This is a genomic window from Streptosporangium sp. NPDC050148, from assembly GCF_055586505.1.
In genome coordinates this window covers 14,877-72,547 of sequence record NZ_JBVJIA010000011.1, presented here as the reverse complement: position 1 = coordinate 72,547, position 57,671 = coordinate 14,877, and the positions used below count along the sequence as shown (strand labels likewise).

General features: G+C 73.8%; 40 protein-coding genes (1 of these 40 only partly in view). 19 read left to right on the top strand and 21 right to left on the bottom strand.

Annotated features, from left to right (window positions below):
• The 8 genes from ACZ6RT_RS14705 to egtD form a co-directional block, all read left to right on the top strand.
• A protein-coding gene (locus ACZ6RT_RS14705) for an ABC transporter substrate-binding protein (protein WP_399189254.1) crosses the window boundary here: on the top strand, positions 1–593 show its final stretch. Its footprint begins 625 nt before the window's first position; only the last 593 of its 1,218 coding nucleotides appear in the window; the start codon falls outside the window, past its left edge; its stop codon occupies positions 591–593.
• Between the two features lie 16 nt (positions 594–609).
• Positions 610–1,578: a carbohydrate ABC transporter permease gene (locus tag ACZ6RT_RS14700; RefSeq protein WP_399189256.1), complete on the top strand. Its 969-nt coding sequence runs from the start codon at positions 610–612 to the stop codon at positions 1,576–1,578.
• A complete protein-coding gene (locus ACZ6RT_RS14695) occupies positions 1,575–2,423 on the top strand; it encodes a carbohydrate ABC transporter permease (RefSeq protein WP_399189258.1) in 849 nt (282 codons plus the stop codon). Before ACZ6RT_RS14700 ends, ACZ6RT_RS14695 begins: the two co-directional genes overlap by 4 nt.
• 44 nt (positions 2,424–2,467) lie before the next feature.
• Positions 2,468–4,294 (top strand): DUF2264 domain-containing protein, encoded by a 1,827-nt coding sequence (locus ACZ6RT_RS14690; RefSeq protein ID WP_470153884.1) that lies wholly within the window; start codon positions 2,468–2,470, stop codon positions 4,292–4,294.
• 396 nt (positions 4,295–4,690) lie between these two features.
• A complete protein-coding gene (locus tag ACZ6RT_RS14685; protein ID WP_399189263.1) occupies positions 4,691–5,953 on the top strand; it encodes a glutamate-cysteine ligase family protein in 1,263 nt (420 codons plus the stop codon).
• A gap of 50 nt (positions 5,954–6,003) precedes the next feature.
• Complete coding sequence (egtB, locus tag ACZ6RT_RS14680) at positions 6,004–7,305, top strand: ergothioneine biosynthesis protein EgtB (RefSeq protein WP_470153881.1); 1,302 nt, start codon at positions 6,004–6,006, stop codon at positions 7,303–7,305.
• Positions 7,306–8,022 (top strand): ergothioneine biosynthesis protein EgtC, encoded by a 717-nt coding sequence (gene egtC, locus ACZ6RT_RS14675; protein ID WP_399189267.1) that lies wholly within the window; start codon positions 7,306–7,308, stop codon positions 8,020–8,022.
• 216 nt (positions 8,023–8,238) lie between these two features.
• On the top strand, positions 8,239–9,219 hold the full coding sequence (gene egtD, locus ACZ6RT_RS14670) for an L-histidine N(alpha)-methyltransferase (protein WP_470153879.1): 981 nt from the start codon (positions 8,239–8,241) through the stop codon (positions 9,217–9,219).
• A 102-nt stretch (positions 9,220–9,321) separates the two neighbouring features.
• On the opposite strand, the gene ACZ6RT_RS14665 is transcribed toward egtD, so the two are convergent.
• A complete protein-coding gene (locus ACZ6RT_RS14665) occupies positions 9,322–10,527 on the bottom strand; it encodes an ROK family transcriptional regulator (protein WP_399189271.1) in 1,206 nt (401 codons plus the stop codon).
• Positions 10,528–10,784: 257 nt separating this feature from the next.
• On the opposite strand from ACZ6RT_RS14665, the gene edd reads away from it, so the two are divergent.
• From edd to ACZ6RT_RS14635, 6 genes are all read left to right on the top strand, one after another.
• On the top strand, positions 10,785–12,692 hold the full coding sequence (edd, locus tag ACZ6RT_RS14660) for a phosphogluconate dehydratase (RefSeq protein WP_470153877.1): 1,908 nt from the start codon (positions 10,785–10,787) through the stop codon (positions 12,690–12,692).
• Complete coding sequence (locus ACZ6RT_RS14655) at positions 12,689–13,645, top strand: glucokinase (protein ID WP_470153875.1); 957 nt, start codon at positions 12,689–12,691, stop codon at positions 13,643–13,645. Before edd ends, ACZ6RT_RS14655 begins: the two co-directional genes overlap by 4 nt.
• The gene (gene eda / locus ACZ6RT_RS14650) at positions 13,642–14,253 is read left to right on the top strand and encodes a bifunctional 4-hydroxy-2-oxoglutarate aldolase/2-dehydro-3-deoxy-phosphogluconate aldolase (protein WP_399189276.1); all 612 of its coding nucleotides are present in this window, start codon (positions 13,642–13,644) and stop codon (positions 14,251–14,253) included. The genes ACZ6RT_RS14655 and eda overlap by 4 nt, the downstream gene beginning before the upstream one ends.
• 328 nt (positions 14,254–14,581) lie before the next feature.
• Positions 14,582–15,847, top strand: coding sequence for a TIGR03118 family protein (locus tag ACZ6RT_RS14645; RefSeq protein ID WP_470153873.1), 1,266 nt, complete (start codon positions 14,582–14,584; stop codon positions 15,845–15,847).
• A 724-nt stretch (positions 15,848–16,571) separates the two neighbouring features.
• Positions 16,572–17,231 carry an AAA family ATPase gene (locus ACZ6RT_RS14640; protein ID WP_399189280.1) on the top strand — a complete coding sequence of 220 codons (660 nt, stop codon included), beginning with the start codon at positions 16,572–16,574 and terminating at the stop codon, positions 17,229–17,231.
• Between the two features lie 67 nt (positions 17,232–17,298).
• Complete coding sequence (locus ACZ6RT_RS14635; RefSeq protein ID WP_399189282.1) at positions 17,299–17,649, top strand: cupin; 351 nt, start codon at positions 17,299–17,301, stop codon at positions 17,647–17,649.
• A gap of 37 nt (positions 17,650–17,686) precedes the next feature.
• On the opposite strand, the gene ACZ6RT_RS14630 is transcribed toward ACZ6RT_RS14635, so the two are convergent.
• The gene (locus ACZ6RT_RS14630; RefSeq protein ID WP_399189284.1) at positions 17,687–18,196 is read right to left on the bottom strand and encodes an Lrp/AsnC family transcriptional regulator; all 510 of its coding nucleotides are present in this window, start codon (positions 18,194–18,196) and stop codon (positions 17,687–17,689) included.
• A 115-nt stretch (positions 18,197–18,311) separates the two neighbouring features.
• On the opposite strand from ACZ6RT_RS14630, the gene ACZ6RT_RS14625 reads away from it, so the two are divergent.
• Positions 18,312–18,830, top strand: coding sequence for a DUF2000 domain-containing protein (locus tag ACZ6RT_RS14625; protein ID WP_470153870.1), 519 nt, complete (start codon positions 18,312–18,314; stop codon positions 18,828–18,830).
• Positions 18,831–18,910: 80 nt separating this feature from the next.
• On the opposite strand, the gene ACZ6RT_RS14620 is transcribed toward ACZ6RT_RS14625, so the two are convergent.
• The gene (locus ACZ6RT_RS14620; protein ID WP_399189288.1) at positions 18,911–20,323 is read right to left on the bottom strand and encodes a glycoside hydrolase family 43 protein; all 1,413 of its coding nucleotides are present in this window, start codon (positions 20,321–20,323) and stop codon (positions 18,911–18,913) included.
• Positions 20,324–20,960: 637 nt separating this feature from the next.
• Here ACZ6RT_RS14620 and ACZ6RT_RS14615 point away from each other — a divergent pair.
• Entirely contained in the window at positions 20,961–22,412 is a 1,452-nt protein-coding gene (locus ACZ6RT_RS14615; protein WP_470153868.1) for a glycoside hydrolase family 43 protein, read from the top strand.
• Between the two features lie 168 nt (positions 22,413–22,580).
• Entirely contained in the window at positions 22,581–24,674 is a 2,094-nt protein-coding gene (locus tag ACZ6RT_RS14610; protein ID WP_470153866.1) for a PQQ-dependent sugar dehydrogenase, read from the top strand.
• A 75-nt stretch (positions 24,675–24,749) separates the two neighbouring features.
• Here ACZ6RT_RS14610 and ACZ6RT_RS14605 read toward each other — a convergent pair whose 3' ends face one another.
• A complete protein-coding gene (locus ACZ6RT_RS14605) occupies positions 24,750–25,202 on the bottom strand; it encodes an Lrp/AsnC family transcriptional regulator (RefSeq protein WP_344908331.1) in 453 nt (150 codons plus the stop codon).
• 112 nt (positions 25,203–25,314) lie between these two features.
• Between ACZ6RT_RS14605 and ACZ6RT_RS14600 the strand changes: the two genes are divergently transcribed.
• Positions 25,315–28,830, top strand: a complete 3,516-nt coding sequence (locus ACZ6RT_RS14600) for an indolepyruvate ferredoxin oxidoreductase family protein (protein ID WP_470153864.1) — start codon at positions 25,315–25,317, stop codon at positions 28,828–28,830.
• On the opposite strand, the gene ACZ6RT_RS14595 is transcribed toward ACZ6RT_RS14600, so the two are convergent.
• Both ACZ6RT_RS14595 and ACZ6RT_RS14590 read right to left on the bottom strand, forming a co-directional pair.
• Positions 28,827–29,810 (bottom strand): carbohydrate kinase family protein, encoded by a 984-nt coding sequence (locus tag ACZ6RT_RS14595; protein ID WP_470153862.1) that lies wholly within the window; start codon positions 29,808–29,810, stop codon positions 28,827–28,829. The genes ACZ6RT_RS14600 and ACZ6RT_RS14595 overlap by 4 nt on opposite strands.
• A 97-nt stretch (positions 29,811–29,907) precedes the next feature.
• A complete protein-coding gene (locus ACZ6RT_RS14590) occupies positions 29,908–30,972 on the bottom strand; it encodes a LacI family DNA-binding transcriptional regulator (protein ID WP_344908321.1) in 1,065 nt (354 codons plus the stop codon).
• 360 nt (positions 30,973–31,332) lie between these two features.
• Between ACZ6RT_RS14590 and ACZ6RT_RS14585 the strand changes: the two genes are divergently transcribed.
• Positions 31,333–32,559, top strand: coding sequence for an ABC transporter ATP-binding protein (locus ACZ6RT_RS14585; protein WP_399189299.1), 1,227 nt, complete (start codon positions 31,333–31,335; stop codon positions 32,557–32,559).
• Positions 32,560–32,644: 85 nt separating this feature from the next.
• On the opposite strand, the gene ACZ6RT_RS14580 is transcribed toward ACZ6RT_RS14585, so the two are convergent.
• From ACZ6RT_RS14580 to ACZ6RT_RS14510, 15 genes are all read right to left on the bottom strand, one after another.
• Complete coding sequence (locus tag ACZ6RT_RS14580) at positions 32,645–33,283, bottom strand: ACT domain-containing protein (RefSeq protein ID WP_470153859.1); 639 nt, start codon at positions 33,281–33,283, stop codon at positions 32,645–32,647.
• 95 nt (positions 33,284–33,378) lie between these two features.
• Positions 33,379–34,740, bottom strand: coding sequence for a hypothetical protein (locus tag ACZ6RT_RS14575; RefSeq protein WP_399189302.1), 1,362 nt, complete (start codon positions 34,738–34,740; stop codon positions 33,379–33,381).
• A 241-nt stretch (positions 34,741–34,981) separates the two neighbouring features.
• Positions 34,982–36,013, bottom strand: coding sequence for a class I SAM-dependent methyltransferase (locus tag ACZ6RT_RS14570; protein ID WP_470153857.1), 1,032 nt, complete (start codon positions 36,011–36,013; stop codon positions 34,982–34,984).
• A gap of 90 nt (positions 36,014–36,103) precedes the next feature.
• Positions 36,104–37,465, bottom strand: coding sequence for an MFS transporter (locus tag ACZ6RT_RS14565; protein ID WP_470153855.1), 1,362 nt, complete (start codon positions 37,463–37,465; stop codon positions 36,104–36,106).
• The gene (locus tag ACZ6RT_RS14560; protein WP_470153854.1) at positions 37,462–42,042 is read right to left on the bottom strand and encodes an amino acid adenylation domain-containing protein; all 4,581 of its coding nucleotides are present in this window, start codon (positions 42,040–42,042) and stop codon (positions 37,462–37,464) included. The genes ACZ6RT_RS14565 and ACZ6RT_RS14560 overlap by 4 nt, the downstream gene beginning before the upstream one ends.
• Positions 42,039–42,818, bottom strand: coding sequence for a DUF6875 domain-containing protein (locus ACZ6RT_RS14555; RefSeq protein WP_470153853.1), 780 nt, complete (start codon positions 42,816–42,818; stop codon positions 42,039–42,041). The genes ACZ6RT_RS14560 and ACZ6RT_RS14555 overlap by 4 nt, the downstream gene beginning before the upstream one ends.
• Complete coding sequence (locus ACZ6RT_RS14550) at positions 42,815–44,170, bottom strand: FAD-dependent oxidoreductase (protein WP_399189313.1); 1,356 nt, start codon at positions 44,168–44,170, stop codon at positions 42,815–42,817. Before ACZ6RT_RS14550 ends, ACZ6RT_RS14555 begins: the two co-directional genes overlap by 4 nt.
• Positions 44,167–45,825 carry a condensation domain-containing protein gene (locus ACZ6RT_RS14545; RefSeq protein WP_470153851.1) on the bottom strand — a complete coding sequence of 553 codons (1,659 nt, stop codon included), beginning with the start codon at positions 45,823–45,825 and terminating at the stop codon, positions 44,167–44,169. The genes ACZ6RT_RS14550 and ACZ6RT_RS14545 overlap by 4 nt, the downstream gene beginning before the upstream one ends.
• Entirely contained in the window at positions 45,822–46,823 is a 1,002-nt protein-coding gene (locus ACZ6RT_RS14540; RefSeq protein WP_399189317.1) for a DUF6734 family protein, read from the bottom strand. The genes ACZ6RT_RS14545 and ACZ6RT_RS14540 overlap by 4 nt, the downstream gene beginning before the upstream one ends.
• A gap of 3 nt (positions 46,824–46,826) precedes the next feature.
• Positions 46,827–50,045 (bottom strand): non-ribosomal peptide synthetase, encoded by a 3,219-nt coding sequence (locus tag ACZ6RT_RS14535; protein ID WP_470153849.1) that lies wholly within the window; start codon positions 50,043–50,045, stop codon positions 46,827–46,829.
• Between the two features lie 97 nt (positions 50,046–50,142).
• The gene (locus tag ACZ6RT_RS14530) at positions 50,143–52,794 is read right to left on the bottom strand and encodes an AMP-binding protein (protein ID WP_470153847.1); all 2,652 of its coding nucleotides are present in this window, start codon (positions 52,792–52,794) and stop codon (positions 50,143–50,145) included.
• Between the two features lie 190 nt (positions 52,795–52,984).
• On the bottom strand, positions 52,985–54,070 hold the full coding sequence (locus ACZ6RT_RS14525) for a LacI family DNA-binding transcriptional regulator (RefSeq protein WP_470153846.1): 1,086 nt from the start codon (positions 54,068–54,070) through the stop codon (positions 52,985–52,987).
• The gene (locus tag ACZ6RT_RS14520) at positions 54,060–55,688 is read right to left on the bottom strand and encodes a glycoside hydrolase family 13 protein (protein ID WP_470153845.1); all 1,629 of its coding nucleotides are present in this window, start codon (positions 55,686–55,688) and stop codon (positions 54,060–54,062) included. Before ACZ6RT_RS14520 ends, ACZ6RT_RS14525 begins: the two co-directional genes overlap by 11 nt.
• Before the next feature lie 51 nt (positions 55,689–55,739).
• Positions 55,740–56,636: a sugar ABC transporter permease gene (locus ACZ6RT_RS14515; RefSeq protein WP_470153843.1), complete on the bottom strand. Its 897-nt coding sequence runs from the start codon at positions 56,634–56,636 to the stop codon at positions 55,740–55,742.
• Positions 56,633–57,535, bottom strand: a complete 903-nt coding sequence (locus tag ACZ6RT_RS14510; RefSeq protein WP_470153841.1) for a carbohydrate ABC transporter permease — start codon at positions 57,533–57,535, stop codon at positions 56,633–56,635. Before ACZ6RT_RS14510 ends, ACZ6RT_RS14515 begins: the two co-directional genes overlap by 4 nt.
• Between the last annotated feature and the right edge of the window lie 136 nt (positions 57,536–57,671).

The window sequence follows — 57,671 nt, the reverse complement described above, 5'->3', positions numbered from 1 at the left end:
AGAGCAAGAAGATCCTGTTCGACCAGCAGCCCGGGGTGGAGGCGCTCCAGCTCTGGGTGGACCTGCTGCCCTCCTCGCCCAGGGAGATCACCGACTCGGACAAGGCCTTCGAGAACGGCCTGGCCGCGATGACGATCTCCGGGCCGTGGGACGTGGCCAACATCAAGGACCAGTTCCCGGACCTGGAGTTCAGCACCGCACCGCTGCCGTACAAGACCGAGCCCGGTGGCAACATCGGCGGTGAGAACGCGGTGGTCTTCAGCAAGGGCAAGAACGCCGAGCTGGCCTGGAAGTGGCTCGCGCACCTGACCAGCGCCGAGAACAACACCGCGCTGGCGCAGGCGCTCGGCGGCTTCCCGACCAACGTGGCCGCGGCCGAGAGGGACGCCGCGACCTTCGGGCCCGACCAGGCGGCGTTCCTGGAGCAGCTCAAGGTCGCCCAGGCCCGGCCCGCCCTGCCGGAGTGGATCCAGATCAACGACGAGATCATCGCCCCCGCCATCGAGGCGGCGTTGAGCGGCAAGAAGACCTCCCAGGAGGCGCTCACCGAGGCAGCGGCCAAGACGCGCGCGCTCCTCGGCTGGAACGGCTAACCGAAAAGAGGCGAACGTGGCATCTCCGGTGCTGGCCGACCAGCCCACCGTGACGCCTGGTCCCGGGCGGCGTCGCCGCCGCCCGGGTCTCGGGCGGCGCGACCACGTCATCGGGTGGCTTCTGATCGCCCCCGCGATGATCTATTTCGTGATCTTCATGCTCTACCCGGCGCTGGCCGCGCTGTACTACAGCTTCACCGACTGGAACCTGCGGTCGGCGGCCGAGTGGGTGGGCCTGACCAACTACTCCGACCTGCTCTTCAACGACGCGAAGTACCCGCACTTCTGGAAGTCGATCCAGGTCACCCTGCTGTACACGGTGATCGCCGTCCCGCTGACGCTGGTCGCCGCCCTGGGCCAGGCCCTGCTGATCAACGTGATCCGCCGTGGCTCCAACGCCTTCAGGCTGCTGCTGTTCCTGCCGGTGGTGACGGCCGAGGCCGCGGTGGGCGTCATCTGGCGCTGGCTCTACGACCCCCGCTACGGGCTGGTCAACGGCTTCCTGGAACTGTTCGGCATCCCCGGGCAGAACTGGCTCAACAACCCCGATCTGGTCATCCCGGCGCTGGCGTTCATCGCGGCCTGGCAGTGCGGCATCTCGATGCTCATCTACCTGGCCGGACTGAAGGGCATCCCGGGCTCGATCCGCGAGGCCGCCATCATCGACGGCGCCGGGCCGGTCCAGCGGTTCTGGAAGGTCGTCGTGCCGATGCTCCGGCCCACCACCTTCTACCTGCTGGTCACCGGGGTGATCGCGGCGCTGCAGGTGTTCGGCCTGGTCTACGTGATCCTGTCGGGCGGTGGCGGCAGGAGCGTCACCGGCGGTCCCGAGCAGTCGGGCCTGACCTACGTGCTGCACCTGTACCTGTACGCGTTCCGCTACGACGCGATGGGCGCGGCCTGCGCGATGTCGTTCATCCTGCTCGTCTTCATCATGATCATCACTGCGCTGCAGTTCAAGTTCGTCAGGCAGGAGGCGTCGTGAAGACGGCGAGGAACGTACGGCTCGCACCCGTCTACATCGCGCTGGTGCTGCTGGCGGCGGTGTCGGTCGTCCCGTTCCTGTGGATGCTGGCGACCTCCTTCAAGCACGGCTCGGACGTCTACACCAAGGTCCCCAGCCTGCTGCCGCTGGACCGCAGGACCGGCGAGTGGTCCCCCACCCTGGAGAACTACTCCTACGTCCTGGAGTACGGCGGGATGGGCCAGGCGTTCGTCAACAGCGTCTGGGTCTGCCTGATCCTGGTCCCGGCCAAGCTGCTGGTGGACGCGCTGGCCGCCTACGCCTTCGCCCGCATCCCCTTCCCGGGACGGGACAAGATCTTCATCCTGCTGCTCGCCGGCATGATGGTCCCCACGATCACGCTCCTGGTCCCGCGCCTGCACGTCACCCAGTCGCTGGGCATGTTCGACTCCGGCTGGGGCCTGATCGTGCCCAACGTGGCCTCGGTGCTGGACATCTTCCTGCTGCGCCAGTTCTTCCTGTCGCTGCCCACCGAGCTGGAGGAGGCCGCGCGCATCGACGGCGCGAGCCGGATGCAGATCTTCTGGCGGATCGTCGTGCCGCTGTCGAAGCCGGTGCTGGCGGTCGTGACGATCACCAGCTTCATCTTCCACTGGAACGACCTGATCTGGCCGCTGGTGGTGCTCAACGACCCCGAGCTCTACACGCTTCCGCTGGCCCTGCAGCAGCTCGCCAGCGGTGAGTCGGGACGGGCCTACTACATGATGGCCGGTGCCGCGCTGGCGGTCGTCCCGGTGATCGTGGTTCTGATGATCTTCCAGCGCCGCATCATGGAGGGGATCGCGTTCACGGGGCTCAAGAGTTGATCCCCGCCGGGGCGGGGAGCGGGGCGCCGCGCGACCGCGAGGACGTGCGCGAGCTGGTGACCGGGCTGGTCGAGCCGCTGGTGCCCCGTCTCAGCCCCGGGCGGGCGCGCCTGCGGCTCGGGGTGAACACGGCCCACTACCCGGACGCGGCGGCCGAGCTGGAGGCGTTCGCCCGGCCGCTGTGGGGGCTGGCGCCGCTGGCCGCCGGCGGCGGGTCCTTCGGCCACTGGGAGCTGTGGCGCGCCGGGCTCGCCGCCGGCACCGACCCCGGGCACGAGGAGTTCTGGGGGCCGGTGACCGACGTCGACCAGCGGCTGGTGGAGACCGCCGCGATCGGCCTGGCGCTGGCGATCGCGCCCGAGCGGGTCTGGGACCCGCTGACCGGGCGCGAACGGGACCGTCTGGCGGCCTGGCTGACCGGCGCGCTGACGGTACGGCCCGCCGACAACAACTGGCACTTCTTCCCCGTGCTGGTGGGGCTCGGCCTGGACCGGGCCGGGGTGCGCTTCGACCCCGCGCCGGTCCGGGCCCGGCTGGAGCGGCTGGAGTCCTTCGCGCTGGGCGGCGGCTGGTACTCCGACGGCCCCACCGCCCAGCGCGACTACTACGTCCCGTTCGCGATGCACTACTACGGCCTGGTCCACGCCGCCCTGGCCGGGGACCGCGACCCCGGCCGCGCCGAGCGGCTGCGCGAGCGGGCGGCGTCCTTCGCGCTGGACTTCCAGCACTGGTTCACCCGCGACGGGGACGCCGTGCCGTTCGGCCGGAGCCTGACCTACCGGTTCGCCCAGGGGGCCTTCTGGGGCGCGCTCGCCTTCGCCGGGGTGGAGGCCCTGCCCTGGGGCGAGGTCAGGGGCCACCTGATGCGGCACCTGCGCCGCTGGCGGGAGCGGCCGATCCTGGACGCGGCGGGTCTGCTCACCGTGGGGTACGGCTACGCCCAGCCCACGCTCGCCGAGCAGTACAACGCCCCCGGTTCCCCGTACTGGGCACTGAAGGCGTTCCTGCCGCTGGCCCTGCCCGCGGAGCACCCCTTCTGGACCGCGGCCGAGGAGCCCGCGCGGCCGCTCGCCGGGGTCCGCGTCCAGCCGCACGCGGGGGCCGCGCTGATGCGGTGCGAACAGGGGCGCCAGGTCGTCATGCTGAGCGCGGGCCAGCACAACACCTGGGTACGGCACGGCGCGGCCAAGTACGCCAAGTTCGCCTACTCGACGCACTTCGGGTTCAGCGTGCCGGGCGGCTCGCACGGCCTGGAGCAGGGGGCCTTCGACAGCACGCTGGCGCTGAGCGACGACGGGACGCACTGGCGGCCCTGCGAGGTGCCCCGGGACTTCTCGGTACGCGACGGGCTGCTGCACGCGCGGTGGTCGCCGTGGCCGGACGTGGAGGTCGACACCTGGCTCCTGCCGCACCCTCCCTGGCACCTTCGGGTGCACCGCCTGCGGACGGGGCGGAGGCTGCTGTCGGCCGAGGGGGCGTTCGCGGTCGACCGCGACCCCGCCGCGCGCCACGCCGCCGCGGGCCCCGGCCACGCCCGCGTCGACTCGCCCGCAGGGCTGTGCGTGATCGAGGACCTGACCGGGGCCAGGACCGGGGAGCTGGTCCACCCCCTGCCGGGCACGAACGTCATGGTCCCGCGCACGGTCATCCCCACGCTCCGCGGCGAGCACGGGCCCGGCGAGCACTGGACGGCCTGCGCGGTCCTCGGGCTGTCCGGCCTCGCCCCCTCCGAACCCGGACCGCACGAGTCCGGGTGGCACGAGCCCGGACCGCACGAGTCCCCGGCCGGTGGTCTCCGCGGGCCCCGGCCGCCCGGCATCGAGGTCGTCTCGGCCCTCCTTCCGGACGGGCACCCCTTCCGGGTCCCCTGACGTCCCCGGGGCGCCGTCCGCGGCGCCCCGCTCCCCCGTCCGTCCCGGGCGAGCGGGCACGGGCGGCGATCCCCCGCACCCAAAAAGGTGTTGAACCAGGTCAGAGGGGGAATTTTTCTCCCAGAACCACCGTCGCTCCCGGGAGCGCCCCGGTGAGAAGGGCGTCATCACGCCCGGAGGCCGAGCCGGACGCCGCGCCGTCGTCGTGACGCTCGGCGATCGGACCATGACCTTTCGTCATGAGGGTTCCGGGCGCCCCGGCCGGACGGCGGGCGCCGGGGACCCGCGGGAGCGGGCCGGATCCGCGGAGGGCCGCCGGCGGCCCCGGGGACCGGGCGGGTGGATCTGATCACTCATGCCTGTGAAGCCGTAGGGGAATGGCGAGGGGGGACGGGGATGACCGGTCTCGCGACCGAGAACACGCTGGTCCGGGATGTCGCCGACGTGGAGGCCTTCGCGCGGCGCTGCTTCTCCGGCTCACCCGGCGACCTGCTGGGGGTGGAGCTGGAGTTCCTGGTCTTCGACCGTACGGCCCCCGCCCGCCAGGTCCCGATCGCCAGGATCGCCGACGCCCTGCCGCCGCTGCCCGGCGGCAGCGTGGTGACCTTCGAGCCGGGCGGCCAGCTGGAGCTCTCCGGCCCGCCGGGCCCGCTGCCCGGCGCGATCGCCCGTCTCACCTCCGACGTCGAGGCCGTACGCGAGGCGTTGCGGGAGGTGGGCCTGGTGCTGGCCGGGGTGGGGCTCGACCCGCTGCGACCGGCCTGGCGGCAGCTGCGCCTGCCCCGCTACGAGGCCATGGCCGAGTTCCTCGGGGCCCCGTACGGGGCGCTGATGATGTGCTCGACCGCGTCGATCCAGGTCAACCTGGACCTGGGCCCGGACCCGGCGGCGCGCTGGGAGCGCGCGCACCTGCTGGGCCCCGTCCTGGTGGCGGCCTTCGCCTGCTCGCCCCTGAGCGGGAGCCGTCCCTGCGGGTGGATGTCGGGCCGTCAGGCGGTGTGGGAACGGCTCGACCCCACGCGGACGGCCGCCGTCCCCGCGACCGGCGATCCGGCCGCCGCCTGGGCGGAGTACCTGCTCGACGCCCGCCTGATGGCGGTACGCGAGCCTTCGGAAGAGGCCGACGACCACGCGGACGGCGTGCGCTACCGCGCCGTACGGGACGGCTCGACCTTCCGTGACCTGCTGGCCACGTCCCGGCGCCCGCCGACCCTGGAGGACCTGGCCTACCACGCCACCACGCTCTTCCCTCCGGTACGGCCGCGCGGCTGGCTGGAGATCCGCTACCTCGACACCCAGGATCCCGCGGGCTGGCAGGTGTGCGCGGCGGTGACCCACGCCCTGGTGACCGACGACCGCGCGGCCGACGCGGCGCTGGCCGCCGCCGAACCGTGCGCGGGGGGCACGGGGATGTGGCCCCGGGCCGGGCGCCGCGGGCTGGCCGAGCCCCGGCTGAGGGACGCGGCCGACGGCTGTTTCCGTGCCGCGCTCGAGGCGCTGCCCCGGCTGGGGGCGTCACCGGAGCTGGTCCGGGACGTGGCCGCCTTCGCCGACCGCCACGTGTCCCCGGGCCGGTCCCCGGCCGTGGACCTGCTGCAACTGGTGAGAGGGGCGGAGGGACGCCTCCCGGCCTGGCTGGCCGGGGAGGGGCGGGCCTGACGTCCTCACACCCGGACCCGGACCGCGCGGCCCCACGCAGGAGGTATGCCATGAGCGACTTCAAGGAACGGATCGCCGCCGAGCTGACCGCCGCGCGTAGCCGGTCCATCGCCTACACCGACGCCGAGGACGACCTGCTGGTCAGGCAGCACTCACCGCTGATGTCACCGCTGGTGTGGGACCTGGCGCACGTCGGCAACTACGAGGAGCTGTGGGTGCTGCGGCAGGCCGGGGGGATCGCCCCGCTCCGCCCGGAGATCGATGAGATGTACGACGCGTTCCGGCACCCGCGCGCCGACCGCCCGTCCCTGCCCGTCCTGGGGCCCGGCGAGGCGCGCCACTACATCGGGGGCGTGCGCGGCCGGGTGCTGGACGTCCTGGACGAGATCGACCTGCACGGCCCCGACCCCCTGCACCGGGACGGCTTCGTCTTCGGCCTGGTGATCCAGCACGAGCACCAGCACGACGAGACCATGCTGGCGACCCTGCAGCTGTCCGGCCAGGCGGGCCTGGTCCGCGACGGCGACCTGCCGCCCGCCGGGCCGCCGGGCCCCGCCGAGGTGTTCGTCCCGCCGGGCTCCTTCGTGATGGGCACCGGGACCCGGCCGTGGGCCTACGACAACGAGCGCCCCGCCCACCTGGTCGAGCTGCCCGGCTACTGGATCGACAGGCTCCCCGTGGGCAACCGGGCCTACGCCGACTTCGTCGAGGACGGCGGCTACGACGATCCCCGGTGGTGGAGCGGGGAGGGCCTGCACTGGCTGCGGCACGGCCGCGCCTTCGCGCCGCTGTTCTGGAGACGGGACGGCGGCACGTGGTGGCGTACCCGCTTCGGGCGGACCGAGCCCGTGCCCATGGACGAACCCGTCCAGCACGTGTGCTGGTACGAGGCCGAGGCCTACGCCCGGTGGGCGGGCCGGAGGCTGCCGACCGAGGCCGAGTGGGAGAGGGCCTGCGGCTGGGACGCCGAGGCGGAGCGGGCCCTGCTCCATCCCTGGGGGGACGACGCCCCCGGGCCCGGCAGGGCGAACCTCGGCCACCGGGCGGCCCGGCCCGCGCCGCTCGGCGCCTTTCCCGCCGGGGCCTCCCCCTGCGGGGCCGAGCAGATGATCGGGGACGTGTGGGAGTGGACGGACTCCTGGTTCCTGCCGTACCCGGGCTTCCGGAGCTTTCCCTACCCCGAGTACAGCGAGGTCTTCTTCGACTCCCGCCACCGGGTGCTGCGGGGCGGGTCCTGGGCGTCGGACCCGGCGGTGGTCCGCACGACGTTCCGCAACTGGGACCGCCCGGCGCGCAGGCAGATCTTCTCCGGGTTCCGCTGTGCCCGCACGGCCCGGCCGGAGGAGGGCTAGATGTGCCGTCACGCGGCGTGGCTGGGCGCCCCGCGCACCCTCGCCTCGCTGGTCCACGAGCCCCGCCACGGCCTGCTCCGGCAGTCCTACGCGCCGCTCCTGCAGCGCCACGGCACGGTCAACGCCGACGGCTTCGGGGTCGGCTGGTACGACGGCGCCCGTGCCGAACCGGTCCGCTACCGGCGCGCGGTCCCCATCTGGACCGACGAGAACCTGCCCGGGATCGCGCGGGCCGCCAGGTCGGGCTGCCTGCTGGCCTCCGTGCGGTCGGCGACCGCGGGGATGCCGGTCGAGGAGAGCGCGACCCCGCCCTTCGCCGACGGGCCGTGGCTGGTCAGCCACAACGGGCGCGTCGCGCGGGAGGTGGTCAGGGAGCTGGCCGACGACGCGGAGAGCACGTGCGACTCGGCCTGGCTCGCGGCCGCGGTGTTCGCGCGACGGCGCGCGGGCGAACCGCTCGGCGAGGCCCTGGCCGAGGTCGTCACCCGCGCCGGGGTGAAGGACCCCGGCGCCCGCCTGAACCTGCTGGCCTGCGACGGCGCCTCGGTGGCCGCGACCGCCTGGGGGGACACGCTCTTCGTCCATCTGGGCGACCACCCGCGCGACGGCGTGCTCGTGGCCAGCGAGCCGCTGGACGGCCGTCCCGGCTGGCGGGCCGTGCCCGAGCGGACCCTCGTCCTCGCCTCGCCCGACGGCGTACGCGTCCGGCCCCTGTGACCGCACACCACGCCCGCACACCACACCCGTCCGCCACGACCGGGCACCCGTCCGGACACCGGGACCGGGCACCGGGACCGGACGCCACGACCGAACACCGTGACCCGAACCCCGCGTGACCGGAGGTCCCGCCCAGCACCGTGACCGAACGCTCTGACCGGACGACCCGGCCACCGGCCCGCGAGCGGGAGGTGGCCCACAGACCCGGGAGGCACCGTGTCCATCAGCCAGTCACCCGTACAACTGATCGATCATCTCGGCGGCGAGCACCTGCGCGAGTCCCTGACCCGCGACGTCCGCGCCGGGATGACGGCCACGCCCAAGTGGCTGCCGCCCAAGTGGTTCTACGACGAGGCGGGCAGCGACCTGTTCTCCAGGATCACCCGGCTGCCGGAGTACTACCCCGCCCGCCGGGAGCTGGCCATCCTGCGCAGGCACGCGCTCGACATCGCCGTCCGCAGCGGCGCGGACACCCTGGTCGAGCTCGGCTCGGGGACCGGTGAGAAGACCGTGCTGCTGCTGGACGCCCTCTCGGCCAGGGGCACCCTGCGCGCCTACACGCCGGTGGACGTCGACGCGGTGACCCTGGGCGACGCCGCGCGGCGGTTCGCGTCCCGCTACCGCGGCCTGGCCGTGCGGGCGATCTGCGCCGACTTCGAGGCGCACCTGCCCCTGCTGCCCCGGACGGGACGACGCCTGGTGGCCTTCCTCGGCGGCACCGTCGGCAACCTCGTCCCCCAGGCGCGCGAGGTGTTCCTCAAGGAGCTGCGCGCCACGCTCTGCCCGGGCGACACCTTCCTGCTCGGCGCCGACCTGGTCAAGGACCCCGGACGGCTGGTCGCGGCGTACGACGACGCCGCGGGGGTGACCGCGGCCTTCAACCGGAACGTCCTGCGGGTGATCAACAGGGAGCTGGGCGCCGGCTTCGAGCCGGAGGCCTTCGAACACGTCGCGCTCTACGACGAGCGCCGGGAGTGGATCGAGATGCGGCTGCGCGCGAGCCGCGCCATGCGTGTGCCGATCCCCGGCCTGGACCTGTGGGTCTCCTTCGCGGCCGGGGAGGAGATGCGCACCGAGGTCAGCGCGAAGTTCCGCCTGGGCGGGCTGCGGCGGGAGCTCATGAACGCCGGGTTCCGGGTGGAGCGCCACTACACCGACCCGACCGGCGACTTCACCCTCGTCCTGGCCCGCGTCTGACCGCGCCCGCACCGGCTGGTCCCGGCCCGCCCGCGACTCCGCCCGCACCGGCTCCGGCCCGTCGTGACCCGCGTCCGGCCGGGTCCGCGTCCGCGGCGGGGCTCAGGCCAGGGAGCGGACCGGCCGGGCCGCCGTCCGCCGCCAGGCCGCGTCGACGGCCTCGGGGGACAGGATGTGGTCCAGGACCATGTGGGCGCACCCGGCGATCCCGGCCTCCGGGCCGAGACGGCTGCGCTCGATGCGCAGGTTGCGGGTGGCCAGGGCGGTCGAGCGGCGGTGGACCACCTCGCGGACCCCCGACACCAGCGGCTGGAAGGTCTCGGCCACGTCGCCGCCCAGGACGACCACGGAGGGGTTGAGCAGGTTGACCGCGCTGGCGACGACCTCCCCGAGCATCCGGGCGGCGTTGCGCACCACGGTCATGGTCTGCGCGTCCCCCGCCCGGACCAGGCCGACCACGTCGTCGAGGGTCTTGACCTCGTACCCCAGGGCGCGCAGGTCGCGCAGGATCGCGGTGCCGCTGGCGACCGAGTCGACGCAGTCGACGTTGCCGCAGCGGCAGAGCACCCCCCCGCCGTCGCGGACCGGGATGTGCCCGATCTCCCCGGCGGCGCCCAGCGCCCCGCGCAGGATCTCGCCCCCGGCGATGACCCCGGAGCCGATCCGGGTGGAGACCTTGATGAACAGCAGGTCGTCGGCCTGGCCCGCGTAGACCTCGCGGTGCTCGCCGATCGCGATGACGTTCACGTCGTTGTCCAGGAAGACCGGGACGGGGAAGCGCTCGGCGATGATCGGCGGGATGGCCACACCGGTCCAGCTCGCCATGATCCGGGTGCTCTCGGTGCGGCCGGCCGCGAACTCCACGGTGGCCGGGACGCCCAGGCCGACGCCGCGGACCGGCGTGCCGGGAAGGCCGTCGAGCAGCTCGCTCCAGGTCGCCATGACCAGGGGGAGGACGACGTCCGGGCCCTCCTCCACGTCCACCGCCAGCCCGGCCCCGGCCAGCACCCGGCCGCCGAGGTCGCAGACCGCGATCTGGGCGCGGCTGGCCCCCAGGGAGCCGACCAGCACGACCCCGCCGGAGGCGTTGAAGACCAGGCGGGTCGGCGGGCGGCCCCCGGTGGAGGGGCCCTCGCTGTCCTCCACCACGAGGTTCCGCTCGATCAGCTCGGTCACCCGCAGGGACACGGCGGGCCGGGACAGGCCGGTGACGCGCCCGATGTCGGAGCGCGTGACGGCCTCGCCGGAGCGGATGAGGCGCAGCACCTCACCGCTGGTGGCCAGCGCGGCAGCGGGACTTCGAGGCATCGGCCAAGTGAATCACACCCACTTAGTAAATGAAACCTTCGCACTTTCTTATCTCAAATGACAAAACTCCGCTTGCGGAGAGCGCAAGGTCTGACTACTGTCCGATCTATCCAGATTCCGGTAGATCACCGTGGAGAGCCCGCCCCATGTCCGAGACCCCGCGACCCGCAGACCTGATCGTCTCCGGCCGGCCGGACGCGGCCTCAGGCCCGCACGACGACCGACACGATCATCACGACCGCGACGGAGGACATCGGATGCATCCCGTGATCCAGGAGGTCACCGGCCGCCTGACCGAGCGCAGCCGCCCCAGCCGCACCGCGTACCTGGCCAGGCTGCACGCCGAGGCCGAGGCGGCCCGCCGCCGCGGACCGGCCAGGGCGAGCCTGGGATGCGCAAACCTCGCCCACGGCTTCGCCGGGGTCGGCGAGGCCGACAAGCGGGACCTGCGGGCCAACGTGAAGCCGGGCGTGGCGATCGTGTCCAGCTACAACGACATGCTCTCGGCGCACCAGCCGTACGAGACCTACCCGGCGATCCTCAAGGACGCCGTGCGCAGGGCGGGCGGCGTCGCGCAGTTCGCCGGCGGCGTGCCCGCGATGTGCGACGGCATCACCCAGGGCCGGGCCGGCATGGAGCTGTCGCTCTACAGCCGCGAGGTGATCGCGATGTCCACCGCGATCGCGCTCTCCCACGACATGTTCGACGCCTCCCTCCTGCTCGGCGTCTGCGACAAGATCGTCCCCGGCCTGCTGATCGGCGCCCTGCACTTCGGCCACCTGCCCGCGGTGTTCGTGCCGGCCGGGCCGATGACCTCCGGCCTGCCCAACAAGGTCAAGGCCCGCACCCGGCAGCTGTTCGCCGAGGGCAAGGTCGGCAAGGACGAGCTGCTCGACGCCGAGGCGAAGTCCTACCACTCCCCCGGCACCTGCACCTTCTACGGCACCGCCAACTCCAACCAGGTCATGATCGAGGTCATGGGCCTGCACCTGCCGGGCGCCACGTTCGTCAACCCGCGCACCGAGCTGCGCGAGGCCCTGACCCGGGCGGCGGGCAGGCGCGCGGTCGAGCTGACCGCGCACGGCGACGAGTACACCCCGGTCGGCGAGGTCGTCGACGAGAAGGCGATCGTCAACGCCTGCGTGGCGCTGCTGGCCACCGGCGGCTCCACCAACCACACCATGCACATCGTCGCCATCGCCGCCGCGGCCGGCATCGAGCTGCTCTGGGACGACCTGGCCGCCCTGTCGAAGGTCGTGCCGCTGCTGACCCGGATGTACCCCAACGGCCAGGCCGACGTGAACCACTTCCAGGCCGCGGGCGGGATGCAGGTCCTCATCGGCGAGCTGCTGGACGCCGGGCTGCTGCACGGCGACGTGCTGACGATCGCCGGCCGCGGGCTGGACCACTACCGCTCGGCCGTGGAGCTGAAGAACGGCGAACCGGTCTGGCAGGAGCGCACCGAGGGCAGCACCGACCCGGACGTGCTGCGGCCGGTCGCCGACGCGTTCTCCGCCGACGGCGGCATCCACATGCTCGACGGCAACCTCGGCCGCGCGGTCACCAAGGTCTCCGCGGTCAAGGACGAGCACCTGGTCATCGAGGCCCCGGCCAAGGTCTTCGACGACCAGCTGGAGCTGCTGCGCGCCTTCGACGCGGGCGAGCTGGACGGGCAGGACTTCGTGGCGGTCATCCGCTACCAGGGACCCAGCGCCAACGGCATGCCCGAGCTGCACAAGCTCACCCCGCCGATGGCGGTGCTGCTGGACCGCGGGCAGCGGGTGGCGATCGTCACCGACGGCCGCATGTCCGGCGCGTCCGGCAAGGTCCCGGCCGCCATCCACCTCTCGCCCGAGGCCGCCGACGGCGGCCCGATCGCGCGGGTGCTGGACGGCGACCCGATCCGCCTCGACGCCGCCGCGGGCACCCTGGAGCTGCTGGTGCCCGCCGAGGAGCTGGCCGCCCGGCCCGTGCAGGGCGCGCCGCTCAGCGACGCCCGCTGGGTCGGTACCGGCCGCGAGCTGTTCGGCGCCTTCCGCCGCGCCGCCGGACCGGCCGAGCGCGGCGCGAGCGTCTTCGCCCTGAACGGCCGCGCCGAGGCATCGGCGGCCCTCGAGGCCCTGGCCGCCGCCCGTCCCTCGACCGTCCCGGACGCGACCTCATGACCCTCCCCTGGCTCGTCGCCGACATCGGCGGCACCAACGCCCGCTTCGGGCTGGTCACCGAACCCGGTGGCCGTCCCGAGGCGGTGGCCGTGCTCGCGGGCGCGGAACACGACGGCCTACCCGGAGCCGTAGCCGCCTATCTCGCAGATCATGCGGGCGGAGTTCGGCCGGGAGCCGCGTGCGTCGCGATCGCGGGGCCCGTGGAGGGGGACCGTTACCGGCTCACCAACGCCGGATGGACGGGGTCGGTACGCGACCTGGGCATCCCCGACGCCTGGCTGCTCAACGACTTCGAGGCCCTGGCCATGTCCCTGCCGTACCTGGACGGCGAGGACCTGGCCGCTCTGGGCGGCCCGGATCCCGGTGACGGTGTCAAGGCGGTGCTGGGCCCCGGGACGGGACTGGGCGTGGGCGGCCTGGTGCCCTCCGCCGGAGGCTGGGTGCCGATCCCCGGGGAGGGCGGGCACGTCACCGCCCCGGTCCTGGACGAGCGGGACCACGAGATCGTCCGCGCGCTGCGGGCCGACGGCCTGGACCACGTGGTCGCCGAGCACCTGCTGTCCGGTCCGGGCCTGTCGCGGCTGCATCGGGGGCTGGCGCTGGTCCACGGCACGGACGCGCCCAGGCTGCCGGCCGCCGAGATCGTCGCCCGGATGGACGACACGCTCTGCGCCGAGACCGTCGAGGTCTTCTGCGCGATGCTCGGCACCTTCGCCGGGAACGTCGCCCTGACCCTGGGCGCCAGGGGCGGTGTCTATCTGGGCGGCGGGGTGCTGCCGCGTATCGTGGAGCGGGTCCGCTCCAGCGACTTCCGCCGCCGGTTCGAGGCGACCCCCACCCTGAACGACTACCTCTCCGGCATCGCCACGACGCTGATCGTGGCCCCTCAGCCCGCCCTGGTCGGCGCGGCGGCGTGGCTGGACCAACGCCTGTCAGACATGGAGTACGCATGAGCCTGCTGGACATCGCCCCGGTCGTCCCGGTCGTCGTCATCGACGACGTGGAGACCGCGGTCCCCCTGGCGCGCGCCCTGGTGGCGGGCGGCCTGCCGGTCATCGAGGTCACCCTGCGCACCGACGCGGCCCTGGAGGCGATCGGGCGCATCGCCGCCGAGGTCCCCGACGCGGTGATCGGCGCGGGCACGATCCGCGGCGCGGCCGACGTGGCCGCCGCCGTCGCGGCCGGTTCCCGCTTCCTGGTCAGCCCGGGGACCACCCCCGGGCTGGTCGACGCCATGGAGTCGAGCGGGGTGCCGTTCCTGCCGGGCGTGGCGACCGCCTCGGAGGTCATGGCGCTGGCCGACCGGGGGGTCAGCGAGATGAAGTTCTTCCCCGCCGAGGCGGCCGGCGGCCTGCCGTACCTCAAGGCGCTCGGCGGCCCGCTGCCGCAGGTCAGGTTCTGCCCGACGGGCGGCATCAGGCCCGACACCGCCCCGGCCTACCTGGCGCTGCCGAACGTCGGCTGCGTCGGGGGCACCTGGCTCACCCCGGCCGACGCGCTCGCCTCGGGCGACTACGCCCGGATCGAGAAGCTGGCCGTCGAGGCGGCCGCCCTGCGGTAGCCGGCCCTCGCCCTCCCGCCTCCGGCACCGCGCCGGGCCCCGTCCGCGGCCTCGCGCGCAGGCTCCGGCCCGTGCCGGACCACGATCCCCGCGGGCGTGTCCGTCCTCCCTGGACCCGCCCGCGGCCATGAGGCACCGTGACCCGGTGTGACGTTCATGGATCCGGCCCGCGGCCGCCCCACCCGGCGGTCGCGGGCCGCCTCGTCACACCCCTCGTCACGCCCTCTCGGCCCCCGCCCGCCACCCGCCGTTCCCGGGCGGGCTGAACCCGGCGCGGGCCCCGCGCGTATCTCGCGGCGAAAGGCACTCCCTCACAGAGGAGCCATGCATGCGAGTACGCATCGTCACGATCTGCGCCACGGTCCTGGTCATGGGGGTCGCCGGTACGGCGTCCGCCGGGACACGACAGGCGCAGGGCGGAGCGAAACAGGTACCGGCCGGAACCGGCCAGGCGAAGGCCGGGACGGGCCAGGCGAAGGCCGGGACGGCGCTCACGCGGAGCCGTTTCTCGGTCACCAACCTCGTCTCGGACGTCGGGGGACGGGCCGCGATCACGGACGCGACACTGGTCAACCCGTGGGGCCTGGCGATGGGCAAGACCCTCTGGGTCTCGGCCGCGGGCACCGGCCTGGCCACGGTCTACTCCGGCGGCGCGGGCGGCGTGAAGCAGGAGAAGACCCAGGTCCGCGTCCCGGGCGGCAGACCCACCGGGCAGGTCGTCAACATGGGCGAGGAGTTCGTCGTCAAGGGCCCGGGCGGCTCGGGACCGGCGACCTTCATCTTCGCCAGCCCCAGCGGGGCCATCACCGGCTGGAACGCCGAGGCCGACCCGGACGACGCGATCATCAGCGCGTTCGTCAGGGGGGCCGACTTCAAGGGCCTGGCCCTGGCTTCGACCGACCGCGGGGCGATGCTGCTGGCCGCCGACTTCGCCGGCAACCGGGTCCACGTCTTCGACGGCGACTTCGACCGGATCCCGACGAGCCGGCGGGCGTTCCGCGACCCCGGCCTGCCCGAGGACTACGCCCCGTTCAACGTGGAGGTGGTGGGGCGCTCGATCCTCGTCGCGTACGCCAAGCGCGACCCGCAGACCGGCAAGTCGGTGGCCGGGCAGGGCAAGGGGTTCGTCAGCCAGTTCAACGGCTCGGGCCGGTTCGTCGGCCGCTTCGCCGCGCGCGGGGCCCTGAACGCCCCCTGGGCGATGACGCTGGCCCCGAAGGGCTTCGGCGCCCACTCCGGGGCGCTGCTCGTGGGCAACTTCGGCGACGGCCGGATCAACGCCTACAACCCGCGCAACGGCCGCCCGCTCGGCCCGCTGCGCTCCTCCGACGGCCGGCCCATCACGCTGAGCGGCCTGTGGGACCTGGAGCCGGGCACCGAGGCGGTCGGCGGTACCGACGCGCTCTGGTTCAGCGCGGGCAGCGACGGCGGCACGCACGGCCTGCTCGGTGTGATCAGGCCCGCGGGCGCCGGTGGGTCCTCGTCCTCGCCCAGCGCCTCGCCGTCCCCGAGGTCCTCGCACCCGAGTTCCCACAACTCCGGCAACTCCAACTCCAACTCCAACAACTCCGGCGGTTCCGGGTACGGCTACTGACCGATCGCGGACGGACCCGAGCGTCCGTGCCCGCCCGTGCCCGCCCGTGCCCGCAGGTCGGCCCGTGGTCCGCTGGCGCCCGGTCCACGGCCCGCCCCCGCTCCGCCCCCGTGTCCTGCCGCGGGCTCCGTTCCCCCTGTTCTCCTCTGTTTCCCCCTGTTTCCCGCGTTCCCGCCGTTCCCCCGTTTCTGCCGTCCCCCGTTTCCGCCCTGCCCGCGGCCCGTACAGCGGCGCCGGCACTCCCCGTCGAAGGTCCGTCAGGCCGGTCACCGTGCCGGTCGCGGACCGGCACGGGGGCTGCCGGCGCCGCGGCACGTCCACGGCACGTCCACGGCACCTCCCGCGGGCCCCTTCCGGGCCTCCCGGTGAGCCCTCCCCGGACGCCCCGGGAAGCCCTCCCGAGGCCGGGCGCGGTGGCGCGTTCCCGGGCCGGGAGCCCTCGATGACCACGTCCGCCCTCGGTTTCCTTTAACCTTGAAGCAGCGAGGGGAGTACTTCCCAAGAATCGGCCCGGTCAGTACGGACGTTCTGCAACGTCCCCGGACGGTCGCCCGCGACGATGCGGGTGAAGGAGACCTCGGATGACGAGCGCATTCGAGGTGCGAACATGCCCGCCGACCGTCCCTCCCCGCTTCCGGGTGCCACCCGCCCGGTGCTCCCCCCGGCACGGCGCCGCGCCTCCCGGCGGCGAACTCCTGTCCGCCACTGGAAGGGCGCCCGAAGCGTGACGAGCGACATTCCCCATCTCCGCGAGGTGCACGTGATGGCCACCACACCGGCAGGCCGTCCCCCGGACGGAGAGCTGCGCTACCCGGCGGGGTCGCTGGTCCTGCTCGCGGGCATCCCGGGGGCGGGCAAGAGCACCCTGCTCGACCGGCTGTACGGGCTCAGCGGCGACGAGCGCGATCCGGTGCGCGCGGGCGAGGTGCGGGTCATCGACTCGCGCCAGTCCCGCAACTGGTGGACCCGCTACCTCGGCCCGATCCCGCCGCGGGCCCGCGTCCCGATCGTGCACACCACCCACGTGGTGCGGATCGCCCGCGCCCTGCTCGGCGGGCACGGCGTCGTGGCGCACACCCGGGGCACCTGGCCGCACATCCTGTACGGCTTCGCCTGGCTGGCCCGCAGGGTCGGCAGCGAGGTCCACCTGATCCTGCTGGACGTGGACCCGGCCACGGCCCGGGAGGGGCAGCGCGCCCGCGGCCGGGTCGTCACGGACGCGACCTTCGCCCGGCACTGCCGCCGCTGGCGGATGCTGATGGACCAGGCCCGCGACGGCACGCTCCCCCCGGCCGCCGGTGTGACCGTCCTGGGCCGCCCGGATGCGGATATGCTCCGGGCGATCCGCTTCGACGAGCGGCCCGAAGCACCGCGGAGCCGCTGACTCAACCCATATACGGTTCTGCGCCCCGCCCACCAGGGGCATGTCAGAACGACCGGGAGGAAACAACATGATCGACATAACGGCTCTCGCCGAGGAGCACCTCTCCCTGGCCAGGCAGAGCGCGCACGGCCGCAGCGCGCACACCTACCTGGACGAGGGCACGCTCCGCCAGGCGATCATCGCGTTGACCGCGGGAACCGTCCTGGGCGAGCACGACGCCCCGCCGGCCGCGACGCTGCACGTCCTGTCGGGACGGGTGCGGGTCGTCGACGGTGAGCCCGCCGACGGTTCCGGCACCGGCCAGGGGGCCTCGCTCTCCGCGGGGCAGGCCGCCGCGATCCCGCAGCGGCGGCACTCGCTGGAGGCCGACGAGGACTCCGTGGTCATCCTCACCAGCGTCGTCAACATCACCACCTGAGGGTCGTCCTCCCCCGACGCGGCCTTCCCGCCCGCCGTCAGGCGGGCGGGGACGCGGGACGGGGGCGGGTCCTCGGCGGGCTCGGCCGCCCCGGCGGGAGCACCTCGACCGAGGTCTTGCGGATGTGGTCGTAGACCAGCGAGGTGCGCACGTCGGCGATGTTGCGGTGCCGGGAGACGTGGTCGAGGACGAAGTCGCGCAGGTGCCCGGTGTCGCGCACGGCCACCTGGACGATGAAGTCGTCGCCGCCGGAGACCACGAAGACCGCGAGGGTCTCCGGGAGCGCGGTGACATGGTCGCGGAAGGCCTCGACCGCCTCGCGCACCTTGGGGTGCAGCCGGACGTTGATCAGCGCCTGGACCGGCCGGCCGATGGCGGCCAGGTCGACCTCGGCGTGGAATCCCTGGATCACCCCCCTGGCCCGCAGCGACCGGACCCGCTCCAGGCAGGTCGAGGGCGCGATGCCGATCCGCTCGGCCAGCTCGCGGTTGGTCTGGCGGCCGTCGCGCTGCAGCTCGGCCAGAATGGCCGTGTCACATTCGTCCACGGACCCATCTTCGCAGAAATTCCTGAACTTAATTCGGAATCGCCTCGATCGAGTTGTGAGTCATACGGAGAAGATGCGACCGTCCACTCACAAGTTCGAAGAGAGGATCGTGGAGATGACCGTGCGGACGACCACCGGGACCGCCCCCGCCGCTCAGGACGCCCCGGCCGGTCAGGCCGGCTGGGCCGCCGGCCTGGAGCGCCGGACCGACCTGCCCACCCGGAGGCTCCCGGTGAAGTGGGTGATCGTGATCGACGGGGATCTGCCGCGCGGCCTGCAGGCCAACGCCGCCGCCTGCCTGGCCGCGTCCGTGGGCGGGGCCGTGCCGGCGATCCTGGGCCCGTCCGGCACCGACGCCTCCGACCGCGCCCACGCCGGCCTGCCGTGGATCGGGTGCACGGTGCTGGCCGCTCCCGGTGAGACGATCCGCCGGGTCCGGGACGACGCGGCCGGCGAGGCCGAGCTGGTCGTCACCGACATGGCGGCCATCGCGCAGCGGACCAACGTCTACGACGAGTACCTGGCCGGGCTGGCCCGTACCGCCGGAGCGGACCTCGCCTACTACGCGGTCAGCCTGCTGGGCCCGCGGGCGGTGGTGGAGCGCCTCACCGGCCGGCTCCCCCTGCTGCGCTAGGAGCCGCCCGGAGTCCGGGTCCCCACCGGCCACGGCCGGCCCGGCACCGGGTCCCGCCCCGATCAGGATCCCGAACGGCTCTAGTACGTGACCCGGAAGGTGGCGTCCTGCCGGGCGGCCAGGGCGGAGCCGGTGCCGAGCTGGTCGATGCGCAGCACGTGGCCGGAGTGCCGGACGTAGCGGTCCGGGAAGTTGTGCGACCGGAACGAGGCCCACGCGCCGTCGGCCAGGCCGGCGGTGCGGTGGAAGGTGGCGTCGGCCCGGAACGTCGGGGTGTTGTCGTTCGGATCGAGCCTGAGGGCGTAGTTCGAGTGCCGCAGGTAGCGGCCCGGGAGGTTCACCGACTCGAACGACACCCCGGCCGGGTCGGCCAGGCCCGGCACCAGGCGCCACTGCTGGTCGGCCGTCGGGTCCATCGGGAAGGGGTCGATCCGCGCGACGTTGCCCGCGTGCCGCACGTAGTGATCCGGGAGGTTGTACGACTTGAGGCGGTTCCACCGCGGTGCTCCCCAGCGGTTGACCAGCGCGGTCCGCTCGGCCGCGGTGATCGGGGTGACGGTGGCGTGCTTGGCGTTGATCGGCGCGGTGTAGGCGCGCAGGCCGATCGGCGACCAGGCGTTGCCGTTGACGTCGGCCGACTGCCAGGCGTAGAAGACGGCGTTGGCCGGTGAGAAGGAATCGCCCCACAGCCAGAACGTGTTGCTCGTGTTCGACCTGACCAGGATCGGCGCCTCGATCGCGCCGCCCTGCCGCAGGCCGGTGGTGAGCGTGGTGAAGCTGTTCGGCAGGCCCGTGGTGGAGCGCGCCACGTACAGGTTGCCGTCGGCCATGTTCTTGTACGCCAGGTAGAAATTCCCGCCGTCCACCAGGACGTCGCCGTCCAGGACGTTGAAGCCCGGGTCGAAGAACACCTGGGGCGTGCCCATGTTCACGAAGTCGGTGGTCCAGTTGACCATGAACACGTCGCGGGTGCCGTTGTTGGCCGAGTAGATGACCGCGTACTGGTTGCGGGAGGGGACCCAGAACGCCTCCGGGGCCCAGGAGTGCGTGTTCATGGTGTGCAGGCGCACCCGGCGGTAGCCGGTGAAGGAGGTCAGATCGGCCGAGTCCCACACGTGGACGTACTGGTTGTCGAGATTGAACACGCGACCCTTGAGGTCGGTGGCCAGGACCGTGAACGTGCCGTCCTGCCTGCGCAGGATGAAGGGGTCGCGCAGGCCCTGCATGCCGGCCGTCGGTGTGGCGACCGGGTCGTTCTGGTTCAGCGGCGTCCAGTCGAGGCCGTCGGAGCTCACCGCCAGGTGCAGGGCGTAGCTGTCGCCGGACTGGTTCGGGGACTCCTTGAAGTAGCCCATCACGTACGCCGAGTACGTGGCCGCGAGGGCCGCGCGTGCCGTTCCGGTCACGCCGGGCGCGGGCGCGGCGAGGGCCCCCACCGGCGCGGCCAGCCCGGCCTTGAGCAGCGTCCTGCGAGAGACATGACGGTGGACCATGGGCGTCTCCTCGTGGTGGGTTCCTCCCGGAGCCGGCCGGAAGGAGTCATGATCGGGTCGAGGCGTCGACGGAGCGAGAAATGTTATCGCTAACATTCCTTCGCGTGAGATCCCGAAGAGGACGGGATCCCGAATCGCCGGTGGGAGGGCGAGGCCGGGGTTCCGTCCGGGTCTCCGGTGTGTTTCGCAGAGTGTTAACGCTCGCAGGGAGGTTGTCAATAGCCGGATCACCGGACGGAGCGGGCCCTCGCGGCACCGGCAGGCCGATAGGACGCCCGTGAACTGCGCTTTCCGGAGGACCCTCCCGGCTCGCCCGCGTGACGTCGGCGACCGGTCGGCGACCGGGTGTCATGGGGTATTGACCGACCCGATACCGGCGATCACACTGATGTGACGCCGATGTGACCCCGGCCGGGCCGGGGTCCCGTGCCGTGATTTCAGCGCGCCGGCGGTCACGTATCCCTGCGATGGACGAATTTCCACGACGTGAGATGTTAACGCTAACAGTCGCGGGCCGACAGAAGGAACGACGTGTGACGCGCCCGTGTCCCCGCGACGCCGCCGGGCCGGCCGGGCGGAGGTCGCCGGGGACGGCGGCCCCCGGCCCCGTCGTGCTCACCCCCCGAAGGAGAAACGCATGTTGAAGGCCCTGTCCAGGGTGGGCGCGGTGCTCGCCGCCTGCCTGATGTTCACCTCGTGGTCGCTGGCCGCGCCGAGGGCGGCGGTCGCCCTCGAACCCTTCACCGGATACCTGATGGCGCACTTCACCGGGGAGTCGGCGAACGGCGAGCAGATCTACCTCGCCCACAGCGACGACGGGCTGCGCTGGACCGACCTCAACAACGGCGGCCTGGTCCTGCGCTCCACGGTCGGCACGCGAGGGGTCCGGGACCCCGCCCTCGTCCGGTCCCCCGCCGGTGACCGGTACTGGATCGTCGCGACGGACCTGCGCATCGCCGCCGGCACCTCGTGGAGCGACGCCGCGAACCGCGGGAGCACCTCGCTCGTCGTGTGGGAGTCGAGCGACCTGGTGAACTGGTCGGCCCCGCGACTGATCAACGTCGCGGGCGCCATCCCCGGCGCGGGCAACGCCTGGGCGCCCGAGGCCGTGTACAACCCCGAGACCGGTGACTACGTCCTGTACTGGGTCACGAACTCGCCCCGCAACGGCGTGACCAAGCACCGCATCTGGTACGCGCGCACCAGCGACTTCCGCAGCTTCACGGCACCGCAGCTGTACATCGAGCGCGGCGGCAGCCAGGGCATCATCGACACGCAGATCGTCGAGGTGCCCGGTGCCGTCGGCGGCTACCGGTACTACCGGGCCTCGGCGGACGGCCACATCACGATCGAGGCGAGCAACTCGATCCTGGGGTCCTGGACGACGCTGGGGAACCTGTCGCACATGGGGATCTCCAACGGCACGGGCGGCGGCAACGTGGTGGAAGGCCCGATGTGGGCGCAGTTCAACGGCCGCAACGAGTGGGCCCTGTGGCTGGACCAGTACGCCACCGGCCGCGGCTACATGCCCGTCACCTCCACCGACCTGGGCAGCACGCGGAACTTCCGGACGCGCTCCGACCACGGCATGGGCACCAACCGCAAGCGGCACGGCTCCATCCTCAACCTGACCGCCGCGGAGGAGAACCGCGTCCTGGGACGCTGGGGCGCCACCGTGCCGGTCAACCGCATCCAGTCGTACAACTTCCAGACCCGGTACGTGCGGCACGCGAACCTCGACGTGCGCATCGACGCGAACGTCAGCCCGGCCCAGGACGCGCAGTTCCGGCTGGTGCCCGGCCTGGCGAACGCAAACGGCCACGTGTCCTTCGCGTCGGTGAACTACCCCGGGTACTACCTGCGGCACTACGGGTTCGACTTCGTCCTCGCGCCCGACGACGGCACGGCGACCTTCGCGGCCGACTCCACGTTCCGCCGGGTCGCCGGGCTCGCCGACGCGTCGTGGTCGTCCTTCCAGTCGTACAACCACCCCGACCGGTACATCCGGCACTACGACTACCTGCTCCGGCTCGACCCGATCGGCGACGCGCAGAGCCGGGGCGACGCCACCTTCCGCGTGACGTCGTGACCCGCGGCGAGTAGCCGGGCGGCCATGGGGGACGCCGCGGCGGTTTCCGGCCGATCTTTTCGGACAGAAGGAGTCAACACAAAACTCCCGAAACGGTCAGCTTTGCCACGTAGGCTGACGATCACCTCACCCCGGAAACCCCGCGGACGATCCCCCCTTGGAGAACAGGTGCGAACACCCCCCTCGACCAACGGCCGGAGGCCGTGGCCTCGCGTGCTGGTGGCCGCGATGACCGCGGTGGCCACCGTGGCCGCCGCGCTCGCCATGACGGTGGCGGGCGCGGCGCCCGCCTCGGCGGCACCGGCGACCGTGGTCGGCGTGGCCTCCGGCCGCTGCCTCGACGTGATCGGCAACAGCACGGCCTCCGGCACCGGCGTCAACATCTACGACTGCAACGGCCAGGCCAACCAGTCCTGGACCTTCACCGCGGCCGGTGAGTTCCGGGTGTACGGCGACACGATGTGCCTGGACGTGGTCGGCCAGGACACCACCGCCCCGGCCGCGCTGCAGATCTACACCTGTACCGGCGGCGCCAACCAGCGCTGGAGGATCAACGCCGACGGCACCGTCACCGGCGTGCAGTCGGGCCTGTGCCTGGACGTGACCGGCGAGGGCACGGCGAACAGCACCCGGGTGGGGCTGTGGACCTGCACCGGGCGCGGCAACCAGCGGTGGACGACGTCCGCGGGCGGCACCGACACCCGGCCCCCGACGGTGCCGGGCGGCCCGCGGGTGAGCAACCTGACGTGCGACTCGGTGACGTTCGCCTGGAACGCCTCGACCGACGACGTCGGCGTGGCCTTCTACGACGTCTACCACGACGGCCAGCAGATGAAGACGGTGAGCGGCACCACGCTGTCCACGAGCCTCACCGTGGTCCCCGGGGCCACCTGGGGCCTGTACGTCAACGCGCGCGACGCCGCGGGCAACGTCTCGCAGGCCAGCACCACGGTGACGATCACCCCGCCGCAGTGCCAGGCCGACACCCAGGCGCCGAGCGCCCCGACGCAGCTGACCGCGTCGGTGTCCGGTACCACGGTGACGCTGAGGTGGACCGCCTCGGCCGACAACGTCGGGGTCCGCGCCTACGACGTGTACCGCGGCGGCGCCAAGGTCGGCGCGGTCAACGGCACCCCGCCGGCCACCACCTTCATCGACAGCGGGCTGGCGGGCGCCACGAGTTACCAGTACCACGTGGTGGCCCGCGACGGGCAGGCCAACGTCTCGGCGCGCAGCGACACCGTGACGGCGACCACCGGCGCGGCGTGCGCCAACCCGGTGTGCACGGTGAAGCAGGTCGCGACCGACACCGACATCCCGTGGGGTCTGGTCACGCTCCCGGACGGCACGATCCTCTACGGCCGCCGCGACGCCGACGACATCGTCCGCCTCGACCCCTCCACCGGGGCGAAGACGACCGTGGGCACCGTGCCGAACGTGGCCGGCACCGACGGCGAGGGCGGCCTCCTCGGCCTGGAGATCTCACCCACCTTCACCAGTGACCGCTGGGTGTACATCATGCACACCTCGCCGACCGACAACCGGATCGTGCGGATCAGGCTGGTGAACGACAGGCTCGACACCGCCGGCGGGCAGGTCCTGCTCAGCGGGATCCTGCGCAACAAGTACCACGACGGCGGCCGCCTGCGGTTCGGCCCGGACGGCAAGCTGTACGCCAGCACCGGCGACGCGCAGAACGGCGACCACGCGCAGAACACGTCCCACCTCAGCGGGAAGATCCTGCGGATCAACCCCGACGGCAGCGTGCCGTCGGACAACCCGTTCGGCAACCCCGTGTGGAGCTACGGCCACCGCAACCCGCAGGGGCTGGCGTTCGACTCCCAGGGCCGGCTGTGGGAGCAGGAGTTCGGCAACAGCGTCATGGACGAGACCAACCTCATCACCAGGGGCGGCAACTACGGCTGGCCGGCGTGCGAGGGCACCAGCGGCGCCTGCGGCACCGCCGGGTTCATCGCCCCCAAGCGCACCTATCCCACCGCGGACGGCTCCTGCTCCGGCATCGCCGTCGTGCGGGACGCGCTCTACGTGGCCTGCCAGCGGGGCACCCGGATGTACCGGGCGGTGATCAGCGGCAGCAGCCTGACCGGGGTGCAGAGCTACTTCAACGGCACCTACGGCCGGCTGCGCACCGTGGAGCCCGCCCCGGGCGGCCTGTGGCTGACCACCTCCAACACCGGCGACAAGGACAGCACGCCGAACAACAGCAACGAGAGGATCCTGCACGTCACGCTCGGCGGCTGACCGGGCGCCGTCGATCACGGCGAGGACGCCCGGCGGTCCCCGGGGACGGCTCCGGGACCGCCGGGCGTCCTGCTCTCACAGGGGCAGGGCGCCGCCGGTCTTGAGGGCCTTCATCGCGATCTGCGAGGTGAGCTTGTCCAGGCCGGGCAGGCGGCCGAGCCGCTCCAGGCAGAGCTGGCTGTAGGCGTCCATGTCGGGCACGGCCACCCGCAGCACGTAGTCGGGGCGGCCGAACATCCGCAGGCACTCGACCACGTCGTCGATCTCCAGGACGGCCGCCTCGAAGGCGGTGACCGTCTCGGCGTCCTGGCCCTCCAGCTCGACGTAGGCGACGACCTGGAAGCCCCGGCCCACCGCCGCGGGGTCGATCACGGCCCGGTAGCCGGTGATCACCCCGGCCTCCTCCAGGTTGCGGACCCGGCGCAGGCAGGGCGACGGCGTCAGCCGCACCCGCTCGGCCAGCTCCAGGTTGCTCAGCCTCCCGTCCACCTGCAGGTGGTTGAGAATTGCGCGATCCGTCCCGTCCATGACATCGGATGCTAACGAGACGGTCCGGCCTTGGAAAGATTGAAATCGAATTTTGTTCTGTCTGGCATAACCTTGCGGGCATCGCAGGAGCGCCACAGACGGGACCAGGACCATGACGATCTTCGCCGACGCCCGTGAGATCTCCCCTGACGACCGCTACCTCCGCCAGGAGGGCCGGGTCTTCATGACCGGCACCCAGGCCCTGGTGCGGGTGATCCTCGACCGGATGCGCGCCGACCGCGCCGCCGGCCTGGACACCGGCGCGATGGTGTCGGGCTACCCCGGCTCCCCGTTGGGCGGCTTCGACCAGGAGCTGGCCCGCTCGCGGCGCCACGCCGAGCCGCTCGGCGTGGTGCACCGCCCCGGGCAGAACGAGGAACTCGGCGCCACCGCCGTCTGGGGCAGCCAGCTGGTGCCCACCCTCCCCCGCCCGCGCAGGTCCGGCGTGCTGGGCGTCTGGTACGGCAAGGCGCCGGGCGTGGACCGCGCGGCCGACGCGTTCCGGCACGGCAACTTCGTCGGCGCCCACCCTTCCGGGGGCCTGATCGCGTTCTGCGGGGACGACCCCTCCTGCAAGTCCTCCACGCTCCCCTCGGCGACCGAGACCGCGCTCGCCGCGCTCGGCATGCCGGTCGTCCACCCCGGAAGCGTCCAGGAGCTGCTCGACCTGGGACGCCACGCGATCATGGCGTCCCGGGTCAGCGGCCTCTGGGTGGCGGTGAAGGCCGTCTCCAACGTCGTGGACGCCACCGGCACCGTGGACCTCGGGTACGACCGGGCCGCCCCGGTCGTACCCGAGGTCGAGTACGAGGGCAGGCCCTACCGGCACGTGCCCGACGCCACCCTGCTGACCCCGTGGTCGCTGGAGATGGAGCGCACCCTGGTCGGCCCGCGGCTGGAGCTGGCCCGCGCCTACGCCCGCCAGAACGGCCTCAACCGCGTCACCTGCGACCCGCCGGACGCCTGGCTGGGCATCGTCGCCTCCGGCACCGCCTACCACGACGTGCGCGAGGGCTTCCGCAAGCTGGGCGTCACCCCCGAGGAGGCCGGCGTCCGGCTGCTGAAGATCGGCATGATCTGGCCGCTGGAGAAGGAGATCGTCCGCGCGTTCGCCCGGGGCCTGACGGAGATCCTGGTCGTGGAGGAGAAGGCCCCGCTGCTGGAGACCTCCGTCAAGGACGTGCTGTACGGGATGACCGGCGCCCCCCGCGTGCTGGGCAGGCACGACGAGAACGGCGAGCGGCTGATCCCCGGGTACGGATCCGTCGACGCCGACCTGGCCGCCAAGGCCATCGCCTTCCGGCTGCGCCGCCGCGGCCTGACCGGCTTCGGCGACCGGATGGACGCCGGACTCGCGCTGCTGAACCGCCCGGCGCCGCTGACGCTGCTCGCCCCGAAGCGCACGCCCTTCTTCTGCTCGGGCTGCCCGCACAACCGCTCCACCGCCGTGCCCGACAACGCGCCCGTCGGCGCCGGCATCGGCTGCCACACGATGGTGGTGCTCAACCGCGAGGGCAAGGGCGAGCTGTTGGGCCTGACCCAGATGGGCGGTGAGGGGACGCAGTGGATCGGCCAGGCGCCCTTCACCGACACCCCGCACATCTTCCAGAACCTCGGCGACGGCACCTTCCACCACAGCGGCTCGCTCGCGATCAGGGCCGCGGTCGGCGCGGGCGTCAACATCACCTACAAACTGCTCTACAACAGCGCGGTGGCGATGACCGGCGGGCAGACCATCACCCCGGCCCTGTCGGTGGCCGAGCTGACCCGCTGGCTGGAGATCGAGGGGGTGCGCCGGGTCGTCGTCACCACCGACGAGCCCGGGCGCTACCGCGGGATCAGGCTGGCGGGCATCGCCGAGGTCCGCGACCGCACGGCCCTGGACGACGCCCAGCGCGAGCTGGCCGCGATCCCCGGCGTGACCGTGCTCGTCCACGACCAGCAGTGCGCGGCCGAGAAGCGCCGGCTGCGCAAGCGGGGCGAGCTGCCCGACCCGCCCAAGAGGGTCGCGATCAACCAGCGGGTCTGCGAGGGCTGCGGCGACTGCGGGCAGAAGTCCGAGTGCCTGTCGGTGCTGCCGGTGGAGACCGAGTTCGGCCGCAAGACCGAGATCCACCAGTCCTCCTGCAACAAGGACTACTCCTGCGTGGAGGGCGACTGCCCGTCCTTCGTGACCGTCCTGCCCGCCAGGGGCAAGGCCGCCGGGAGGCGCACCGTCGTGCCCGTACCGCCCGTGATGCCGCTGCCCGAGGCGCGCGCCGGTGAGGCGTCGATCAGGATGGTCGGCGTCGGCGGCACCGGGGTGGTGTCGGTCGCGCAGATCCTCGGCACCGCCGCGATGCTCGACGGCAGGCGCTCGCGCGGGCTCGACCAGACCGGCCTGGCCCAGAAGGGCGGCACCGTCGTCTCCGACATCCTCATCTACGACGACGCCGACGGGGAAGGCGACGACGGGGAGCGTACGGCGCGGGGCGGCACGGCCAGCGTGGACGCCTACCTCGCGCTGGACCTGATCGGCGCCACCGACCCCGCCCACCTGGCCGCGGCCGACCGCGGCCGGACCGTTGCGGTGGTCTCCACCAGCCTGGCCCCGACCGGCTCGATGGTGCTCGACCCGTCCACCCACCTGACCGACCCGGCCTCGCCGATCGCGGTGCTGGAGACGCGGACCCGGCGCGGGCTGAACGTCTACCTCGACGCCGAGCGGCTGGCCCAGGCGCTGTTCGGCGACCACATGCCGGCCAACACCATCGTCATCGGGGCGGCCTGGCAGCGCGGCCTCATCCCGGTCGGGCTGGAGGCGATCGAGGGGGCGATCCGCGCGACCGGCGGCCGGTCCGCCGAGCGGACGCTGACCGCCTTCGCCTGGGGACGCGCCGTCGTCGCCGCCCCCGAGGCGGTGGCCGAAGCGGTGGCCGAGGCGACCCGTCCCGCGTCCCCGGTCGCGCCGGCCCCGTCCCCGCAGGCCGCGCGGCTCGTCGACGCGGTCGCCGAGCCCGGCACCGAGCTGCACCGCATCCTCACCGTCCGGGTGCCCGACCTGGTCGCCTACCAGGACCTGCGCCACGCCGCCCGCTACGCCGACGCGGTCCGCGCGGTCCTGGAGCGCGAGCGGGCGGTCTCGGCGGACTCCTGCCCGGTCACCGAGGCCTACGCCCGCGAGCTGCACCGGCTGATGGCGTACAAGGACGAGTACGAGGTGGCGCGGCTGCACCTCGACCCGGCCGAGCGGGCCAGGATCGCCGCCGAGTTCGGGCCGGGCGCGCGGATCTCCTACAACCTGCACCCGCCGGTGCTGCGCGCCATGGGCGTGAAGCGCAAGATCCGGCTCGGCACCTGGTTCGACCCGGCCTTCCGCGCGCTGTACGGCATGCGCCGGTTGCGCGGGACCCGGCTGGACCCGTTCGGGCTGGGGTCGGTGCGCGGGACCGAGCGGGAGCTCGCCGGCGAGTACACCCGCGACGTGCACCGCGCGCTGGACCACCTGCGCCCGGAGACCGCCGGGCGGGTGCTGGAGCTGGCCGGGCTGCCCGACCTGATCCGGGGGTACGAGCACGTGAAACTCCGCAACGTGGCGGCCTACCGCGAGCGGGCGGCGCGGCTGCTGAGCGACCTGTCCACGCGCTAGCGCGACCTGTCCGGGCTCTGGTCCCGCGCCCTGCCGGGGCCGGGCGGCGCGGGGAGCTCCCGCTCCCTGCGCAGCAGCGTCGGCTCGTCGACGGGGTCCTCGTGGGTGCCGGCCGACGTGCAGGCGTGGGCTCCGGCGACGGCGCCCAGCGGGAGGGCGTCGCGCAGCGGCCTCCCGGCGAGCAGCCCGTACAGGACCCCGGAGACGAACGCGTCGCCGGCGCCGTTGGTGTCGGCCACCGGGGCCGGCAGGGGCGCGGCCGGGACGTCGCCGAAGCCGTCCTCGTCGAGGACACGGCAGCCCGCGGCGCCGTCGGTGCAGACGACGGCGCGTGCGCGGCCCCGGGCCAGGATGCCGCGCATCACCTCGTCGCGGCGCGTGCCCAGTGCGGTGGCCGACAGGAAGACCAGGTCGGAGGAGAGGGCGAAGTCCCTGTGGTGGTCGTCGTCGCCGTCCCAGTCGTGCAGGTCGGTGGAGACGAGCCCCGTGGTCCTGTCCTCCAGGTCGGGGTAGACGTGGCGGGAGAAGTCGTTGATCGACACGTGGACGTGCCGGGCCGCGCGCACCGCGTCCAGGTACAGCCGTCTGGGCAGCCGCTCGCCCGGCGCCGCCCGCGGGTCGAACAGCGAGGTGCGCCGCCCGTCCGGGCCGACGAGCAGGACGCTGCGCCGGGTCCCCTGCGGGGCGTGCGCCCAGGCGGTGTCGATGCCGGTGCCCTCGAAGCGGTCCCTGATGAACCGGCCCTGCGGGTCGTCGCCGATCAGGTCGACCAGTTTGACGCTCAGGCCCAGGGCGTGGCAGCCCAGGGCGACGCCGCTGCCGGTGTTGCCGATCCGGTCGATCACCGGGGGCACCGCGTAGGTGTCGGCGTACGGCAGGGGCAGCGAGGGGACGTAGGCGGTGGTGTCGACGCCGGTCCCGCCGATGACGACGACGTCGACGGTGCAGCTGGGGTCGCTGGCGTCGCGGGCTGTGCTCATGCGCCCATGCTCGCACCGGTCCGGCGGGGCCGGTGCCACCCGTCCCCGGAAGGCCATCGGGTCCGGTCGCGCCGGTCGCGGCCGTCCGTGCGGGAGGTCAGCGGTTGACCAGCGGGCCGGAGCCGGTGGAGCTGCGCACCACGAGCTCGGGCTGGAAGATCAGCTCGACGTGCTTGGCGTGCACCCCGTTGATCTCCTCCAGCAGGGTGGCCACCGCCGCCGAGGCCATCGCCCCGATGGGCTTGCGCACGGTGGTCAGCGGAGGGTCGGTGAACGCGATCAGCGGCGAGTCGTCGAACCCCACCACCGAGACGTCACCCGGCACCGTCAGGCCCCGGTCCCGGCAGGCGCGGATCGCGCCCAGCGCCATCAGGTCGGACGCGCACACGATGCCGGTGCACCCCCGGGCCAGCAGCTGGGTCGCCGCGGCCTGGCCGCCCTCCACCGAGAACAGCGAGTGCGAGATCAGCTCGTCCACCTCGACCGCCCCGAGCAGCTGGGACATCGCCCGCCGGTAGCCCTCGATCTTCCTGATCACCGGGACGAACCGGCGCGGCCCCACGGCCAGGCCGATCCGCTCGTGGCCCAGGTCGGCGAGGTGCTGCACGGCCAGCCGGGCCGCGGCCCGGTCGTCCGGGGAGATGAAGGGCGCCTCGATCCGCTCGCTGTAGCCGTCGACCAGGACGATCGGCAGGCCGCGGTCGGTCAGGCGGGTGTAACGGTCCATCCGGGCGGTGGTGTCGGCGTGCAGGCCGGAGACGAACACGATGCCGCTGACCCCGCGGTCCATGAGCAGCTCGGTGAACTCGTCCTCCGGGGCGCCGCCGGGGAGCTGGGTGCACAGCACCGGGGTGTAGCCGTGCTGGGTCAGCGCCTTCTCCACGGCCTGGGCGAACGCCGGGAAGATGGGGTTGTCCAGCTCCGGGGTGACCAGGCCGATCAGCCCGTTGCTGCGCTGGCGCAGCCGCTGCGGGCGCTCGTACCCCATGACGTCCAGGGCCGCCAGCACCGCCTGCCGCGTCGACGACGACACGCTGGGCTTGCCGTTGAGCACCCGGCTGACCGTGGCCTCGCTCACCCCGGCGTGCGCGGCGATGTCGGCCAGCCGGATCGACGCACCGTCGGGGCGTGAGCGCGAGGTCTGCGCGATTTCACCGTCCATCACGAGCCACCCCACCCTGCGGCACAGGCGGGCGCGAGCCGATCGGCGCCCGGCGTCCCCCGTGCGGTTCGTTTCTGCAAATTTTCACAAACTGTAACATCTCAACCCTCGCCGTGAGGTCGCCGTAAAGCCATCCGGTCATGACCCTCCGTCACATCAGGGAACGAAGAAGTAACCATAAGATGAGCGATTTCTAACGACATCTATGGACACACGGGCAAGCGACGCGATGTACTACCTCATCAATCACACGGCTGGGATCCGGGCGGGGTCGTCCGGGAGGAACGAGCGCGCATGAGTACCGTCGTCCTCGATAACGTGAGCAAGGTGTACCCGGGTGGATACCTTGCGGTTGATCGCATGAGCCTGCGTGCGGAGCAGGGGGAGTTCCTCGTCCTGCTCGGACCCTCCGGCTGCGGCAAGTCCACGTTGCTCCGGATGATCGCGGGACTCGAGGACGTCACCGACGGTGACCTCTGGCTGGGCGGCACGCTCGCCAACGAGCTCGCTCCGCGTGACCGCGACGTGGCCATGGTGTTCCAGAACGGCGCCCTCTACCCGCACCGGACCGTACGCGGCAACATCGCCTTCCCGCTGGAGATCGCCAAGGCCGACCCGGCGATGGTCAGGGAGCGCGTGACCGAGCTGTCGAAGATACTGCAGATCGACGAGACGCTGGAGAGACGCCCTGGAACGCTCTCCGGCGGCCAGCGCCAGCGCGTCGCGATGGGCCGCGCGATCGTCCGCCAGCCCTCGCTCTTCCTGATGGACGAGCCGCTGTCCAACCTGGACGCGGGGATGCGCACCGAGCTCCGGATGGAGATCTCCTCGCTGGTCCGCTCGCTCGGGGTGACCACGATCTACGTCACGCACGACCAGGTCGAGGCCCTGACCCTGGCCGACCGGATCGCCATCATGAACCGCGGCGTGCTGCAGGACGTCGGCACCCCCGGACAGGTCTACAACGACCCCGCGACCGCCTTCACCGCCGCCTTCCTCAGCTCCCAGCAGCTCAACCTGCTCGCGGCGACCGTCCGCACCCCGCAGAACCAGTACATCCTGCTGGACTTCGGCCCGCATCAGATCATGATCCCTTGGACCGATCCCAGGGCGTACGTCATCTCCCAGCACGTGGGCCGCCAGATCATCGTCGGGCTGCGCCCGGACTGCCTGGCACCGGTCCCCGACAGCTTCGAGGGGCCGGTCTTCCTGGGCCGGGTCCGCGCGCTGGAGTACCACGGTCACGAGTGGCTCGCCTACGTCGAGAGCGGCCTGACCTCCGTGGCCGTCCCCGAGCCGCCCGACCCCCGCCAGAAGGCCCACGCGCTGGGCGACCCCTCCCTGACCGGCGGCCGGATCCGCTCGGTGCTGCGCCGGCTGATGCCCGGTACCGTGGCGGACGAGGACGCCGAGCCCCTGCGGCAGCAGGAGCACGCCAGCGGTCACCACCGCAGGGCGGACCTCATCGTCCGCCTCGGCTCCCGACCGGTCTGGCGGGCCGGGGAGTCCGCCCGGGTCGGCGTGGACTCCACCCGGCTGATGCTCTTCACCATGGACGGCGCCCGCGTCGACCCCCCGCAGCGCTGACGGTCCCCGCCCCGGCCCGCCCCGGGGACGCCGCGTCCCGGCACCGTCGTCCGGTCTCGGAGGTACGTCACCTCGGCGCACCGGCTCAGGGGGTGCGGCTCATGATGGAGACGATCTCCAGCACCCGGACGGCGCGCTCCAGCTCCACGCGGTGGAAGGGCGGCCCGTCGGTGCGCGCCATGACCAGGTGCAGGCCCGTCCCCGGCACCGGGACGCTCATCATCCGGTACCGGCCCGACCCCAGGACGGCCGGCCGCAGCGGGGCCAGGTCGGCCGCCTTGACGCCCGCCAGGCCGCCCGTCTCGTCCAGCGTCCGTGGCGCCTGCCAGCTGCGGTGGAGCAGTTCCCCGCTCTCCGAGGACAGGATCGCCGCCCACTCGGCGCTCACCAGGTCGGGCACCGCGTCCACCAGCGTGGCGAAGGCCCGGCCGGGGTCGGCGGCCACGTGCTTCAGCAGGTCGTAGTCGGGGGCGGCTCCGGGGATCTCCCTGGTGGACCAGACGCCCTCCACCCGCATCCCCGGCACGCCGGAGAGCCGGTCCCTGACCGTGTCCGCGTCCACGGTGCCCGGCCAGGAGACGGTGAAGTCGTCCACCGCCCGGCCCGACTCCCGTTCCAGGACCGTCACCTGGAGAATGTCGGCGCCCAGCGTGCCGAGCACCCGGGCCGCCTGGCCGAGGGCGCCCGGACGGTCGGGGAAGGAGACCCGTAGCCGCAACATCATCGTCGATCACCTCGCTCTGGTCCCCAGCCTGTCCCAACCAGGTTTCACGAGGGTTCCAGGAAGATGTCCAAAACAATGCTCAAAATCAGTAAATATCAGGATTGGTAGGCACCGGCGGCGGGGGTGGCGGAGAGCACGGCACCGGACACGTCGCGGGCCATGACCGCCCCTCCGTACCAGGCGGGCCCGAGCCGGACACCGCGCCCCCGGGCCGGGGAGCCCGGCCGCAGGCGCAGGTCGGTGGGGCTCCGGAAGCCGGGGTCGGCCATGATCGACCGCGGGCCGAGCGTGAACCGCCTGGAGCGGCCCCGGTAGACGCCCGCGTCCTCGTCGGCCCCCTTGCCGTCCTCGAACCCGACCTGCCCGCCCACCACGATGACGTTGTTGCGCAGCTTCAGGATGCCCGGGGAGCAGCCGTGGTGGCAGGCCCAGCCGATGGTGTCGCGGGCCGGCAGGTGGACCGAGTTGTGCACCGCGACGGTGCCCTTCACCGGGCCCACCACGTGGCGGGGACCGCGGGTGACGAGGAAGGAGCCGCGGCGCGAGGAGGTCACCACGTTGTGCGCGAAGACGTTGCCCGTGGCGGTCCTGCCCTTCCTCGCGCCCAGCTCGACGAAGGTCTCGTTGTTCCTGGCGACGTTGTGGGTGACCCGGTTGCGGTCGCCGTTGAACACCTCGACGGCTGCGCCGTCGGTGCCGTAGTCCCTGCTCTTCGCGTAGCTGCCGGTGATCACGTTTCCGGTGACGAGGTTGTCGTCACCGTTGAGCAGCACGCCGAAGGCGCCGGAGTCGTCGTCGCCGCCCTCGTCGTTGACGCTCATCCGGTCGTTGTCGGTCAGCACGCTGTTCTTGAGGACGTTGTGCGCGCCGATGATGTGGACCCCGGTGATGTTGCGGTCGGCGATGACGCGGTCCAGCTCGTTGCGGTTCCCGCTCACCTCGAAACCGGACCACTGGCAGTTGCTCGCCCGTATCCCGGCCACCCGCACGTAGGAGCCCGACACCACCACGCAGGCCGCGTCCCTGCCGCCGATCCTGGGGGCGGCGCCCAGGCCGTACGGCTCGACGGTGACCGGGGCGGCGGCGGTGCCGCGGGCCGACAGGGTCAGCGGGCCCGCCCAGCTCCCGCCGCGCTTGAGGCGCACGATGGCGCCCGGCTGCAGCGTCGCGGCGTTGACGTTGTCGAGGCTGCGCCAGGGGGCCTTGACCGAGGTGCCCGCGGCCGCGTCGTCGCCCGCCCTGGAGTCGACGTAGTAGACGGTGCCGGCCGTGCCCGCGGTGACCGCCGTACCCGACACGCTCGCCGTACCGGACGCGCCCGCGGTGGCCGAGGCGCCCGCGGTGCTCGTCGCGCCCGTCGTGGCCGTCGTGGCCTCGGCGGCGCCGGTGACCGCGACGAGCGCGCTCGCCGCCAGGAGGCCCGTCACGGGAACGATCCAGCGCCTCGTCGAACTCATCGTGGCCACGCTCCATCACCTTCACCGCGCATGTACAGGCGCCGATCCTCGCACAGCAGGCACCCGCGCGGTGATCCGCGGAGCGGACCCACAGCCGACCGTTACCTGGGCTTCACCGGCCCGTGTTCGACCGCGCGGGCCGGGGTCGGCGGCACGCGCCCGGCGACTCCTCGGGACCGCGTGGACCCGTGTGCCCGCGGGCCCGTCAGGCGATCCGCGGGCCCGCCGATCCGCCCGGTCCTCACGCCCGGGTCGCGACGGTCAGGACGTGCGCCGGGGAACGCGTCAGGACGTGCCGTCGCGTCCCGGGACACCCGGCCGCGGCGAGCCAGCCGTCGACCGTACCCGGGGAGTGCAGGCGCCCGCCCTGGGTGTGGTGCAGGTTGAGCTCGAAGAACGAGGTGAAGGCGCGCGCGACCGCGTCCCCCCGGTGGCCGGGGTCCCGTTCCAGGACCAGCGCGATCCCGCCGGGGCGCAGCGTGCCCACCGCGGCCCGCACCAGCGCCGCGGCCTCCTCCTCGCCGAAGCCGTGCAGCAGGTTGAACAGCAGCACGGCGTCCTGCCCCCGGTACGGCAGCTCGCCCGTGACGTCCCCGGCGAGCAGCTCGACCCGGCCGGCCAGCCCGGCCGCGGCCGTCGCCGCGCGGCCCGCCTCCAGCGCCGCGGGAAGGTCGACGACGCACGCGCGCAGGCCCGGCCGGTCGCGGCAGTAGGCGATGCTGTAGCGGGCGTGACCGCCGCCCAGGTCGAGCAGCCGCCCGGCGCCGTCCGGCAGGGGGGCGGCGTCCGCGATCTCCTCTCCCAGCCACTCCGCCTGCTCCCGCAGCAGCCGCTGGAAGCGGGCCAGCACGTCGGGCCGCCCGCCCAGCCAGGTGTAGAAGTCGGCCGTGCGGCCACCGGAGCGCACCGACTCCTCCAGCCCGCCCCAGAGCCCGGCCATGACCTCCTGCCAGAACAGCAGCGTGTTGCCGTACCCGCCGAGCAGGGAGCGTGCCACCGCGGTCGGCGCGTACCCGCCGGGCCCGTCCGTCACGTACCCGGTCGCGGCCAGCGCGCCGAGCAGGACCCGCAGCCCGGCCGGGTCCGCGCCGAGCGCCGCGGCCAGACCGGGAAGGGGTACGGGACCGTCCGCCAGGGCCTCGAACAGGCCGAGCCGGAGCCCGGCCGCCGCGGCCTGCGCGGCCATGGCGCCGATCAGGTCCAGGTGGGGACCGGGCGCCTCGCCGCTCTCCAGGTAGCGGCGCGCGTCCTCGGGGGTCAGGTGCAGCGGCATGGGACCTCGTTCGCGGGTTTCACGGTGGGCTCCGGGTGGGGATCGGGGACGGGGACGGGGACGGGTGGGGGATCGGGAACGGACGCGGGGTCAGGAGGCAGGGTCGGGAGCGGTCCGCGCTCGGACCGCCCCGGACGCCTCGGACGCCTCGGACGCCTCGGGGACCTCAGGGACCTCGGGGACCTCGTGGTCCAGGCGGCGGAGCCGGGGGCGGGCGTAGGTGGTGATCGCCAGGACGACCAGGAGCAGGCCGTCGATCAGGAAGATCAGGGCGGTGCCCCTCCCGGGGCCGGTGCCGATCAGCTCCCCGGCGCTTCCGGCCAGCGCGCCTCCCGGCATGAGCCACGGGCCGGTGAGGTGTTCGGCCGCGGGTGCGGCGCTGAGGTAGGCGACGGGCATCGCGCACTGCCCCAGGGTGCGGGCGGTGGCCAGCACCCGGCCCAGCGCCTCGCTCTCCGTCCTGGTCTGCAGGACGGTCGTCACGCACCCGTTGACCACCGGCAGGACGAACAGGAACGCCGGGGCGGCCACCGCGATGAGCGCCACCGAGGGGGACAGGCCGTGCGCGGCCAGCGCGATCCCCCCGATCCCCATGAACAGGCTCATCCCCGCGATCCTGCGGCGCGGCCCTCCCCAGGCGCCCATGAACAGGCTCCCGGCGAACAGCCCCGCCCCCCCGGCGAAGACGAGCACGCCGAGCGTGGCGGGCCCGGCGAACGACAGGATGAGGGGGCGGACCAGCACCCCCGCCACGGCGAACGCGAGGTTGAACGCGGCCGAGACCACCACCAGCGGGAGCAGCCCGCCCCGGCGCAGGTGACGCAGGCCGAAGAGCAGGTCGGCGCCGAGCGACGGAGCGACGGCCGTCCCGCCGGGGCGGGTGACCGCGCGGGGCAGCCGGGTCGCCAGCACCACGGCCGTCGCGACCGCGAACGACAGCAGGTCCAGCAGGAGCACTCCGCGTACCCCCACCACCTCCAGCAGGGTTCCGGCGGCCACCGGCGCCGCGATCTGCAGCCCCCAGGTGGCCTGCATGAGCCCGTTGGCCCGTCCCAGGTGGCGCTCGGGCACCAGCAGCGGCGTCATGGCCTGGTAGACGGTGAGGTGGAAGGTCCCGCAGACCGCGCCGACCGCGGTGGCGAGGTAGACGTGCCACACGGCCAGGCCCTGCGTCTGTACGACGAGCAGCAGCGCGGCCGTCGACAGCGCCGCCCCGCAGTCGCTGAGCACGAGCACCCGCTTCCTGTCGAAGCGGTCGACGATCACCCCCGAGAAGGGCGTGATGAGAAGGCCCGGGAGGGTGGCGCAGAGCATGGTGAGCGCGAACTGCGTCTCCGAGCCCGACTCCTGGTAGACCCAGACGCTGAGCACGAAGCCGGTGAGGCTGGAGCCGATCACCGACACCAGTTCGGCGGACCAGATACCGGCGAACCTGAGCGCGTCGGCCCTCATCGGATCCCTCCCGGTACGGACGTCCCGGCGGGGCCCGGGGCGGGAACGGGCGGGGGCGTCGCCTCCGCGGGCCCCGAGGACGCCCGGGCGCCCTCCGGTGGGGGGATCGTCCCGGACTCGGCGAGGAACGCGAGGTAGCGGCCGATGAGGGCCGGGCCGGGCGGCGGGCACGCGAACGAGCAGTCGAACCGCAGGCGGCGCGGGCCGGGCGGTTCCGAGCCAGGATCGGTGAGGAACGGCCCCGTCTCGACCGGCTCGCCCGCGGCCGAGCGGCGCTGGACCTCCGCGCGCCAGCGCTCCCAGGGGACCGTCTCCACGTCGTACCCGTGCTCGGCCAGGGCGTCCGCCATCCGCCGGTAGGTGATCCCCGCGGCGTCGGCGTAGTGGAAGTCGCGCCCGGCCGTACCGGGGTCCAGCAGCCTCTCCGCGATCGCGGCGGCGAGGTGGTCGACCGGGACGACGTCCTCGGCCACCGGGACGTCCGGCACCATGCGGAGCCTGACGAAGGTGGCGAGCAGCCGGTTGAGGTAGTCCCCCGGGTCGCCGCGACCGGTACGGCCGTGGCCGCCGACCCTCGCGGGGCGGTGGATCGTCACGGGCAGGCCGTGCTCGCGGGCCCGCCGCACCAGCGCGTCCGCGACCCACCTGGTCCGGTAGTACGGCGAGTCCAGACCCGCCGGGTCGTCGGGGGCCTCGTCCTCGGTGACGGGACGCTCCCGTCCCGTCCAGCCCAGGTACACGCCGAGGGTGGAGACGACGTGCAGCGGGGTCGGCCGCCGGTGCGCGGCCAGCCGGACGACCTCGATCGTCCCTCCGACGTTCACCGGGGCGAGCGTCCGGTACGGCAGGACGAGGTTGACGACCCGCGCGGCGTGGCAGATCAGGTCGTTCCCGACGGCCACGGAGTCGTGGACCTCCGGGGTCAGTCCCAGCCGGGAGGCCGCCAGGTCTCCCGGCAGGCCGGTGATCCTGTCCCGGTAGGCGGGCCGCCAGAGACCGTGCCCGGCCAGGACGTCGTGGACCCGGCGAACGGCCTCGTCCTCGCCGCCCGCCCTGACCAGGCATGTCACCCGGGCGACACCGCGGTCGAGCAGCGCGGCGAGCAGGTTCGCCCCGAGCAGGCCGGTCGCCCCGGTCAGCAGCACCCGTTCCGGTCTCCGCGCCCCGCCGGACGCGGAGCCGGTGACCGGGAGCGTGGCCTCTCCCGGGGCCGCGCCGGAGTGCGGCCGACCCGGTTGCGGGAGACCGGACGCGTCGCGCACCGCGCCGAGGAGGCCGAGCACGTCGGCGGGGAACACCGCCCGCGCCCTCAGGTCGTCGTCGCCCGGGGCGGGTTCCGGGACGGTCACGCGGGCGGCGAACCCGGCCAGGTCGGCCGCCTCGAAGAGATCGGCGAGGGACGGCTCGGTACCGGTCTCACGGCGGATCTCCCCGAGCACCCGGGCGGCCGACATCGAGGAACCGCCGAGGGCGAAGAAGCCGTCGTGGCGTCCCACCCGGGGAACGCCGAGCGTCCGCGCCCACACGGCGGCGATCGCCGTCTCCAGCGGGCCGCGCGGCGGGACGTGACCGGACACGCGCCGGGAGACGTCCGGGAGCCTCGCGGTGTCCACCTTCCCGTGCGGCGTGCGCGGGATCGCGTCGAGCGGGACGAGCAGCGCGGGCACCAGGTGCCGGGGCAGCCGCTCGCGCAGGAAGTCCCGCAGCTCCTCCGGGTCGACGGTGTCCGGCGCCACGTAGCCGACGAGCCGGTCCCCCTCCGGGGCCGCCGTCACGGCGGCGTCGCGCACCGCCGGGTGCGCCACGACCGCGGACTCGATCCCGGCCGGTTCGATCCGGTGGCCGTTGACCTTCAGCTGCCGGTCGGCCCGCCCGAGGAACTCCAGCGTCCCGCCGGGCAGGCGCCTGGCCAGGTCACCGGTCCGGTACACGCGGGCCCGCGCGCCCGGGGCGTGGGGGTCGGGGAGGAAACGGGCCGCGGTCTCCCCGGGCCGGGCGACGTAGCCCCGGGCCAGGCAGTCCCCGCCCAGGTGCAGCTCGCCGGGCGTGCCGGTCGGCGCCAGGCCGCCCCGGCGGTCGACGACGTACGCGCGCACGTGCGGCAGCGGCCGTCCGATGGGCAGGTGTTCCCGCCCGGCCGCCTCGGCGCCGTCGCGGGTGCGGTGCACGGTGGCGCACACGGTCGCCTCGGTCGGGCCGTAGTGGTTGAACAGCTCGACCCGCCCGCCGGTGGCCGCGGCCCAGGCGCGGACCGCCCAGAGCGGCACCCGCTCCCCGCCGACCATCATCGTGGTGACCGGCCAGTCGTCCGGCACCGAGCCGGGGGTCAGTTCGGTGGTCCAGCGGCGCCAGAGCGAGGCCGCGGTGTCGACCGCGGTGACCTCGTGCCGCGCGCAGAAGCGCACCAGCTCCGGGCCGTCGAGCAGGGCCGGGTCGGGGTGCAGCACCAGGGCGGCCCCGGAGCACAGGGCGGGGAAGAGGTCTCCCACCGAGGCGTCGAAGGTCAGCGGCGGCAGCATCAGCACCCGGCCTCCGGGCCTGAACCCGTGCACGGCACTGAACGACCCGGTCAGCCGGGCGAGGGTCCCGTGCGTCACCATCACCCCCTTGGGGAGCCCGGTGGAACCCGACGTGTAGATCACGTACGCGAGGTCCTCCGGTTCCACGGGAGGGACGGCGTCCCCGGTGGCCGCGCCGTCCTCCCCGGCGGCCCGGACGGCCTGGACGTCGGCGTCGGAGTCGGCGTCGGGGTCGGGGTCGGGGTCGCGAAGGGCGTCGCCGGGGTCGGGGGTGGCGCCGGGGGCGCCGGGGACGTCGGCGACGGGGGCGTCGAGGTTCAGGACGGTGCCGGGGTGACCGGCCAGCGCGTCCGCGTACCGGGCGGAGGTGACGGCGACGACCGCCCCGGCCTCCCGGAGGATCCCGGCGAGCCGATCCGGCGGGTCGGCCGGGTTGAGCGGCAGGTAGGCGGCGCCCGCCCGCAGGGCGGCGAGCAGGGCGACGACGGCGTCCGGCCCGCCGGGCAGGACGACGGCCACGACCGAGTCCCGTCGCGCCCCGGCCGCGCGCAGCCGTCCGGCCAGCCGCGCGGAGCGGCGCTCCAGTTCGCCGTAGCCGACCGTCCCGGCCTCCGACACCAGCGCCGGGGCGGCCGGGGTCTCGGCCGCCCGCCGGGCGAAGAGCTCGTGAACCGCGGTGAAGCCCCCGGACGGCGGGCCACCTCCGGGGCCCGCGCCGAGGTCACCCTCGTCGTGCAGCGGGACCTGCCAGACCCGCAGGTCCGGCGTGCTGGTGAAGGCCGTCAGGAAGGCGGTGACGTGACGCAGGAACCGGTCGATCGTGTCCGCGTCGTACAGGTCGGCGGAGTGGTCGGCGTGCAGGTCGATCCGGCCCTCCCCCACGGTCACCACGAGGGTCACGTCGAAGCGGGCGCCCGGAGACGAGGTGCGCAGCGGCCACGGCTCGACCGCCAGGCCCTCCGCCCTCCGCCCGGACCGGCCCGCGGACTCCATCACCAGCAGCGTCTGGAACACCGGGTTCCTGCTCAGGTCGCGGGGCACCCCGGCCAGTTCGACGATCTCCTCGAACGGGATCGCCTGGTGGCCGAGCCCCCGGATGACCGAGCCGCGCACGGCGCGCAGCAGCTCGTCCAGGGTGGGGTCGGCCCGCAGGTCCGTCCGGACCGGGACGAGGTTGACGTAGAAGCCGACCGAGTCCTCCAGGTCGGGCAGGCCCTCGGAGTACCTGTCGACCAGGGCGGTCCCGACGACCACGTCCTCCTCGTCGGAGTACCTGGCGACGGCCGCGGTCATCGCGGCCATCGCCAGGACGAACAGGGTGGTGCGCCTGGCCCTGGCGAGGGCGTACAGCTCGGGCACCAGGGCCTCGGGCAGACTCAGGGAGCGCCGGGCCCCGTCGCGTACGGGCTCGCGCGGCCGGGGCCGGTCCTGCGGCAGGGTGCTGAGGGCCGGGGCGCCGGACAGGTGCTCACGCCAGTGGGCGCGACCGGCCTCGCGGGCGTCCCGGTCCTGCCCGGCGAGCCAGGCGGCGTAGTCGGGGAACTGGGCGAAGACGCCCGGCGGGGGCTCCGCCCCCTCGGTGAGGGCCCGGTAGCAGGCCCACAGGTCGTCCTCCAGGATGCCGATGGAGGGCCCGTCGCACACGATGTGGTGCAGGCACCACACCAGAACGTGCTCCCCGGGGGCGATCCCGATGAGCACGGCCCGGTGCAGCGGGCCGCCGTCGAACGCGAACCCCCGCGCGAGCAGGCCGTCCGCCAGGGCGCGTGCCTCCGGCTCGCCGGGGAGGATCACCACGTTCAGCTCGGGCCCGTCCTCGCGCACCACCTGGGCGGGTCCCTCGACGACGGCCAGGCGCAGCGCCTCGTGGCGGCGTACCACGGCGGTGAACGCCGCCCGCAGCGCGTTCACGTCGAGCGGTCCGGTGACGCGCTGGGAGGTCCAGCACACGTAGGACGTCCCGGCGCCCTGTCCGGCCCGGTCGAGGAACCACAGGCGGGCCTGGGCCGGGGTGAGCGGGACGGGCGCCGAGGGGTCGCGGCGCGCGATGGGCGTCATTCCGCTCCTTCCAGGACGGTCTCCAGTGCGGTGTCGGTCGCGGCGTCGCGGACGGCGCCGGTCACGGTGGCGGTCACGGCCCCGGCCACGGCGCCCGTCACCGCGTCGGTCACGGTGGCCTCCACGCTTCCGGCCTCGGTGACCGTCTCCCGCAGGTGGGCGGGGACCCGGCCGCCGAAGCGGGCCAGGTAGGCGTCGCGGTGGGCCGGGTCCAGGTGCAGGAACGGCAGGTCCGTGGCGACCATGTGGCGGATCGCGAGCAGCGGCACGGGCCCGGACAGCGGGCGCAGCAGCGGGTTCCACAGGCCGGGCTTGTCGGGCGGGCCGTCGTGGAACTCCCCGACCATCAGCCCCTCCTCGACGAAGCGGTCCTTCAGCGCCTCCTGCGCGGCGTCGACGAGCGCCACCCGGCCGGCGAGGCCGGGCAGCAGGATCAGGATCGTGGTGAACACGGCGTCGGGCTCGCCCCGCGGGGCGAGCCCGGTGAACCAGGCCCGGTACGGCTCCACCAGGGCGACGACGTCCTCCACGGTGCGGGGGGCCGTCCCGGGCACCGCGAGGTAGAACCTGCCCCTGCTCAGCGAGCCCTGGGCGTAGGGGCAGACCGGGCCGTTGCGGCCCAGGTCGGGGTGCGGGCGGCACAGGTAGGTCTCGGCCCAGCCGATCACGGCCCGCAGCGTGTCCCGGTGCGCGTGCGCCTCGGGCGGCGGGTACGGGAGGTCGAGGTCGGCGACCTCGATCAGATGGAGCGAGGGGTCGTCGGGGTGCACGATCACGGGGAGGTCCTCCGAGCAGAGGTGAGCTTCACGGCCGCGAGGGCGGCGCCGGTCGCCAGGGCGGCACCCGACCAGCGCAGTACGCGGTCCTGGTGGCGGGCCCGGCGCAGCGCCTCGCCGTACGGCATGTCGGTGTGCGAGACCATCGTGTAGAGCGGCCGCCACAGGGTGGGGAAGATGCGGTTCAGGGCCAGGTCGGCCTGTCTGCGGGCCAGCCGCAGCGGGGAGCGGGTGCCGTCGCGCAGGTCGGCGAAGTTGCGTTCGGACAGGTCGGCCAGGATGTCGGTGTGCGGCCTGCGCAGCCGCTGGTACGCGCCGAACGCCGCCGCCCGGTCGCCGGGGTGGCGGGCCAGGCAGTCGTCGAGCACCAGGCAGTCCTCCAGCGCCGAGTTCATGCCCTGGCCGTAGAAGGGGTAGACCGCGTGGGCGGCGTCGCCCACCAGGACCACCCGGCCGGCGTGCCGCCAGCGCGAGGTGCGGATGGTGACCAGGTTGCCGACCGGGGCGGCGGCGTACTGGGCCGCCAGGTCGGGCACGAGGTCCGCGAATCCGGGGAAGACCCGGCCGAGGAAGCGGACGGCGTCGCGTTCACCGGTGAGGCCGTCGAAGCCCGGCGCGCCGGGGACGCCGGTGTGCGGCAGGAAGAGCGTGGCGGTGAGCGAGGCGTCCACGTTGGGGTGGGCGACGATCAGGGCGCCGTCCCCCGGCCAGACGTGCAGCGCCTCCAGCGGGACGCGGGGGCCGCCACCGGGGGCGGCGGGGATCGTCAGCTCCTTGTATCCCCATTCCAGGAAGTCCTGGCGGTAGCCGGTGGGGAGCCCCCGCTGCATGGCGGCGCGTACCGCGGAGAACGCGCCGTCCGCGCCCACCACGAAGTCGGCGCGGGCACCGCGCGCCTCCCCGGTGACCGCGTCGGTCAGCGTCAGGCCCGCGTTCTCGCGGTCGACCCCGGCGCAGCGGACGCCGAAGACGTGCCTGACGCCCTCGTGCGCCGCGGCGCGCTCGACCAGGAGGGTGGTCAGCTCGTCCCGGTCGACCGAGTAGAGGATCTGCGCCGGGTCGGTGCCGTACGCCTGGAAGACGGCCTGCCCGTCCGGGCGGTGGACGACGCGCCCCCGCATCGGGACCAGCCGGTCGCGCAGCGTCTCCCACAGGCCGACGTGCCGCAGGGCGCGGATGCCGCGGGCCGACAGGCCCAGGTTGATCGAGCGCCCCTCGCCGTCGCCCTTGCCGTCACGCGGGTCGGGGCGCAGGTCGTAGACGTCGACCCGGTGGCCGCGGCGGGCGAGGAGGATGGCGAGCAGCGACCCCGCGGGTCCCGCCCCGACGATCGCGGCCCGTCCGGCCGTCATGAGGTCTCCTCCCCCGGTGCCGTGCCGGAGTCCTCGGCCTCGGCGGAACGCTCCACCGTGCCAGGGCTCTCGGCCGTGCCGGAACGCGGTGACGTGTCCAGCCCCGGCAGCGGCTCGTCCGGGTCCTCGACCGCGAGGCGGGCGTAGCGCTGGAAAGCCTCGGCGAGCTCGGCGGCCGTGGCGGGGTCGTAGCCGTAGTGGTTGTAGACCACGGCCGCGAGCATGGAGCCGTCCCGCTGCTCCTCGACGATCAGCTCGGGGGCGCTGAGGTCGAGCTCGCCCGGGTTCGCGGCCCATTCGAGCCTTTCCTGCTCGCGCGGGAAGGGGAACGCCTCCGACAGCAGGCCGGGGAAGTGCGGGGCGCCGAAGCTCTCGTAGTGGATCCGCGAGGGGAACGGCACCCGCGTCCGGGTCTCCAGGTAGGAGTGGAACTGGTGCGCGACCGCCCCGACCGAGACCTCCCTGACCCGCTCGACCAGCTCGGTGTAGGCGGGCTCGCCCGAGGCGTCGAGGCGCAGGACGAGCGACTGCACCAGGCAGCCGATCAGCGCCTCGTGCTCGGGGGCGGTACGGCCGGGCACGGGGGACATCACCACCAGGTCCGTCAGCCCGGTCCACTGCCGCAGCAGCCAGGTCCAGCAGGCGGCCACCGCCATGAACGTGGTCGCGCCGCGGCTCTGGGCGGTCTCGCGCAGCCGCCGGGCGAGGTCGGCGTCGATCTCGAAGGCGTGCCTGCGCCGGGAGAACAGGGTGGTGTCCCGCCGTCCGGGAAAGGGCGTCAGGTCGCGCGGCGCGCCGTCCAGCACCCGGTCCCAGTACGGCCGGTTGGCCGGCCACCGCGCGCGGGCGGACTCGCAGTAGGCGGCGTAGGTCATCGGCAGCGGACGCAGCCGGACGGGGTGTCCGGTGCGCAGCGCCGAGTAGGCGATGCCCAGCTCGCGAAGGAGGACGCCGAGTGAGAAGCCGTCGAAGGCGAAGTGGTGCACGGCCAGGGCCAGCACGTGGTCGTCCTCGTCCAGGCGTACCACCAGGGCCCGCACCAGCGGGCCGCGCAGCGCGCTGTCGAGACGCATCCGCTCGTGCCACACGATGCGTTCGGCGTCGCGCTCGCGTTCCTCGGGCGTGTCGCCACGGGCCTCGGCCTCGTCGACCTCGGGGGGCAGCTCGTCCGCGATCAGGACCTGCCCGGAGGCGGTGACGACGGTGCGCAGCGGGTCGTGCCGGGCGATCACCGTCTCCAGCGCCCGGGTCAGGAGGGGGACGTCGAGGGCGTCCCGGATGCGGACGGCGGTGGCGCAGGAGCCGATGTCGCGGACGGGGTCGCCGGAGAACATCCACTCCAGGAACTCCTCCTGCTGCGTGCTGAGCGCCGCTCCCCCGCCCTCCTCCCCGCCCGCCGCGGCGGCGGGCGGCGGGGCGGCCGGGCGGCGGGCGCCGTCGATCCACCGGGCCTGGCCCGCCAGCTCGGGCCGGTCGAAGGCCAGCGCCGGGGTGGCGGGCACGCCCAGCCGTTCACCGATCAGGGTGGCGAGCTGGGCCGCTCTGAAGGAGTCCCCGCCCAGTTCGAAGAAGTTGTCGCCGGGAGCGACCGCGGGGACGCGGAGCACCTGGCGCCACAGGGCGCCCAGCTCCGTCTCGGTGCTCTGCGCGGTCACGCGGTCTTCCAATCCAGGACGCTGGGGCCGTGCGCGGCGAGGTCGCGGCGTACGGCGTGGACGAGGTCGGCGCACCCGGCGAGGGCGGGCACCGACGGCAGCAGGTCGGCGGCGCCGGGATGGTTCCAGAGCAGGTCCTCCAGCAGGTAACGCCAGTAGGCCGGGCGCAGCTCGGGGAACTGGCGCAGCAGGCGCTTCTGGTTCCAGGTGTGGTGGAAGCGCCCGGCGTGGGAGGGCCCGTCCCACTCCTCGGTCTCCACGACCCAGAAGCGGTCGGTGAGCGGGCGCAGGTCCACGCCGAGAGAGCGGGCGACCGCGGGGGCCAGGCGCTGCTCGGCGAAGGTCTGGCGGACGATCGGCTCGGTGGCCGACGGCCCGGCGTTCCCCGTCATGAAGGCCATGGCCGCCTCCGCGTACTCGGCGCGGTGCCGGTCGTCGAGGAAGACGGACAGGGCCATGTTGGCCGCGGGGGTGTCGAAGAGCCAGCGTGACAGCTCCAGGCCGGCGGGCCGGGGGACCTCCTCGGGCGGCGGGTAGACGGCGTTGTCCACCGACTCCCAGTGCGCGAACACGAACCCGCCCCGTCCCAGGTGGCCGACGGGGGCGCGCAGGTAGAGGTCGGTGTCGACGACGGCGAACGGGGCGGCGTACAGGAGGGCCGTGTAGATCTTGCCCGCCGCGAAGTACAGCAGCGGGTCCACGTCCAGGGCGTCCAGGTCGTCGAGGCGGGTGTCGACGCGGTCGTAGAGCACGTCCAGGCCCTGCGCCGCGGTGTAGGAGGCGCCCAGCTCGTCGGTCACCAGCGCGACACCGCCGTGGAAGGCCCGCCAGGCGTACGCGCTGTGCACGCAGGTGAGGATCTCCTCGATCGGCATCGTGTACGGGCCGTTCTCCAGGGCCCGGTCACGGTGGCGGCGCAGGCCCGCCCGGTAGGGGCCGGTCCAGTTGACGTGCAGCCCGGGCACGGCCGGGGGCGGTGGGGGTGATGGGAGGGTCACGGGTCAGCGCTCCCCGGTGAGACGTTCGACGGCGGAGGCGATCGCGGCGATCGTGGGCTCGTCGTAGTAGACGTGCAGCGGCAGGTCGGCGCCCAGGCGCAGCCGGACCCTGGAGGCGATCTGGGTGATCGTCAGGGAGTGGCCGCCCAGTTCGAACAGGTCCTCGTCGAGACCGACGGCCTCGACGCCGAGCACCTCCCGCCAGATGTCGTGCAGCTCCGCGGCCACCCCGGTCAGGACGGCGGGCACGGCCGTGCCGGGCGCGGTGGCGCGGGCCCCGGGCGCGGGCAGGGCGGCCCGGTCGAGCTTGCCGCTGGCGGTCATCGGCAGCGCGGGCAACGCGACGACGTCGGCGGGGATCATGTACGGGGGCAGGGTGGTGGCGCAGTGCTCGCGCAGGTCTGCGGGTACCGTCGCGCACTCCAGGTAGGCGACCAGGCGCCGCTCCCCCTTGTCGTCCTCCCTGGCCACCACGGCGGCACGGGCCACGGCGGGGTGCTCCAGCAGCCGGGACTCGATCTCCCCGGGTTCGATGCGGTGGCCGCGGAGCTTGATCTGGTCGTCCAGGCGGCCGATGAACTCGATCAGCCCGTCGGAACGCCTGCGGACGCGGTCGCCCGTCCGGTAGAGGCGGCCGGGCCCGAACGGGTCGGCGGGGAAGCGGTCCCCGGTCAGCTCGGGCAGGCCGAGGTAGCCGTCGGCGACGCCGTCACCGGCGATGCAGAGCTCTCCGGGCACGCCCTCCGGAAGCAGCCGCAGCCGCTCGTCCAGCACGTGGACCCGGGTGTTGGCCAGCGGCGCGCCGATGGGCACGGTGGTGACGGGCTCGGTGACGAAGGCGCCGGTGGACCAGATCGTCGTCTCGGTGGGCCCGTAGACGTTGAACAGCCTGCCGGTCGCGCCGAGGATCTCCCGGGCCAGCGGGGCGGGCAGGGTCTCGCCTCCGGCCAGGGCGGTCGCGCCGGGCAGGTCGAGCCCGGCGTCCAGCAGCATCCGCCAGCCCGACGGGGTCGCCTGCACGTGGGTGACCCCGCTTCCCGCGGCCAGCCGTACGAGCTCGCGCCCGTCGGCGAGCGCCCCGTCGGGGGCGAGCACGACCCGCCCCCCGGTGACCAGCGGCAGGTAGAGCTCCAGTGCCGAGATGTCGAACGAGAGCGAGGTGAGCGCGAGCCAGCGGTCGCCGGGGGCCGAGCCGAGCAGGTCGCGCATGGCCAGCAGCAGGTTGGCCAGTGCCCGGTGCGGGATCCGCACCCCCTTGGGCCGTCCGGTGGAGCCCGAGGTGTGCAGCACGTACGCCGGGTCACCCGGCTCGGGCCACGGCGGCGGAGCCTCGGCCTCGGCGGGGACGGGAGCGGGGACGGAGGCGGGATCCGCGGTCGCCCCGGCGGGGACGGCGGGCCGGGAACCCGGCCCGGTGGAATCGGCCGGGTCCGCGGAATCGGTCAGGTCGGTCAGGTCGGTCAGGTCGGTCAGGTCGGTCAGATCGAGGGTGCGGACGCCGGCCCCGGCGAGGTCGTCCCGGCGTTCCGGGCCGGTCAGGAGCAGCCCGGCGCCGGAGTCCTCCAGGATCAGGCGCAGGCGCTCGATCGGGTGATCCGGGTCGAGGGGCAGGTAGGCGCCCCCGGCCCGGGAGACGGCGAGCAGGGTCACCAGGGTGGGCAGGGAGCGTCCCGCGCAGACCGCGACGAGCGTGCCCCGCCGCACCCCCAGCGCCCGCAGCCGCGACGCGAGCCCGTCCACGGCCCCGGCCAGCTCGGCGTAACTCATCGTCCGCGCGCCGCAGACCGCCGCGACCGCCTCGGGGGTACGGGCGGCCTGCTCGGTGAGGAGCTCGGGCAGGGTCGCGGACGGGTAGGCGACGGCGGTGTCGTTCCACTCCGACAGCAGGCGCCGGGTCTCCTCCTCGCCGAGCAGCGGCAGCTCGGCGATCGGCAGGTCCGGGTCGGCGGCCACCGCGGCGAGCAGGGTGCGCCAGTGCTCCGCGACGCGCTCGGCGTCGTCGCCCTTCATCAGGCGCGGGTTGTACTGCAGGACGACGCCGAACCGGTCGGGCCCGTCCACGATGTGCGCGCGCATGGCGCCGCGGACGGTGTGGTTGAACAGCACCCATTCCACGTGGGCGCCGACGCCGTGGAACCCGGGCGCGGCCTCACGCCTGCGGTAGCCGAGGGAGATCGGCGCGAGCGAGACGCCCGGCCGTACGCCGCTGACGGCGCGCGACAGCGGCACCTCCCGGACCCGGAAGAGGCCGCGCAGGTCGGAGCGGAGGCCGTAGGCGAAACGCTGGTCGCCCACGAAGCGCCGGAAGCCCCACTCCGGCCGGAGCCGGGCGGTGACGGGCAGCTCGTTGACGAAGGCGCCGATCTGGTCGCGGGTCTCCGGCGAGCGGGTGCCCAGGTCGACGGCGACCGTCGGCTCGGCGTTGCCGTACCGGTACAGGAGGGCGTGCAGCGAGGCGAGGACGATCTCGAACCTGCTCGCCCCGATCTCCTCCGACAGCCGGGCCAGTGCCTCGCGCGCCGGAGCGGGCAGGTCGAACCGCACCGCCGCCCCCCGGTCCACCGCGGGCACCTCCCCGGTCAGGCCGGGCAGGACGACCTCGGCCGCCTCCCGTCGGCGCGGTCCCCAGAACTCGCGGGCGAAGGACAGGCTCGCCGCGACCCTGGCCTCGGCGCGGGCGGCGAGCTCGCGGGGATCGTCACCGTAGGGTTCCGGCAGGCCGGCTGGGGCGCCGGTGACCTCGGCCCGGTAGAGCGCGGCCAGGTCCCGCAGGAACACCGACGTCGACTCGCCGTCGAAGACGAGGTGGTGGACCACGACCAGCAGCGTCGCCCTGCGCGGGCCCTCCACGTACAGGGTGCCGCGCAGCAACGGCCCGCGCGTCAGGTCGAAGGGGCGCAGGATCTCCTCGGTGACCGGTCCGCCGAGCCGGCCGGCGCCGGTCTCGACGACGCGCAGCCCGGGCGGTTCCGCTGCGGGCGTCAGGTACGGCACGCCCTGGCGTTCGGAGACCACGCGGGTCAGCGACGGGTGCCGCGCGACGAGCGCCCGCCAGGCCGCGGCCAGCGCCGTGACGTCGAGGGGGCCGTCGAAGGTGACGGAGAACGGCATCGTGTAGACGGTCTCGGTGCCGCCCAGCCGTTCGTTGAACCAGATGCCCTGCTGGGCGAGTGAGGCGGGGACGGGGACGGAGCCGATCAGGGAATCGGTCTCGGACGTCATGATCACTTCCGATCGGAGACGGGATCCGGGAGGGAGAGGCCGGGTGGTGCTGAGACGGACGGGTCGCACATCGGAGAGGGGGCCCGGGAGAAGGTGCTCAGGAGACGGACGGGTCGCACAGGCGCCGGAACTCCCGGGCGAGGCGCTCGGCGTCCGGGCCCGAGCAGACGCCGGACACGGACCCGTCCTGCTGCTCGGTGAGGGTGAGGGACGGCCCGCCGTCGGCGGGCGGCACGGCGGGAAGCGCCCACGGCTCGGACCTCAGGCCCGGCAGGTACGGTCCCGGCGCGAGCCCCTCGAAGAGGAAACGGGCGTCGTACGACCGGGGCGGGCCGGGGGGTTCACCGGTCTCGCGCGTACCGGACGTATCGGATGGGCGGATCGGGACGTCCAGCGCGAGCGGCCCGACGAGGAGGGCGTGGGCGGGGTCGTCCCGCCCGGGTTCGCGGACGAGCACCACGGGATCGGGCACTTTCCGCACCCGGGACACCGCGGCCGCCCAGCGGGCGAGCGCCGTCGCGTCGGCCGTGGTCCGCCCGGCGCGCGCCGCCTGCCGCATCCTGCCGGCCGTCTCCGGTTCCAGCAGGAACGCGTGCACCTCACCTGCACCCTCCGGACGGCCAGGCCCGTCCGGCCCTGCCGGATCGAACGGGCCGGACGGGCCGTCCCGGCCGGTGGGTCGCGAGCGGCGCCCGGCCGCCCAGTCGGCGTAGGAGGCACGGGGAGCGCGGGAGCCGTCGGAGGGCGCAGCGGGCGGCCCGCCGGAGAGCGCGGCGGCATAGGCGGTCCCGAGCTCGTACAGGACGGTCTCCAGTGACCAGGCGTCGCAGACCAGCTCCGAGGCGCAGAGCACCAGCAGGCGGCCGTCCGGGGACGGGCCGGTGAGGATCGTCCGCCAGAGCGGCCCGCGCTCCACGTCGAAGGGCCTGGCCGACTCCTCCTCCACCCGCTCCGGGACGTCGTCGCCGCGGACCGCGTCCGCGGCGGGGAACACGACCAGCTCGGGGTCGGCGCCGGGGACGACCTCGGCGGTACGGACCCCGTCGTGGCAGGGGAACGCCAGCCGCAGCGCGTCGTGGGCGGCGGCGACCTCCCGCAGGGCCCGTCTGAGCACGCCCGGGTCCACCTCCTCGCTCACCCGTACGGCCACCCGGACCGTCTCGCCCGAGGCGAGCGGGCCGGACAGGCACCGCTCCTGCTCTGGGGTCAGGGGGACGGCGCGGCCCCGGGCGGCGAAGAGGGCGCGCACCCCGGACTTGACGATCTTGCCGATGTCGTTGCGCGGGAAGGAGTCCACCAGCAGGATCCGGGTGGGCAGCTCGTGCCGGGCCAGCCGTCCGGACAGGAAGTCGCGCAGCTCGTCCACGGCCACGGGGTACGCCGGGCGCACCGCGGCGGCGGGCATCGAGCCCATCACCGGGTGGGGCACCCCGACGACCGCGGCCTCGGCCACGGCGGGGTGCTCGTGCAGGGCGGCCTCGATCTGGACGGTGGACACCTTCAGGGCGCCGGACTTGATGACGTCGCTCTCCCGGTCGGACAGGTGCAGGTAGCCGTCGTCGTCGAGGTGGCCGACGTCGCCCATCCGGACCCAGCCGTCGCGGAAGACCAGCGCGCTGCCCTCGGGGTCGCCCACGTAGGTGCGCGCCGGGGCCGGGGAGCGGAGCCAGACCTCGCCGGTCTCCCCCGGCGGCAGGATCCGCCCGTCCTCGCCGAGGATCCGCAGGTCACCGGGGTCGGTGGGACGGCCGAGCGAGGTGGGCCTGGCCGGATCGACGATCATGGTCGTCTGCGCGGGCACCGCCTCGGTGGAGGTGTAGTGGTTGACCAGCGTCGCACCGGGAAACGCCGCGGCCAGGTCCTGGGCGACGGCCGGGGGCAGCGCCGCGGCCGAGGAGCCCAGCAGCAGCACGCTGGACAGGTCGTGCCTGCGGTGCGCGCCGGAGCCGAGCAGCTCGATCGCCATGGACGGCACCAGGAAGACCGTGCCCACCCGGTGCGCCTCGATGAGCCTGCAGAACTCCTCGGGCTCGAACACGTCGAGGGTGAGCGCCGCCGGGTGCGCGGTCAGGGCGTCCATCAGCATCATCTGCGCGGCGTTCGTCCCGATGGGGAAGGCGTGCAGGAAGCGCTCGGAGTGGGTGTAGGCCCGGCGCCGCGGGCGGAGCGGGCGGCCGTGGGTCAGGTTGGCGTGGGTGGCGCCGACGCCCTTGGGGGTTCCGGTGGTGCCGGAGGTGTAGACGATCTGGGCGAGGTCTCCCGGGCCGGCCGGGACGTCGACCGGCGAACCGTCGCCGGTGTCGGGCACCGTCGACCACCAGCGCCCGGTGCCCGGCTCGCGCGACGAGTCTCGCGGGCCGTGGAGCACGCCCGTGGCGCCGCAGTGGTCCAGGGTGTCGAGGATCTCGCGGTCGCTGAGCCGGGCCGAGAGCGGCACCGCCACGCCGCCCGCCTTGAGCACCGCGCAGAAGGCGACGGCGAACGCCGCCCAGTCCCGTCCGCCGAACAGCAGGCCGACGCGGTCGCGGGGCCGCAGTCCCCGGGCGATCAGGCCGCGGGCGGCGGCGTTGGACCACCGTTCCCAGCGGCCGAAGGTCAGGTCCTCCGATCCGAGAGGGTCGGCACCGGCGAGGGCGGGCCGGTCGGGGTCGGTCTGCGCCCGCGCGGCGAGCAGCAGGGGAACGGTGGGCGAGGCAGTGAACGAGACGGTGGACGAGGCGGTGGCCGGGACGGGATCGTGCACACTCATGCGGGCCTCCTGGGCGGGCACGCGAGGTAGGCGGATCGAGCGAGGGGGGCGGGCCCGGACCGGTGACGACCCGGGGACGCGCGTGCCGAACAGGAGAGGCGGCGGGGTGCCGGTCTCCGTGGCGTGACGGGTGCGTGGAACGTGAGAGGGAGGGGGGCGGGGCCCCGCCGGGAGGCCGGCGGGCGGGAGGTCAGCGCAGGATCTTGGGGCCGGAGCCCGTGGAGCCGCGCACGATGAGTTCGGGCTGGAAGATGAGTTCGGAGTGCTGCTGCCCGGGGGTCCCGGTGACGGCCTCCAGCAGGGTGTGCACGGCCGCGGTCACCATCGACTGCACGGGCTGGCGCACGGTGGTCAGCGGAGGGTCGGTGAACGCGATCAGCGGCGAGTCGTCGAACCCCACCACCGAGACGTCACCGGGGACCGTCAGGCCCCGGTCCCGGCAGGCGCGGATCGCGCCCAGCGCCATCAGGTCGGACGCGCACACGATGCCGGTGCACCCCCGGGCCAGCAGCTGGGCGGCCGCGGCCTGGCCGCCCTCCACCGAGAACAGCGAGTGCGAGATCAGCCCGTCCACCTCGGTCACCCCGAGCAGCCGGGACATCGCCCGCCGATAGCCCTCGATCTTCCTGATCACCGGGACGAACCGGCCGGGACCGACGGCCAGGCCGATCCGCTCGTGGCCGAGGTCGACCAGGTGCTGCACGGACAGCCGGGCCGCGGCCCGGTCGTCCGGGGAGATGAACGGGGCCGGGACGTCGGCCGCGTGGCCGTTGAGCAGGACGATGGGCACGCCCTGCCCGATGAGCTGGGTGTAGCGGTCCGCGCGCGCGGTGACGTCCGCGTGCAGGCCGGAGACGAAGATGATGCCGCTGACCCCCCGCTCCACCAGCAGCTCGGTGAACTCGTCCTCGACCGCGCCGCCGGGGAGCTGGGTGCACAGCACCGGGGTGTAGCCGTGCTGGGTCAGGGTCTTCTCGAAGGCCTGGGCGAACGCCGGGAAGATGGGGTTGTCCAGCTCCGGGGTGACCAGGCCGATCAGCCCGTTGCTGCGCTGGCGCAGCCGCTGCGGGCGCTCGTACCCCATGACGTCCAGGGCCGCCAGCACCGAGCGCCGGGTGAGGGCGGAGACGCCCGGTTTGCCGTTGAGCACCCGGCTGACCGTGGCCTCGCTCACCCCGGCCTGGGCGGCGATGTCGGTCAGCCGGGCGGTGCCGTTGACGCCGGTGCCGCCGGTGCCGCCGGTGCCGCTGCCGAGCGGGCCCGCGCTATGCGCCATCGGTTCCCCACCAGACGGCGGAGTCGGGGGCGAGCCGTGCCAGGCCGTCCTCGACCGTCGTCCCGGCGCTGGCCAGCAGGATCCGCCCGGGGGCGGGCAGCGTGACCGGCTCGCCGGTGAGGTTGACCGTGCAGGCGAACCCGTCGCCCCGGCGGAAGGCCAGCGTTCCCTCCGGGGAGTCGAGCCAGGTCAGCGGGGTGTCGTCGAAGCTGCGGCGCTCGCGCCTGATCCTCAGCGCCTCGCGGTAGAGGTTCAGCGTGGAGAGCGGGTCCCGCAGCTGGGACTCGACGCTGAGGGGTCCCCAGGCGTCCGGGATGGGCAGCCAGGGGGCGCCGGTGCCCGGCAGCAGGCTGAAGCCGAAGTGCGGCTCGCCGTCGGCCCACGGGAGCGGCACCCGGCAGCCGTCGCGGCCGTCCTCGGGGTTGCGGTGGCGCTGCGGGTCGTGCAGGAACTCCTCGGGCAGGTCGAGCACCTCGGGAAGGCCGAGCTCCTCGCCCTGGTAGACGTAGGCCGAGCCGGGCAGGGAGAGCGTCAGCAGGGCGGCCGCCCGGGAACGGCGCAGGCCGAGCTCGCCGCCGCCGTAGCGGGTCAGGTGACGCTTGACGTCGTGGTTGGACAGCACCCAGGTGCTGGGCGCGCCGACCAGGTCGGCGGTGGCCAGCGACTCCTGGACGACCGCGCGGAACGCGTCGGCGTCCCAGGGGGTCTTGAGGAAGTGGAAGTTGAACGCCTGGTGCATCTCGTCGGGGCGGACGTAGTTGGCCAGCCGCTGCGGGGACGGCGCCCACGCCTCGGCGACGCCGATCCGCTCGCCCGGGTAGGAGTCGAGCAGCCTGCGCCAGGCGCGGTGGATGTCGTGCACGCCGTCCTGGTCGAAGAACGGCACCACGTCGGCGCCGATCATCTTCACCTGGTCGGGGTGGCCGACGTCGGGCAGGCCCTCGGCCTTGACCATGCCGTGGGCGACGTCGATGCGGAAGCCGTCCACGCCCAGGTCGAGCCAGAAGCGCAGGATCGACTCGAACTCCGCGTGGACCTCGGGGTTCTCCCAGTTCAGGTCGGGCTGCTGGGGGGCGAACAGGTGCAGGTACCACTCGCCGTCCGGCAGCCGGGTCCACGCCGGGCCGCCGAAGATCGACTCCCAGTCGTTGGGCGGCAGCTCACCGGCCGCGCCCCGGCCCGGGCGGAAGATGTAGCGCTCCCGCGCCGCCTCGCCGGGGCGTGCCGCCAGGGCCTCCAGGAACCAGGCGTGCCGGTCGGAGGTGTGGTTGGGCACCACGTCCACGATCACGCGCAGGCCGTGGCGGTGCGCGTCGTCGATCAGGGCCCGCGCGTCGGCCAGCGACCCGAAGATCGGGTCCACGTCCCGGTAGTCGGCCACGTCGTAGCCGAAGTCGGCCATCGGCGAGGTGAAGAACGGGGTGAGCCAGACCGCGTCGACCCCCAGGTCGGCCAGGTACGGCAGCCTGCCGCGCGCGCCGAGCAGGTCCCCCACGCCGTCGCCGTTGCCGTCGGCGAAGCTGCGTACGTAGACCTGGTAGATCACCGCGTCGCGCCACCACCGGGTGGCGGTGCCGGTGCCCGATGGTGACGGGTCCGCGTGAACGAGCTCGGTCATGGTTGAGTCCCCCGATCAAATGACATGTCAGGACGTGATAGCACGGGAGTGTTACGCCTTCGTGGCGCCGCTGGTGAGCCCGGCGACCAGGTGCCGCTGGACCAGCAGGAAGACGACCGCCGCGGGCACCGCGATCAGCACCGCCGAGGCGGTGAGCAGTCCCCAGTCCGACCAGTGCTGGCCGACGAACTGCTGCAGGCCGATGCCGAGCGTGCGCTTCTCCTCCTGGGACATGAAGACGGTCGCGTAGGCGACCTCACCCCAGGCGGTCATGAAGGAGTAGAACGCGGTGACCGCCAGGCTGGGCCTGGCCAGCGGCAGGATGACCCGCCAGAAGGTGCCGAACGGGGTCAGGCCGTCGACCATCCCCGCCTGGTCGATCTCGCGCGGGATGGAGTCGAAGTAGCTCTTCATCATCCACGCGCAGAACGGGACCGCCACGGTCATGTAGGCGATGACCAGGCCGGGGATCTGGTTGAGCAGTCTCAGGCCGGCCATCAGGTTGTAGAGCGGGACGATGAGGATCGCCACCGGGAACATCTGGGTGACGAGCAGCATCCACATGACCCCGCGGTAGCCGGGGAAGCGGAAGCGGCTGATCGCGTACCCGGTGGTGGAGGCCAGGAAGACGCCGATGACGGTGGTCAGGGCGGCGACGATCACCGAGTTGAGCAGCCAGGTCGGGAACTGCGTCTCGGTCAGCACCCGGGTGTAGTTGTCCAGCGAGGGCTGGTTGAAGATCTCCAGCTCGCTGGAGAGCCAGCCGTTGCGCGGCTTGAGCGAGGTCAGGACCAGCCACACGATCGGGAAGAGCGAGACGGCGACCGCGGCGAGCAGGGTCGCGTGCAGCAGGACGGAACCGCCCAGGCCGCGATCTCCCCGTCCCCGGGCGCGCCGGGCCGGGCCGGCGGTGCGTGCGGTGTCGCCGGCGGTGCTCACGGTGCTCACCAGACCTCCCCTTGCTTGCGCAGCGAGCGCCGGTAGACCACGGCCAGCACGACGAGGAGCAGGAGGATGATCACTCCCCAGGCCGCGGAGTTGGAGTAGTTGCGGACGCCGGTGAAGGCCTCACGGAAGGCGTAGGTGACCAGGATCTCGGTGGAGCTGCCGGGCCCGCCCCCGCTGATCAGGTAGATCACCGGGAACATGTTGAACGTCCAGATCGTGCCCAGCAGGACCACGGTGCTCGACACCGTGCTCAGGCCGGGCAGGGTGATGAAGCGGAAGCGCTGCCACGGCGTGGCGCCGTCCACCTCGGCGGCCTCGTAGAGCTCACCGGGGATCGACTGGAGCCCGCCCAGCATGGCGACCATCATGAACGGCACGCCCATCCACACGTTGACCGCGATGACCGCGATCTTCGCCGTGGTCGGGTCGTCGAGCCAGCCGACCGCGCCCAGGCCGGCGGCCCTGAGCATCGCGTTGATCACGCCGAAGTCGCTGTTGTACAGGTAGCGCCAGATGAACGCGGAGACGAACCCGGGGATGGCCCACGGCAGGATGAGCAGCAGCCGGTAGGCCGAGCGGAACCGCAGGCGCCGGTTGAGCAGCAGGGCCAGTCCCAGGCCCAGGCCGTAGTGCAGCGCCACGCAGGCGACGGTCCAGATGACCGTCCAGGTCAGCTTGTCCCAGAACAGGGAGCTGGTCAGGATCCCGACGTAGTTCTCGAGGCCCACGAACTCGTAGGTGGAGGGGATGACGTTGACGCCGATCGTGCGGCCGATGTTGGCCTCGGTGGCGTCGGTCAGCGACAGGTACACGCCACGGGCCAGCGGCCAGCCGATCAGCAGACCGGTGACCAGGATCACCGGGGCGACCATGGCCAGGGCGTACCAGTGCCTGCCCATCGCCCGCCGGAACGGGCCGCCACCACCGCCGGACCGGCGGCCCCGGGGGGGGGGGGGGGGGGGGGGGGGGGGGGGGGGGGGGGGGGGGGGGGGGGGGGGGGGGGGGGGGGGGGGGGGGGGGGGGGGGGGGGGGGGT

Bases quoted from the DNA above. Each gene is read 5' to 3' on its own strand.
- ACZ6RT_RS14685 (WP_399189263.1), top strand. From the start codon at position 4,691: ATGACCGGTCTCGCGACCGAGAACACGCTGGTCCGGGATGTCGCCGAC.
- egtB (WP_470153881.1), top strand. From the start codon at position 6,004: ATGAGCGACTTCAAGGAACGGATCGCCGCCGAGCTGACCGCCGCGCGT.
- egtC (WP_399189267.1), top strand. From the start codon at position 7,306: ATGTGCCGTCACGCGGCGTGGCTGGGCGCCCCGCGCACCCTCGCCTCG.
- ACZ6RT_RS14665 (WP_399189271.1), bottom strand. From the start codon at position 10,527: ATGCCTCGAAGTCCCGCTGCCGCGCTGGCCACCAGCGGTGAGGTGCTG.
- edd (WP_470153877.1), top strand. From the start codon at position 10,785: ATGCATCCCGTGATCCAGGAGGTCACCGGCCGCCTGACCGAGCGCAGC.
- ACZ6RT_RS14655 (WP_470153875.1), top strand. From the start codon at position 12,689: ATGACCCTCCCCTGGCTCGTCGCCGACATCGGCGGCACCAACGCCCGC.
- eda (WP_399189276.1), top strand. From the start codon at position 13,642: ATGAGCCTGCTGGACATCGCCCCGGTCGTCCCGGTCGTCGTCATCGAC.
- ACZ6RT_RS14645 (WP_470153873.1), top strand. From the start codon at position 14,582: ATGCGAGTACGCATCGTCACGATCTGCGCCACGGTCCTGGTCATGGGG.
- ACZ6RT_RS14635 (WP_399189282.1), top strand. From the start codon at position 17,299: ATGATCGACATAACGGCTCTCGCCGAGGAGCACCTCTCCCTGGCCAGG.
- ACZ6RT_RS14625 (WP_470153870.1), top strand. From the start codon at position 18,312: ATGACCGTGCGGACGACCACCGGGACCGCCCCCGCCGCTCAGGACGCC.
- ACZ6RT_RS14620 (WP_399189288.1), bottom strand. From the start codon at position 20,323: ATGGTCCACCGTCATGTCTCTCGCAGGACGCTGCTCAAGGCCGGGCTG.
- ACZ6RT_RS14615 (WP_470153868.1), top strand. From the start codon at position 20,961: ATGTTGAAGGCCCTGTCCAGGGTGGGCGCGGTGCTCGCCGCCTGCCTG.
- ACZ6RT_RS14605 (WP_344908331.1), bottom strand. From the start codon at position 25,202: ATGGACGGGACGGATCGCGCAATTCTCAACCACCTGCAGGTGGACGGG.
- ACZ6RT_RS14600 (WP_470153864.1), top strand. From the start codon at position 25,315: ATGACGATCTTCGCCGACGCCCGTGAGATCTCCCCTGACGACCGCTAC.
- ACZ6RT_RS14595 (WP_470153862.1), bottom strand. From the start codon at position 29,810: ATGAGCACAGCCCGCGACGCCAGCGACCCCAGCTGCACCGTCGACGTC.
- ACZ6RT_RS14590 (WP_344908321.1), bottom strand. From the start codon at position 30,972: ATGGACGGTGAAATCGCGCAGACCTCGCGCTCACGCCCCGACGGTGCG.
- ACZ6RT_RS14585 (WP_399189299.1), top strand. From the start codon at position 31,333: ATGAGCCTGCGTGCGGAGCAGGGGGAGTTCCTCGTCCTGCTCGGACCC.
- ACZ6RT_RS14580 (WP_470153859.1), bottom strand. From the start codon at position 33,283: ATGATGTTGCGGCTACGGGTCTCCTTCCCCGACCGTCCGGGCGCCCTC.
- ACZ6RT_RS14575 (WP_399189302.1), bottom strand. From the start codon at position 34,740: ATGAGTTCGACGAGGCGCTGGATCGTTCCCGTGACGGGCCTCCTGGCG.
- ACZ6RT_RS14570 (WP_470153857.1), bottom strand. From the start codon at position 36,013: ATGCCGCTGCACCTGACCCCCGAGGACGCGCGCCGCTACCTGGAGAGC.
- ACZ6RT_RS14565 (WP_470153855.1), bottom strand. From the start codon at position 37,465: ATGAGGGCCGACGCGCTCAGGTTCGCCGGTATCTGGTCCGCCGAACTG.
- ACZ6RT_RS14560 (WP_470153854.1), bottom strand. From the start codon at position 42,042: ATGACGCCCATCGCGCGCCGCGACCCCTCGGCGCCCGTCCCGCTCACC.
- ACZ6RT_RS14550 (WP_399189313.1), bottom strand. From the start codon at position 44,170: ATGACGGCCGGACGGGCCGCGATCGTCGGGGCGGGACCCGCGGGGTCG.
- ACZ6RT_RS14535 (WP_470153849.1), bottom strand. From the start codon at position 50,045: ATGACGTCCGAGACCGATTCCCTGATCGGCTCCGTCCCCGTCCCCGCC.
- ACZ6RT_RS14530 (WP_470153847.1), bottom strand. From the start codon at position 52,794: ATGAGTGTGCACGATCCCGTCCCGGCCACCGCCTCGTCCACCGTCTCG.
- ACZ6RT_RS14525 (WP_470153846.1), bottom strand. From the start codon at position 54,070: ATGGCGCATAGCGCGGGCCCGCTCGGCAGCGGCACCGGCGGCACCGGC.
- ACZ6RT_RS14520 (WP_470153845.1), bottom strand. From the start codon at position 55,688: ATGACCGAGCTCGTTCACGCGGACCCGTCACCATCGGGCACCGGCACC.
- ACZ6RT_RS14510 (WP_470153841.1), bottom strand. From the start codon at position 57,535: ATGGGCAGGCACTGGTACGCCCTGGCCATGGTCGCCCCGGTGATCCTG.